Origin of the sequence: Polaribacter marinaquae (assembly GCF_038019025.1) — a bacterium.
Taxonomy (GTDB): Bacteria; Bacteroidota; Bacteroidia; order Flavobacteriales; family Flavobacteriaceae; genus Polaribacter; species Polaribacter marinaquae.
On the sequence record NZ_CP150496.1, the window covers coordinates 2,187,401 to 2,244,941 of the forward strand.

At 30.0% G+C, this 57,541-nt stretch carries 62 protein-coding genes, 2 tRNA genes and 1 pseudogene (2 of these 65 cut by a window edge); 41 read left to right on the forward strand and 24 right to left on the reverse strand.

The genetic code is table 11. From position 1 onward, the window contains the following. Positions 1 to 422, forward strand: partial view of a TonB-dependent receptor gene (locus WG950_RS09925; RefSeq protein ID WP_340932039.1) — the end only. 2,356 nt of this gene lie to the left of the window's left edge; the window shows 422 of its 2,778 coding nt (coding positions 2,357-2,778); the start codon falls outside the window, past its left edge; its stop codon occupies positions 420 to 422. Between the two features lie 76 nt (positions 423 to 498). On the opposite strand, the gene WG950_RS09930 is transcribed toward WG950_RS09925, so the two are convergent. From WG950_RS09930 to WG950_RS09945, 4 genes are all read right to left on the reverse strand, one after another. After that, positions 499 to 1,260, reverse strand: a complete 762-nt coding sequence (locus WG950_RS09930; RefSeq protein ID WP_340932041.1) for a UDP-2,3-diacylglucosamine diphosphatase — start codon at positions 1,258 to 1,260, stop codon at positions 499 to 501. Between the two features lie 15 nt (positions 1,261 to 1,275). Then, positions 1,276 to 2,871: a S41 family peptidase gene (locus WG950_RS09935; protein ID WP_340932043.1), complete on the reverse strand. Its 1,596-nt coding sequence runs from the start codon at positions 2,869 to 2,871 to the stop codon at positions 1,276 to 1,278. Continuing rightward, positions 2,864 to 3,289 (reverse strand): deoxycytidylate deaminase, encoded by a 426-nt coding sequence (locus tag WG950_RS09940; protein WP_079737654.1) that lies wholly within the window; start codon positions 3,287 to 3,289, stop codon positions 2,864 to 2,866. Before WG950_RS09940 ends, WG950_RS09935 begins: the two co-directional genes overlap by 8 nt. 61 nt (positions 3,290 to 3,350) lie before the next feature. After that, the gene (locus tag WG950_RS09945; protein WP_079737653.1) at positions 3,351 to 3,932 is read right to left on the reverse strand and encodes a HupE/UreJ family protein; all 582 of its coding nucleotides are present in this window, start codon (positions 3,930 to 3,932) and stop codon (positions 3,351 to 3,353) included. A 238-nt stretch (positions 3,933 to 4,170) separates the two neighbouring features. Between WG950_RS09945 and WG950_RS09950 the strand changes: the two are divergent. Further along, positions 4,171 to 4,737: pseudogene (locus tag WG950_RS09950) on the forward strand (SDR family NAD(P)-dependent oxidoreductase); the annotation flags it as partial. Positions 4,738 to 4,794: 57 nt separating this feature from the next. Here the strand turns inward: WG950_RS09950 and WG950_RS09955 are convergent. Beyond that, a complete protein-coding gene (locus WG950_RS09955; protein ID WP_077810513.1) occupies positions 4,795 to 5,820 on the reverse strand; it encodes a LacI family DNA-binding transcriptional regulator in 1,026 nt (341 codons plus the stop codon). A gap of 153 nt (positions 5,821 to 5,973) precedes the next feature. Here WG950_RS09955 and WG950_RS09960 point away from each other — a divergent pair, with 153 nt between their 5' ends. The 3 genes from WG950_RS09960 (at position 5,974) to WG950_RS09970 (ending at position 8,679) form a co-directional block, all read left to right on the forward strand. Continuing rightward, positions 5,974 to 7,020: a sugar kinase gene (locus WG950_RS09960; protein WP_077810512.1), complete on the forward strand. Its 1,047-nt coding sequence runs from the start codon at positions 5,974 to 5,976 to the stop codon at positions 7,018 to 7,020. A gap of 84 nt (positions 7,021 to 7,104) precedes the next feature. After that, positions 7,105 to 7,773, forward strand: coding sequence for a bifunctional 4-hydroxy-2-oxoglutarate aldolase/2-dehydro-3-deoxy-phosphogluconate aldolase (locus WG950_RS09965; protein WP_079737638.1), 669 nt, complete (start codon positions 7,105 to 7,107; stop codon positions 7,771 to 7,773). A 63-nt stretch (positions 7,774 to 7,836) separates the two neighbouring features. Next, a complete protein-coding gene (locus WG950_RS09970) occupies positions 7,837 to 8,679 on the forward strand; it encodes a DMT family transporter (RefSeq protein ID WP_340932050.1) in 843 nt (280 codons plus the stop codon). 38 nt (positions 8,680 to 8,717) lie between these two features. Here WG950_RS09970 and WG950_RS09975 read toward each other — a convergent pair. Next, positions 8,718 to 8,799 (reverse strand) — tRNA-Leu (locus WG950_RS09975). A 124-nt stretch (positions 8,800 to 8,923) separates the two neighbouring features. On the opposite strand from WG950_RS09975, the gene WG950_RS09980 reads away from it, so the two are divergent. The 3 genes from WG950_RS09980 (at position 8,924) to pth (ending at position 11,193) form a co-directional block, all read left to right on the forward strand. Then, positions 8,924 to 9,865, forward strand: coding sequence for a ribose-phosphate pyrophosphokinase (locus tag WG950_RS09980; RefSeq protein ID WP_077810448.1), 942 nt, complete (start codon positions 8,924 to 8,926; stop codon positions 9,863 to 9,865). Positions 9,866 to 9,884: 19 nt separating this feature from the next. Further along, the gene (locus WG950_RS09985; protein ID WP_079737578.1) at positions 9,885 to 10,478 is read left to right on the forward strand and encodes a 50S ribosomal protein L25/general stress protein Ctc; all 594 of its coding nucleotides are present in this window, start codon (positions 9,885 to 9,887) and stop codon (positions 10,476 to 10,478) included. 148 nt (positions 10,479 to 10,626) lie between these two features. Continuing rightward, a complete protein-coding gene (gene pth, locus WG950_RS09990; protein WP_340932052.1) occupies positions 10,627 to 11,193 on the forward strand; it encodes an aminoacyl-tRNA hydrolase in 567 nt (188 codons plus the stop codon). A gap of 1 nt (position 11,194) precedes the next feature. Here pth and WG950_RS09995 read toward each other — a convergent pair whose 3' ends face one another. The 8 genes from WG950_RS09995 to lysM form a co-directional block, all read right to left on the reverse strand. Then, entirely contained in the window at positions 11,195 to 11,644 is a 450-nt protein-coding gene (locus WG950_RS09995) for a 6-pyruvoyl trahydropterin synthase family protein (protein WP_077811398.1), read from the reverse strand. Between the two features lie 175 nt (positions 11,645 to 11,819). After that, on the reverse strand, positions 11,820 to 13,319 hold the full coding sequence (locus tag WG950_RS10000) for a GH3 auxin-responsive promoter family protein (protein WP_340932057.1): 1,500 nt from the start codon (positions 13,317 to 13,319) through the stop codon (positions 11,820 to 11,822). After that, the gene (locus tag WG950_RS10005) at positions 13,319 to 14,185 is read right to left on the reverse strand and encodes a M23 family metallopeptidase (protein WP_077810444.1); all 867 of its coding nucleotides are present in this window, start codon (positions 14,183 to 14,185) and stop codon (positions 13,319 to 13,321) included. The genes WG950_RS10000 and WG950_RS10005 overlap by 1 nt, the downstream gene beginning before the upstream one ends. Before the next feature lie 48 nt (positions 14,186 to 14,233). After that, positions 14,234 to 14,815, reverse strand: a complete 582-nt coding sequence (gene nadD, locus WG950_RS10010; protein WP_077810443.1) for a nicotinate (nicotinamide) nucleotide adenylyltransferase — start codon at positions 14,813 to 14,815, stop codon at positions 14,234 to 14,236. A gap of 13 nt (positions 14,816 to 14,828) precedes the next feature. Then, positions 14,829 to 15,413, reverse strand: a complete 585-nt coding sequence (gmk, locus tag WG950_RS10015) for a guanylate kinase (protein ID WP_340932061.1) — start codon at positions 15,411 to 15,413, stop codon at positions 14,829 to 14,831. 84 nt (positions 15,414 to 15,497) lie between these two features. Then, on the reverse strand, positions 15,498 to 16,364 hold the full coding sequence (locus WG950_RS10020) for a YicC/YloC family endoribonuclease (protein ID WP_340932063.1): 867 nt from the start codon (positions 16,362 to 16,364) through the stop codon (positions 15,498 to 15,500). Positions 16,365 to 16,399: 35 nt separating this feature from the next. After that, a complete protein-coding gene (locus tag WG950_RS10025; protein WP_340932065.1) occupies positions 16,400 to 17,293 on the reverse strand; it encodes a DMT family transporter in 894 nt (297 codons plus the stop codon). Between the two features lie 120 nt (positions 17,294 to 17,413). Further along, on the reverse strand, positions 17,414 to 17,884 hold the full coding sequence (lysM, locus tag WG950_RS10030) for a peptidoglycan-binding protein LysM (RefSeq protein ID WP_077810439.1): 471 nt from the start codon (positions 17,882 to 17,884) through the stop codon (positions 17,414 to 17,416). Between the two features lie 97 nt (positions 17,885 to 17,981). Between lysM and upp the strand changes: the two genes are divergently transcribed. Beyond that, complete coding sequence (upp, locus tag WG950_RS10035) at positions 17,982 to 18,635, forward strand: uracil phosphoribosyltransferase (protein ID WP_340932067.1); 654 nt, start codon at positions 17,982 to 17,984, stop codon at positions 18,633 to 18,635. Here the strand turns inward: upp and WG950_RS10040 are convergent. After that, the gene (locus WG950_RS10040) at positions 18,630 to 19,559 is read right to left on the reverse strand and encodes a DUF6427 family protein (protein ID WP_340932069.1); all 930 of its coding nucleotides are present in this window, start codon (positions 19,557 to 19,559) and stop codon (positions 18,630 to 18,632) included. The two genes, upp and WG950_RS10040, sit on opposite strands and share 6 nt — an antisense overlap. Positions 19,560 to 19,600: 41 nt before the next feature. Between WG950_RS10040 and WG950_RS10045 the strand changes: the two genes are divergently transcribed. Continuing rightward, entirely contained in the window at positions 19,601 to 19,822 is a 222-nt protein-coding gene (locus WG950_RS10045) for a DUF6341 family protein (RefSeq protein WP_077810436.1), read from the forward strand. Positions 19,823 to 19,831: 9 nt separating this feature from the next. After that, entirely contained in the window at positions 19,832 to 20,503 is a 672-nt protein-coding gene (trmB, locus tag WG950_RS10050; RefSeq protein ID WP_340932071.1) for a tRNA (guanosine(46)-N7)-methyltransferase TrmB, read from the forward strand. Between the two features lie 62 nt (positions 20,504 to 20,565). On the opposite strand, the gene WG950_RS10055 is transcribed toward trmB, so the two are convergent. Continuing rightward, a complete protein-coding gene (locus tag WG950_RS10055) occupies positions 20,566 to 20,967 on the reverse strand; it encodes a hypothetical protein (protein WP_340932072.1) in 402 nt (133 codons plus the stop codon). Between the two features lie 121 nt (positions 20,968 to 21,088). Between WG950_RS10055 and WG950_RS10060 the strand changes: the two genes are divergently transcribed. Then, positions 21,089 to 21,418, forward strand: a complete 330-nt coding sequence (locus WG950_RS10060) for an MGMT family protein (RefSeq protein ID WP_077810433.1) — start codon at positions 21,089 to 21,091, stop codon at positions 21,416 to 21,418. Between the two features lie 92 nt (positions 21,419 to 21,510). Here WG950_RS10060 and WG950_RS10065 read toward each other — a convergent pair whose 3' ends face one another. From WG950_RS10065 to WG950_RS10075, 3 genes are all read right to left on the reverse strand, one after another. Beyond that, entirely contained in the window at positions 21,511 to 21,927 is a 417-nt protein-coding gene (locus WG950_RS10065) for a hypothetical protein (RefSeq protein WP_340932074.1), read from the reverse strand. Between the two features lie 281 nt (positions 21,928 to 22,208). Beyond that, on the reverse strand, positions 22,209 to 22,667 hold the full coding sequence (locus tag WG950_RS10070; protein ID WP_340932075.1) for a hypothetical protein: 459 nt from the start codon (positions 22,665 to 22,667) through the stop codon (positions 22,209 to 22,211). A gap of 99 nt (positions 22,668 to 22,766) precedes the next feature. Next, complete coding sequence (locus WG950_RS10075; RefSeq protein ID WP_340932076.1) at positions 22,767 to 23,219, reverse strand: hypothetical protein; 453 nt, start codon at positions 23,217 to 23,219, stop codon at positions 22,767 to 22,769. 195 nt (positions 23,220 to 23,414) lie between these two features. Here WG950_RS10075 and WG950_RS10080 point away from each other — a divergent pair, with 195 nt between their 5' ends. The 15 genes from WG950_RS10080 (at position 23,415) to WG950_RS10150 (ending at position 40,152) form a co-directional block, all read left to right on the forward strand. Beyond that, positions 23,415 to 24,548, forward strand: coding sequence for an Mrp/NBP35 family ATP-binding protein (locus WG950_RS10080; protein ID WP_340932077.1), 1,134 nt, complete (start codon positions 23,415 to 23,417; stop codon positions 24,546 to 24,548). Positions 24,549 to 24,559: 11 nt separating this feature from the next. Continuing rightward, on the forward strand, positions 24,560 to 24,796 hold the full coding sequence (locus WG950_RS10085) for a NifU family protein (protein ID WP_077810428.1): 237 nt from the start codon (positions 24,560 to 24,562) through the stop codon (positions 24,794 to 24,796). A 198-nt stretch (positions 24,797 to 24,994) separates the two neighbouring features. Continuing rightward, positions 24,995 to 26,050 carry an NAD(P)/FAD-dependent oxidoreductase gene (locus tag WG950_RS10090; protein ID WP_340932079.1) on the forward strand — a complete coding sequence of 352 codons (1,056 nt, stop codon included), beginning with the start codon at positions 24,995 to 24,997 and terminating at the stop codon, positions 26,048 to 26,050. A gap of 246 nt (positions 26,051 to 26,296) precedes the next feature. Then, the gene (locus WG950_RS10095; RefSeq protein WP_340932081.1) at positions 26,297 to 27,454 is read left to right on the forward strand and encodes a homogentisate 1,2-dioxygenase; all 1,158 of its coding nucleotides are present in this window, start codon (positions 26,297 to 26,299) and stop codon (positions 27,452 to 27,454) included. 36 nt (positions 27,455 to 27,490) lie between these two features. Further along, positions 27,491 to 27,850 (forward strand): four helix bundle protein, encoded by a 360-nt coding sequence (locus WG950_RS10100; protein ID WP_340932082.1) that lies wholly within the window; start codon positions 27,491 to 27,493, stop codon positions 27,848 to 27,850. A gap of 47 nt (positions 27,851 to 27,897) precedes the next feature. Then, positions 27,898 to 29,061, forward strand: a complete 1,164-nt coding sequence (gene hppD, locus WG950_RS10105; protein ID WP_340932083.1) for a 4-hydroxyphenylpyruvate dioxygenase — start codon at positions 27,898 to 27,900, stop codon at positions 29,059 to 29,061. A 140-nt stretch (positions 29,062 to 29,201) separates the two neighbouring features. Continuing rightward, positions 29,202 to 30,119, forward strand: a complete 918-nt coding sequence (locus tag WG950_RS10110; protein ID WP_340932085.1) for a tryptophan 2,3-dioxygenase family protein — start codon at positions 29,202 to 29,204, stop codon at positions 30,117 to 30,119. 134 nt (positions 30,120 to 30,253) lie between these two features. Continuing rightward, entirely contained in the window at positions 30,254 to 31,024 is a 771-nt protein-coding gene (locus WG950_RS10115; RefSeq protein ID WP_340932087.1) for a DUF3108 domain-containing protein, read from the forward strand. A 122-nt stretch (positions 31,025 to 31,146) separates the two neighbouring features. Next, on the forward strand, positions 31,147 to 32,421 hold the full coding sequence (locus tag WG950_RS10120) for a M23 family metallopeptidase (protein ID WP_340932089.1): 1,275 nt from the start codon (positions 31,147 to 31,149) through the stop codon (positions 32,419 to 32,421). 4 nt (positions 32,422 to 32,425) lie between these two features. Then, positions 32,426 to 33,994 (forward strand): glucose-6-phosphate isomerase, encoded by a 1,569-nt coding sequence (gene pgi, locus WG950_RS10125; RefSeq protein WP_340932091.1) that lies wholly within the window; start codon positions 32,426 to 32,428, stop codon positions 33,992 to 33,994. 217 nt (positions 33,995 to 34,211) lie between these two features. Beyond that, complete coding sequence (locus WG950_RS10130; RefSeq protein ID WP_340932092.1) at positions 34,212 to 36,746, forward strand: TonB-dependent receptor; 2,535 nt, start codon at positions 34,212 to 34,214, stop codon at positions 36,744 to 36,746. A 10-nt stretch (positions 36,747 to 36,756) separates the two neighbouring features. Next, positions 36,757 to 37,860 (forward strand): hypothetical protein, encoded by a 1,104-nt coding sequence (locus WG950_RS10135; protein ID WP_340932093.1) that lies wholly within the window; start codon positions 36,757 to 36,759, stop codon positions 37,858 to 37,860. A 106-nt stretch (positions 37,861 to 37,966) separates the two neighbouring features. After that, positions 37,967 to 38,389 carry a hypothetical protein gene (locus WG950_RS10140; RefSeq protein WP_079738978.1) on the forward strand — a complete coding sequence of 141 codons (423 nt, stop codon included), beginning with the start codon at positions 37,967 to 37,969 and terminating at the stop codon, positions 38,387 to 38,389. Positions 38,390 to 38,436: 47 nt separating this feature from the next. After that, a complete protein-coding gene (locus WG950_RS10145) occupies positions 38,437 to 39,165 on the forward strand; it encodes a lysophospholipid acyltransferase family protein (RefSeq protein ID WP_340932095.1) in 729 nt (242 codons plus the stop codon). A 6-nt stretch (positions 39,166 to 39,171) separates the two neighbouring features. Then, the gene (locus WG950_RS10150; protein WP_077810417.1) at positions 39,172 to 40,152 is read left to right on the forward strand and encodes an acyl-ACP desaturase; all 981 of its coding nucleotides are present in this window, start codon (positions 39,172 to 39,174) and stop codon (positions 40,150 to 40,152) included. Positions 40,153 to 40,303: 151 nt separating this feature from the next. Here WG950_RS10150 and WG950_RS10155 read toward each other — a convergent pair whose 3' ends face one another. Continuing rightward, positions 40,304 to 41,083 (reverse strand): amidohydrolase, encoded by a 780-nt coding sequence (locus WG950_RS10155; protein WP_340932097.1) that lies wholly within the window; start codon positions 41,081 to 41,083, stop codon positions 40,304 to 40,306. Positions 41,084 to 41,163: 80 nt separating this feature from the next. On the opposite strand from WG950_RS10155, the gene WG950_RS10160 reads away from it, so the two are divergent. Next, entirely contained in the window at positions 41,164 to 43,917 is a 2,754-nt protein-coding gene (locus tag WG950_RS10160; RefSeq protein WP_340932099.1) for a PD-(D/E)XK nuclease family protein, read from the forward strand. A gap of 1 nt (position 43,918) precedes the next feature. On the opposite strand, the gene WG950_RS10165 is transcribed toward WG950_RS10160, so the two are convergent. Next, positions 43,919 to 44,710, reverse strand: coding sequence for a universal stress protein (locus tag WG950_RS10165; protein ID WP_340932100.1), 792 nt, complete (start codon positions 44,708 to 44,710; stop codon positions 43,919 to 43,921). 97 nt (positions 44,711 to 44,807) lie between these two features. Here WG950_RS10165 and WG950_RS10170 point away from each other — a divergent pair, with 97 nt between their 5' ends. The 3 genes from WG950_RS10170 to WG950_RS10180 all read left to right on the forward strand — a co-directional run bounded on the left by WG950_RS10170 (position 44,808) and on the right by WG950_RS10180 (position 47,552). Continuing rightward, positions 44,808 to 46,151, forward strand: coding sequence for an MATE family efflux transporter (locus WG950_RS10170; protein ID WP_340932101.1), 1,344 nt, complete (start codon positions 44,808 to 44,810; stop codon positions 46,149 to 46,151). 66 nt (positions 46,152 to 46,217) lie between these two features. Beyond that, positions 46,218 to 46,985 (forward strand): enoyl-CoA hydratase/isomerase family protein, encoded by a 768-nt coding sequence (locus WG950_RS10175; protein ID WP_340932104.1) that lies wholly within the window; start codon positions 46,218 to 46,220, stop codon positions 46,983 to 46,985. Between the two features lie 9 nt (positions 46,986 to 46,994). Then, positions 46,995 to 47,552, forward strand: coding sequence for an MOSC domain-containing protein (locus WG950_RS10180; protein ID WP_340932106.1), 558 nt, complete (start codon positions 46,995 to 46,997; stop codon positions 47,550 to 47,552). A 3-nt stretch (positions 47,553 to 47,555) separates the two neighbouring features. On the opposite strand, the gene WG950_RS10185 is transcribed toward WG950_RS10180, so the two are convergent. Beyond that, positions 47,556 to 48,698, reverse strand: coding sequence for an ATP-binding protein (locus tag WG950_RS10185; RefSeq protein WP_077810410.1), 1,143 nt, complete (start codon positions 48,696 to 48,698; stop codon positions 47,556 to 47,558). Positions 48,699 to 48,776: 78 nt separating this feature from the next. Between WG950_RS10185 and WG950_RS10190 the strand changes: the two genes are divergently transcribed. From WG950_RS10190 to WG950_RS10200, 3 genes are all read left to right on the forward strand, one after another. Beyond that, complete coding sequence (locus WG950_RS10190; protein ID WP_340932109.1) at positions 48,777 to 49,568, forward strand: tryptophan-rich sensory protein; 792 nt, start codon at positions 48,777 to 48,779, stop codon at positions 49,566 to 49,568. Positions 49,569 to 49,670: 102 nt separating this feature from the next. Beyond that, entirely contained in the window at positions 49,671 to 50,858 is a 1,188-nt protein-coding gene (locus WG950_RS10195) for a phosphoglycerate kinase (protein WP_340932110.1), read from the forward strand. A 135-nt stretch (positions 50,859 to 50,993) separates the two neighbouring features. Beyond that, on the forward strand, positions 50,994 to 52,034 hold the full coding sequence (locus tag WG950_RS10200) for an aldo/keto reductase (protein ID WP_340932112.1): 1,041 nt from the start codon (positions 50,994 to 50,996) through the stop codon (positions 52,032 to 52,034). 80 nt (positions 52,035 to 52,114) lie between these two features. Here WG950_RS10200 and WG950_RS10205 read toward each other — a convergent pair whose 3' ends face one another. Together WG950_RS10205 and WG950_RS10210 are read right to left on the reverse strand one after the other, a co-directional pair. Then, positions 52,115 to 52,426 carry a DUF6370 family protein gene (locus tag WG950_RS10205; RefSeq protein ID WP_340932113.1) on the reverse strand — a complete coding sequence of 104 codons (312 nt, stop codon included), beginning with the start codon at positions 52,424 to 52,426 and terminating at the stop codon, positions 52,115 to 52,117. A gap of 3 nt (positions 52,427 to 52,429) precedes the next feature. After that, positions 52,430 to 54,115: a glutamine--tRNA ligase/YqeY domain fusion protein gene (locus WG950_RS10210; RefSeq protein ID WP_079737546.1), complete on the reverse strand. Its 1,686-nt coding sequence runs from the start codon at positions 54,113 to 54,115 to the stop codon at positions 52,430 to 52,432. Positions 54,116 to 54,226: 111 nt separating this feature from the next. On the opposite strand from WG950_RS10210, the gene WG950_RS10215 reads away from it, so the two are divergent. From WG950_RS10215 to WG950_RS10245, 7 genes are all read left to right on the forward strand, one after another. Next, positions 54,227 to 54,442, forward strand: coding sequence for a zinc ribbon domain-containing protein (locus WG950_RS10215; RefSeq protein ID WP_079737545.1), 216 nt, complete (start codon positions 54,227 to 54,229; stop codon positions 54,440 to 54,442). 50 nt (positions 54,443 to 54,492) lie between these two features. Further along, positions 54,493 to 54,924, forward strand: coding sequence for a DUF2452 domain-containing protein (locus WG950_RS10220; protein ID WP_340932117.1), 432 nt, complete (start codon positions 54,493 to 54,495; stop codon positions 54,922 to 54,924). Position 54,925: 1 nt separating this feature from the next. Beyond that, positions 54,926 to 55,282 carry a dihydroneopterin aldolase gene (gene folB, locus WG950_RS10225; protein WP_340932118.1) on the forward strand — a complete coding sequence of 119 codons (357 nt, stop codon included), beginning with the start codon at positions 54,926 to 54,928 and terminating at the stop codon, positions 55,280 to 55,282. Positions 55,283 to 55,367: 85 nt separating this feature from the next. Then, positions 55,368 to 55,438 (forward strand) — tRNA-Cys (locus WG950_RS10230). 172 nt (positions 55,439 to 55,610) lie between these two features. Beyond that, positions 55,611 to 55,784 carry a hypothetical protein gene (locus WG950_RS10235; RefSeq protein WP_154066937.1) on the forward strand — a complete coding sequence of 58 codons (174 nt, stop codon included), beginning with the start codon at positions 55,611 to 55,613 and terminating at the stop codon, positions 55,782 to 55,784. Positions 55,785 to 55,916: 132 nt separating this feature from the next. Then, complete coding sequence (locus WG950_RS10240) at positions 55,917 to 56,762, forward strand: MBL fold metallo-hydrolase (protein ID WP_340932120.1); 846 nt, start codon at positions 55,917 to 55,919, stop codon at positions 56,760 to 56,762. A gap of 10 nt (positions 56,763 to 56,772) precedes the next feature. Beyond that, on the forward strand, positions 56,773 to 57,541 hold the beginning of the coding sequence (locus WG950_RS10245; protein ID WP_340932122.1) for a S8 family peptidase. The gene runs 929 nt beyond the window's last position; the window shows 769 of its 1,698 coding nt (coding positions 1-769); the start codon lies at positions 56,773 to 56,775; its stop codon lies off the right edge, out of view.

The window sequence follows — 57,541 nt, forward strand, 5'->3', positions numbered from 1 at the left end:
TGTTTTTTACTTCAAGGCCACAAACAAAATGGATTTTAGGTTCTACTTATGATATTAATAAGTGGGGATTCTCTTTAAACAACACGTATTTTGGTAAAACAACATTTAAACAACAAGGTTTAGATGCTAATTTAAGAACAGAGTTTACACCAAAAGTTGTTACAGATTTAGGAATCAACTTTAACGCTACAGAAAAGTTAACTTTAGCTTTAAACGTTAATAATTTATTTAATGTTTTACCAGAATGGAGCTTTAAAGCAGAAAACGCAGCAGGAACAGCAATTATTAATGATCCGGCAGCAATTAAAAATCAATCTAACTTGATAACTTTTAACCAACGTTATTCTCAAATGACGTATGATGGTTACCACTTTAGCCAGTTAGGTACAATGTTTAATTTATCTTTAAACTACCAGTTCTAAAGAATAATTATATTTGATTAATTGAAAAACGCTACTTGAAAAAGTAGCGTTTTTTTATATTTATATTGAAGAAATATTAGTCCTTTTTAAGAGAAAGTGTTTCGTTTTCGAATTCACCAAATGTAAAATACTGAATCCAATCTCCTAAGTTTATGTAAGTAGAATTTTCTTTTAGTTTTATTTCTAAAGGAAGGTGTCTGTGCCCAAAAACAAAATAATCGTAGTGTTTTTGTGTTAGCTTCTTTTTACAATATTGTACTAGCCATTCGTTATCTTCTCCTAAAAACTTAGCGTCTTCATCACCAGAAATCATTTTGTTTTTTACAGACATATATTGTCCTAATTTAACACCTAAATCTGGATGAAGCCATCTAAACATCCATTTAAATAAAGGAAAAGTAAATACTTTTTTCATGCGTTTATAGCCTTTATCACCTGGGCCTAAACCATCACCATGTCCTATTAAAAAAACTTTATTATTTATTTTAAACTCTTGCGGACTGTGAAATACCGGAATATTTAATTCCTTTTCAAAATAATCGTTCATCCATAAATCATGGTTTCCAACGAAAAAATAAATAGGAGTTCCAGCATCTTTAATTTCTGCAAGTTTGCCTAAGACTCTAACAAATCCTTTAGGTACAACTGTTTTGTATTCGAACCAAAAGTCGAATAAATCGCCTAATAAAAAAATAGCTTCAGCATCTTTTTTAATAGTATTTAACCAATTTACAAACCGTTGTTCTCTAGGAAAACTTGCTTCTGCAGTTGGTGCTCCTAGATGTTGATCAGAAGCAAAATATACTTTTTTGTTATTGGCTGTAGTAATAGAAATCATTGCTACAAAGTAAAGCTATTCGTTGTTAGTTTCCAACTCTAAAACTTTTTGAAGCATTTTGTCGTCTTTATGAATAATTCTATAAAAACCAACATCTCCAAAAAGTACGTTTGCAATAGATGCTTTTAAGTATTTCTTAATGCTTTGTTTTGTTCTAAAAGAAGGTTTTATTTTGTCTTTAATTTCTGATAAATAAGTATTGTATATTTTGTCGTCTGTATCAAAATCATTTATAAAAGATTCGATATTCCAAGTAGATAATTCTTTTCTATTATTATCTACATAATCAAAAGCAAAATCGTTAATTGTGTTAAAATAATATCTATTCATGTAAGAAGTTGTGTCTACAGCAACAAAAACATCAGGAATAATACCACCACCGCCATATACTATTTTTCCTTTAGGTGTTTTAAAACTTAAAGAATCTACTACTTTTATACTGTCTTTATTTAGTAATTCTCCTCTATTTATTCTTTCTTGATAGTCTTTATAATAGTTGCTATTTCCGTTACCAGAATATGGTTTTTGAATAGATCTACCGGTTGGTGTGTAATAACGAGCTGTAGTTAATCTTACTGCAGAACCATCGCCTAAATCCATTTCTATTTGCACCAAACCTTTACCAAAAGAACGTCTACCAATTATGGTTCCTTTGTCGTTGTCTTGCAAGGCACCGGCAACAATTTCTGATGCTGATGCTGAGTTTTCGTCAATTAAAACATATAAACCACCTTTTTCAAAATCTCCTTTAGATGTTGCAAAAGATTCGTCGATATCGCCTTTATTATCTTTTGTAAAAACAATTAATTTATCGTCTTCTAAAAACTCATCAACAATACTGTTCGCAATGTCTATAAAACCACCGCCATTGCCACGAAGATCTAAAACTAAATCTGTCATACCATCGTCTATTAAACTATTTAATGATGATTTAAATTCTGAATACGTGTTTCTAGCAAAACGATCTAATTTTATATAGCCAATAGAGTCGTTAATCATGTAAGATAAGTCTACACTTTTGATGTTTACTTTACCGCGAGTAACATCTACTGTAAAAATAGAATCTGTACTTTTTCTATAAATTTGAAGCTCTACTTTGGTACCAGGTTCTCCTTTTAAGTATTCTGGCACTTTGTTAGCAAAAACATTTACACCAAACTTGTTAAACATATTTTGCCCAAATAAAGTGTCTTGGTTTGCCATTAAGATTCTGTCGCCGGCTTTAATACCTGCTTTAATACTTGGACCTCCTTTTATAGGCTGAATTACGGTAATTGAGTCTGAAATCATTCTAAATTGAACACCAATACCAACAAAATTACCTTGCATGTTTTCTTTAACAGCTTGTAAGTTTTCTTTAGGAATATAAACAGAATGTGGGTCTAGTTTACCCAACATTTGTGTAATTGCACCATCTAATAAACTATCTGTAGAGACTTTGTCTACATAATCGTTTTCTATAAAATTTATAAGTTTTTTTATTTTTTGTTCTTGAGAAGAGCTTTTCGAAAAAGACATTAAACTGCTAGAGTTTCCGCCAAAAGATAATCCTATTAAAATTCCAAAAACAACAGCAACTGCAAGAAATAATGGAAGGTTTTTTTTATTCATAAGGTAAATTCATTAATTCTACGCCAGCCTTTTCTAAAAATTTTAAACCAGAAAGATCTTTGTATGCATTAGCATAAACAACTCTTTTAATACCTGCTTGATGAATTAATTTACTGCATTGCGTGCAAGGAGATAAAGTAATGTAAAGTGTTGCGCCTTTTGCAGATTGAGTAGAACTTGCAACTTTTAAAATTGCGTTTGCTTCTGCGTGTAAAACTTCCCACTTTGTGTCTCCGTTGTCATCTTCACAACAGTTGTCAAAACCCGTTGGGGTTCCGTTAAATCCGTCTGAAATAATCATTCTATCTTTTACAATTAAAGCACCTACTTGTTTGCGTTTACAATGAGAAAGTTTGCCCCATTCTAAAGCCATTCTTAAGTAAGCTTTGTCGTATTTTAATTGCTTCTTTTCTGTCATAGTTTACGAAAGTATAAAGATTAATAGAATTAAGACGTTAATTATTAGTCAAAATTTATAGTTACCAAAAAACTCTGTCTAACATCATTTGTATAGAAAAACCGATTACGATAGAAGAACAAACTAAAATCCAATCTCTTCTTGTTACCTTAAAAAAGTTTTGTAAAAGAGTACCAATTATTAAAATACCTAAAACAATTATTATTTGTGCAGCTTCTATACCAACAGCAAATTCTAATAATGGCATTAATTTATCATCTTCTTTACCAATCATCATTTTAAAATAATTAGAAAAACCTAAACCGTGAATTAAACCAAAGAATAAAGCAAATACTAAGTTGGTGTTTTCTTTACCATAAGATGATTTTTTAGCTGTAAAAACATTAATTACACCCGTAATAAAAATAGTAACTGGTATTAAAAACTCTATCAGTTTCATATCTATATTTAAAATGCCGTAAGCAGATAAAGCTAAGGTTATAGAATGACCAATGGTAAAAAGTGTAACCAACCATAAAACTTTTTTTAGTTGGTTAAAACTGAATACTACAGCTAAAACAATTAAAAATAAAATATGATCGTAAGCATTAAAGTCTAACACGTGGTTAAGACCCATTTTAAAATATAAAATAAAATCGTCCATTTTTGTTGAATTTAGAGGAAAATCAAAGATATTAAAAACTTAAAACAACTCTAAATTATTTTAGAAACTATTATTATTGGTAAACCAAACTGGTTTACCAATAATAATATGGTTATATTTGTGTTGTTGGCTTGTTTTGAATTGGTTTAGTTATTTGTAAATCATCTAATTAGTCTCTAAAAAGTGCTGCTTTTGAACTAGTATTTACCATTTATTTATTTTTAAAATAATCTTTGATGAAAATGCAGTAACTTCTAATATTGTTGCAATAGGAGAAAAGTATGGTAAAATTGATGTACTTGTAAATAATGCAGGTGGTTTAGGAGGTAGATCTCGTTTCGAAGAAATGACTACAGAGTTTTATAAGTTTGTAATGGCTTTAAACTTAGATTCTACTTTTTATGCTTCTAGAGCAGCTATACCTTTCTTAAAGAAAAGTGATTATGCATCTATTATTAACTATACGTCTAATGCAGGTTGGAATGCTGGTGGACCAGAAGCAGGTATTTACGGTACTTCTAAAGCAGGTGTACACGCAATAACAAGAGCTTTAGCAAAAGATTTAGCAGAATATAGTATTAGAGTAAATGCAGTTTCTCCAGGAACTATAGATACTCCTTTTCACGCACAAATTAAATCAACAAAACCAGAAGTTTTTGCTTCTTGGGCAAACAATATTATGTTAGGTAGATTAGGACAACCAGAAGATGTTGCCGGTGTTGTATCTTTCTTAGCAGGTAAAGATTCAGCTTTCTTAACAGCAGAAACTATTCAAGTTGGTGGTGGACAAGCTTTAGGAATTTAAGAAATTATTTTTTTTGAATTTGAGTTTAAACCTCTCTAAAATTTATTTTAGGGAGGTTTATACTTTATTAGAAGATTTTCTTATAATTAATTCTGCATCAAGAATTTGCTTTCTTAATTCTTGTTTAATCGTTTTTTTATGAGTGTAGTTTAGAAAAGTTTCTGCAGCTAATTTACCTATTTGTTCACTGTGTTGGTTAACACTTGTTATGCTAGGTGTAACCATGTCTGTAAAAGGTTCATTTCCAAAACCAACCAATGCAATTTCTTCTGGCATTTTAATACCTTGTTCATTTAATACTTGTAATGCACCCAAAGCGGCATAATCACCAGCAACATAAACTGCATCTGGTCTATTTTTTAATTTTAAGAGTTCTTGCATTTTCTCTCTTCCATTTTCAATAGAGAGATTCGTTTCAATCAACAACTCATCATCCAAAGGTAAATTGTGTTTTTTTAATGCATCAATATAACCTCTAATTCTGTTGTTATAAATTCTTGTTCTTTTGTAACCACCTATATGCGCAATTCTTTTGCATCCTTGTGCTAACAAGTGTTCTACTATTACATGGCTACTATTATAATCATCAATACCAATATAATCTACATTTAAATCGTTCTCACCTCTATCAAACAATATTAATGGTATTCCTTTAGATTTAATCTTTTCATAATACTGTAAGTCTACAGTTTCATTGGCCATAGAAGCAATAATACCATCTACTTGTGTAAAAAGAAGTGTATCTATACTATCACATTCTTTTTTATAAGATTCGTTAGATTGGGTTATTATTATATTATAGCCTTTACTGTTTAAAACATGTTCTATATTTTGAATAACAGAAGAGAAAAAATTACTATTTGTTCTAGGTACAATAACGCCAACCAAATTTGATTTACCGCTTCTTAATGCACTTGCCAAATGATTTGGTTGATAATTTAAATTTTCGGCAACTTGTCTTACTGCCTTTTTAGTTTTTTCGCTAATTCTAGAATCGTTATGTAGTGCTTTAGAAACTGCTGCTGCAGAGATATTAAGCACGTTAGCAATATCTTTTATAGTAGTTTTCTTTTTTTTATTCAAATTTTATCTATATTTGCTTAAACGTTTAAGCAAATATAGAACGATAATATTAATAATCAAAATAGACTATTAGCAGTCTCTATTTTGATTTTATTTTAAAAGATTGGTTAAACGTTTAAGCAATTAACAATTAAATAAAAAATTACAGTAAAAATGGGTAAAGTAGTAACTTTCGGAGAAATTATGTTAAGATTGGCTCCACAAGGGTTTTTAAGATTTTCACAAGCAAATAATTTTGATGTTGTTTATGGTGGTGGTGAGTCTAACGTAGCAGTTTCTTTAGCAAACTATGGTGTAGATGTAGATTTTGTAACTCGTTTACCAAAAAATGATATTGGTGAGTGTGCAATGATGGAGATGAGAAAACGTGGTGTAAATGTTGATAAAATAGTTTGGGGTGGAGACCGTTTAGGGATTTACTTTTTAGAAACAGGTGCAGTATCAAGAGGATCTAAAGTAGTTTATGATAGAGCACATTCTGCTATTGCAGAAATAGAATCTGGTATGATCGATTGGGATGCTGTTTTTGATGGTGTAGAGTGGTTTCATTGGACAGGTATTACACCAGCAATTTCGCAAGGTTCTGCAGATGTTTGTTTAGAAGCCGTAAAAGCTGCAAGCGCTAAAGGAATTACGATTTCTACAGATTTAAATTACAGAGCAAAACTTTGGAAATTTTGTGATGATGCACATAGAGAAAAAATTATGACAGAGTTAACTTCTTACTGTGATATAGTTTTAGGAAATGAAGAAGATGCAGAAATGCATTTTGGTATTAAGCCAGAAGGAATCTCTGTACAAACAGAAGGACATAACGTAAAAGCAGAAGCTTTTTTATCTGTATGTGAGCAAATGATGGAAAAGTTTCCAAGAGCTAAAAAAGTAATTACAACTTTAAGAGGTTCAATTTCTGCATCTCATAATACATGGGCAGGAGTTTTATATGATGGTAAAACATTATACCAAACACGTCAATACCAAATTACAGATATTGTAGATAGAGTTGGTGGTGGAGATTCATTTATGGGAGGTTTAATCTACGGATTATTAAAATATCCAGAAGATGATCAAAATGCATTAGATTTTGCCGTTGCAGCTTCTTGTTTAAAGCATACTATTAAAGGAGATGCTAACTTAGCAACAGTTGCCGAAGTAGAAAAATTAATGGGTGGTGATGCATCTGGTAGAGTAGCTAGATAAAAATTAGTATTATTATTTGAATTTAATTGAGTTCTTAAGATAGTAGTTTTAGGAACTCAATTTTAATTAAAAAAAAGAAATAAAATGGCACAATATACAAGATTAGAAGTGGCGCAAGTAATGAAAGATACAGGTATGGTTCCTTTATTTTTTCATAATGATATAGAAGTAAGTAAAAAAGTTTTAAAAGCTTGTTATAATGGTGGTGCTCGATTAATGGAGTTTACTGCTAGAGGAGATTTTGCCCATGAAGTTTTTGGTGAACTTACAAAATACGCAATAAAAGAATTACCAGGAATGATTATGGGAGTAGGTTCTGTTACCGATGGTGCAGCAGCTTCTTTATACATGTCTTTGGGTGCAAACTTTATTGTAACACCGGTTTTAAGAGAAGATATTGCAATAGCTTGTAATAGAAAGAAAGTATTATGGTCTCCTGGTTGTGGTACATTATCAGAAATTGCTAAAGCAGAAGAATTAGGTTGCGAAATAGTAAAATTATTTCCAGGTGATATCTACGGACCTCAATTTGTTAAAGGTATTAAGGGGCCACAACCTTGGACGAGCATTATGCCAACAGGTGGAGTATCTCCAACAAAAGAAAATTTAGAAGGATGGTTTAATGCAGGTGTAACTTGTGTTGGTATGGGTTCTAAATTAATGGCAAAAGATGCAGATGGGAATTTTGATTATGAAAAAATAGAAAGTAAAACAAAAGGAGCTTTAGATATTATTAAAGAACTTAGAAAATAATAGTATTTTTAATCTTTTAAATATAAACCCTTCAATATTTAAAATTGAAGGGTTCTTTTTTTTATGAAAAATAACTCAGCAATTTCTTATATGATATTTAGTGTTATTGCATTTGCAATAATGAATGCTATTATAAAATATCTTACAATATTTAATGTATATCAGGTAGTTTTTTTTAGATCAATAGGTACATTGTGTTTTACAATACCTCTAATTTTAAAACAGAAAACATCATTTTTAGGAAATAATAAAAAATTGTTATTCTTAAGAGCTTTTTTTGGTGTTATTTCTATTACTTGTTTTTTTCAATCATTAAATTATTTAGCCGTTGGTACTGCAGTTTCTTTAAGATATACATCGCCAATTTTTGCTGCAATTTTTGCTGCAATATTTTTAAAAGAAAAAGTAAAAAAAATACAATGGTTACTATTTTTTATTGCGTTTTTAGGGGTATTAATTATAAAAGGATTTGGTGTAGATGTAAATACAATTGGGTTATTATTAATTATAACATCAGCTATATTTTTAGGTTTAATTTTTGTAATAATTCGTAAAATAGGTAATTCAGAAAATCCTTTAGTAATTATAAATTATTTTATGATTTTGGCCTTTGTTTTTGGAGGTATTATGTCTATTGATAATTGGATTATGCCAAATAATTTACAGTGGCTTTTATTACTTAGTTCGGGTGTTTTTGGTTATATCGGACAACTGTATATGACCAAAGCTTTTCAGTCTAACGAAACAAACCTTGTAGCGCCATTAAAATACTTAGAGGTAATAGCAATGATAGTTATTGGTAGTATATGGTTTGATGAAGTTTACAATTTATGGTCTTTGCTAGGAGTCTTTTTAATATTAGTAGGCCTCATTTATAATATTTATCTAAAGAGAAAAATTTCATAAAAAAACCTCAACTTTTAAAGTTGAGGTTTTTTGTTTTGTACTCAAGGTGGGAATCGAACCCACACTCCCGAAAGAACTGGATTTTGAATCCAGCGCGTCTACCAATTCCGCCACTTGAGCATTACTAATTGCGATTGCAAATGTATTAAATTATTTTATTTTAAAGTATATAAATTAATTTCAAACTAAATAAATAATTTCTACTTTTGTGCCCTTACAACAACACAATCTAAATAACAACTAAATGCCTACAAATCAATTAGCACCAAAACTTTTTGCCTGCAGACAAAGTACAGTTTTGGCAGAAAAAATTGCAAAAGAATACAATACAACACTAGGAAAAGTTAAAACAACATACTTTAGCGACGGAGAATTTCAGCCAGCATTCGAAGAATCTGTTAGAGGAAGAAGAGTATTTATAATAGGTTCTACTTTTCCTAACGCAGATAATTTAATGGAAATGTTGTTAATGTTAGATGCTGCTAAAAGAGCATCTGCAAGACACATTACTGCTGTAATGCCATATTTTGGTTGGGCAAGACAAGATAGAAAAGATCAACCAAGAGTTGCAATTGGTGCAAAATTGGTAGCAAACCTATTACAATCTGCAGGTGCTACTAGAATAATGACAATGGATTTACACGCAGATCAAATTCAAGGTTTTTTCGAAAAGCCAGTAGATCATCTTTTTGCGTCAACTATTTTTATGCCATATATAAATAGTTTAAAATTAGAAAACTTAACAATAGCATCACCAGATATGGGAGGTTCTAAGAGAGCATACGCATATTCTAAACACTTACATTCTGATGTTGTAATATGTTACAAGCAACGTAAAAAAGCAAATGTAATTTCTCATATGGAGTTAATTGGTGATGTAAAAGGTAAAAATGTTATTCTTGTTGATGATATGATAGATACTGGAGGAACATTAGCACATGCAGCAGATTTAATGATGAAAAGAGGTGCTTTAAGTGTACGTGCAATATGTACACATCCTATACTTTCTGGCGGTGCGTACGAGAAAATAGAAAACTCTGGTTTAACAGAATTAATAGTTTCTGATACAATTCCTCTAAAAAAGGAGACTTCAAAAATAAAAGTTGTATCTTGCGCGCCCTTATTCGCTGATGTTATGCACAAAGTTCAAGATAACACATCGATTAGCGGACAATTTTTAATGTAAATAATTAATAAAAAAAGTAATGAAATCAATTACAATTAAAGGATCAAAAAGAGAAAGCGTAGGTAAAGTATCAACAAAAGCCTTACGTAATGCTGGTATGGTTCCTTGCGTTATATACGGAGGAGATAAGCCAGTGCATTTTTCTGCAGAAGAAAAAGCGTTTAAAAACTTGGTGTACACTCCAAATGTATACACTGCAACTATTGATGTTGATGGACAAAAAATTGCAACTGTATTGCAAGATATCCAATTTCACCCTGTAACAGATAAAATTTTACACGTAGATTTTTATCAGTTATTTGATGATAAAGAAATTACAATGAATATTCCTGTAAAATTAACAGGTACTTCACCTGGTGTATTAAATGGTGGTTCTTTACGTTTTACAAACCGTAAATTAAGAGTAAAAGCTTTACCAGCTAACTTACCAGACTTTATATCAGCAGATATTTCTTCATTAAAAATTGGTAATAAATTATTTGTTACTTCTTTATTTAATGATGATTATACTTTTATGCACCCAGATAACACGGTTGTTGTACAAGTTAGAACTTCTCGTAATGCAACTGTTTCTGCAGATGAAGACGAAGAAACTGAAACTGCTGCTGAATAAATTTTAGCAACAAAAATAAATATAAGAGCGTTACAATTTTGTAACGCTTTTTTTATACCTTTTAATTTCTTCTTACTTTTGAAGTGTGAATATCTTAAGGTTTTTTAAAAATCTATTCTGTTTAAATTTAGAAACGAAAGAACAACTAATGAAAAAATTTTTAATTGTAGGTTTAGGTAACGTTGGTACTAAGTATGATAATACACGTCATAATATTGGTTTTAAAATTTTAGACGAACTTGCAGAAGAACATAAAGCTACTTTCGAAACAGAAAAGTTAGGTGATATTGCTAATTTTAGGTTTAAAGGAAGAACTTTTATCCTTTTAAAACCAAGTACATTTATGAATTTAAGTGGGAAAGCAGTTAAATATTGGATGGATAAAGAGAAAATTGCTGTAGAAAATATTCTAATTGTTACAGATGATGTAAATATAGATTTTGGAACCATACGTTTAAAAGCGAAAGGTTCTGCTGGCGGACATAATGGTCTAAAAGATATTCAAGAAAAATTAAACACTCAAAAATACCCAAGATTTAGATTTGGTGTAGGTGCAAATTATCCTAAAGGAAGACAGGTAGATTTTGTTTTAGGAGAATGGAATAAAGAAGAAACCAGTCAATTGATAGAGCGTTTGCCAACATCAGCAAAAGTTATCACTTCTTTTGGTACAGCTGGTTTATCAAATACTATGAACGCTTATAACGGTAAATAGTTTAGTTTTCGTTAGCGTACCATTCTGCAAAACTAGAATCTGTTTCTTGTAATTTTATAGAATGTAATTTGATATTGTTAGGCAATCTATTTTTAATTTTCTCAGCAAAATCAATTACCATCATTTCACTTGTTGGTTGGTAATCTACTAATAAAACATGATGACCTCTGTCTATTAGTTCTTTTGCAAGTTCTAAATGAGGTGTGTTTTTATTAAATACAGTTGCATGATCAAAAATGTCTACAATTTCTTCATTAACAATCTTTTTTAAATCACCAAAATCGATTACCATTCCAAATTTTACATTTGTATTGTCAGAAATCGGTTGTCCAGAAACGGTAACAGATAATTTATAAGAATGACCGTGTACATTTTTACATTTACCATCATAACCATATAATGCGTGCCCTGTTTCAAAATTGAATTGCTTTGTAATTCTAATTGTACTCATTTGTATTTTATTGCTGTTTTTTAGTGTAAGAACTAAATCTAACCAAATTTAAAATTTGATATTTGGTTTTATGTTAACGTCGTCTGTTTCTGTATTTGTTGTAAAAGTAAACAATTACTAGTACTACAGCTAAAACTAAAAATAAATAATCTCCTCCCATTTTGTATATATGTTCTTATTTTTCAATTATAAAATTATCTAAAACATCTGCAATTTTTCTGTTGTCAGAAAGTTGAGGTATTTTATTTTGTCCGCCAAATTTACCAATAGATTTCATGTACTCATGAAAACCACCTTTTTTAACTTTTCTAATAATTAACGGACGTAGTATTTTGCCTTCTATTAAATCGAAATAATAGATGTTTTGATCTTGCATAGATGTATCTACTTTTGCAGCAAATTCTTCTATGTTTTCTGGTTCGTTTTCAAATTCTATAAACCACTCGTGATATGGCAAGCCAGAACTTGGGTTTACTTGTGGTGCAACCGTAAATTCGCTTATATTTATAGTTGTTCCTTTTATAGAATCATTCAATGCCTTTTCTACTTCTTTACCAATAACATGCTCGCCAAATGCAGAAATAAAATGTTTAATTCTACCTGTAACTTTAATTCTATAAGGTTTTGTTGATGTAAATTCAATCGTATCGCCAATATTATAACCCCAAAGACCTGCAGTGGTGTTTAATATAATTACATAATTTACCCCAATTTTAACGTCTTTTAAAGAGATTCTTGTTGGGTTTTCATCAAAGAATTCATTTGCCGGAATAAACTCGTAAAAAATACCAGAATCTAGCTGTAAAAGCATTCCTTTTGCTGTTTGAGAATCTTGGTAAGCAATAAAACCTTCGGATGCAGGATATAATTCTATATAATCTATTTTTTTACCAATTAAACTCTCAAATTTATTTTTGTAAGGCTCAAAATTAACACCACCGTATATAAAGAAATTAAAATTAGGAAATAATTCTGATACAGATTTTCCTGTTTTCTCAATCAGTTTTTCGAAATACATTTGCACCCAAGACGGTATTCCGCTTATTACAGACATATCTTCATTTACTGTTTCATCTACAATCGCATTCACTTTTGTATCCCAATCTTCTATACAATTGGTTTCCCAACTTGGCAATCTGTTTTTAAGTAAATAGTTTGGTACGTAATGAGCAGCAATACCACTAAGTCTGCCAAGTTTAACACCATTTTTATCTTCTAAAACTGGGCTTCCTTGTAAAAAAATCATTTTACCATCAACAAAACTTGCATCATTTTTTTCTGCAATATAAAACAGCATAGCATTTCTTGCCGCTGTAATATGTGTTGGCATCGATTCTTTAGTAATTGGTATATATTTAGCACCAGAAGTTGTACCAGAAGTTTTTGCAAAATATAGTGGTTTCCCTGGCCAAAGTACATTTTCTTCTCCGTCAACAATTCTATCTACATACTTTCTTAGTCCTTCGTAATCTTGTACTTTAACTTGTTTTTTAAAATCTTCGTAATTAGAAATGGTATCAAAATTATGATCAATACCAAAAGCAGTTTTTTTACCCTTAGAAATTAAGTTTTTAAAAACTTTATCTTGTGTTTTATGCGGTTTATTAGCCCATTTATAAACCTTTTTGGTTGCAATTTTAGCAAAAGGAATGGCAAAAAAAGATTTAATACTCATTATTTAAAATCTATAAAGTTTGTTGGGTTTATAGCGTAACCGCCTTTCCATAGTTCGAAATGCAAATGTGGCCCGGTAGAAAGTTCTCCTGTAGAACCAACGCTAGCAATTACTTCGCCAGATTTTACAAAATCACCTTGTTGTTTTAGTAAATTACCATTGTGTTTGTAAACAGAAATAAAATCTTTGTTATGTTTTAAAATAATTACATAACCAGTTTCTGCGCTCCATCCAGAAAAAATAACGGTTCCTTCTGCGGCAGCTTTAACAGGTGTACCTGTTTTAGCTATAATATCTAGTGCAAAGTGTTTAGAATTAGCATCAAAACTTTGTGAAATATTTCCTTTTAAAGGCGCGAAAAAAACAATTTTAACGCTGCTGTTAGAGTTGTTTAAAATACTAAAACGAGTTTCTCTATCTATTTTTTCTCTGTACAAAGAATCTTCTTTGGTTGCATCTAATTTGCTTTCGTCTATTGTAGTTTGTCTTGCTTCAATTTGAATAGAATCAATTTCTTCTGAACTTATCTCTCCCGTTAACACTGGTTTTAAAGCTTTTGTATAATTTTCTAAAATAGCCAACTTTTGCTTTAAAGAATCTGCTTCGAAAGTAAGCTTTAATGCATCTGATTTTAGTTTTGAAGAAGAATAACCAGGTATGTATTCTTTAATTGGCGTAAAAGCTATTAATAATGTGGTTAAAGAAATAAGTAGAATAGAGAAAATTCCGCCTAAAACAAATACATTTAAACGAGATAGTTTTAAAGAAAAACGTTCTTCAAAAGTATTTTCGTTTAAAACAACCAACCTATATTTATCGGTTAGTTTTTGTTTTAATTTTCCTTTTTTTTTATCCTTTTTAGCCAAAGTATTTATTTTGAATATTTACAAATATACAACGAATTTAAAGTGAAATTATTTTCTATAAAAATTCATTTCATCTATGTATTGCCAAACTTCATTGGTTAAAAGCGGTTTCATATTTTTATTGTCTTTAATTCCGTTTCTAATCATTGTAGAAGAAATTTGAACAATTGGTGCAGCTACTTTTGTGATTTTTGGGTGATTATCGAATTGAGAATCTATTTTGCCTTCTGCAATTCTTGGGTAAACATAAATATTATGATGTTCTAAAATGGTTTCGTAATTTTTCCATTTATGTAAGCTTTTTAAATTGTCTTCTCCCATAATCAAACAAAACTCTTTGTCTTTATACATATCAGAAATATGTGCTAAGGTGTGTACTGTGTAGTTTGGTTGTGGTAGTTTAAATTCGATATCAGAAGGTTTAATTTTGTCATATGCTTCTGTTGCTTTGTAAACCAATTCTAGACGATGGTGATTGTCTAGTAAAGAACTTTTCTTTTTGAATGGATTATGAGGTGTTACAACCATCCAGATTTCATCTAAATCTGAATTTTCTACCATATGATTGGCAATTATTAAATGCCCAATATGAATAGGATTAAAAGTGCCAAAGTATAAACCAATTTTCATTTTAATAGAAGTTTTATTTCTTTAAATCTAAAAAATCGCTAACCAAATCTTCTGCTTCTTTTAAAGCAACATCTAGTTCGTAATTTTTGATGATTTTATCAAACTGTGGTGCTGTTGCCAGTTCTACAGATGCTTTTGCTACGCGCATGTTTATTTTGTCTTCACTTTCTGTAGAGCGCTTTTTTAATCTTATTTTAAGTTCGTCTACACTTGGTGGTTTTACAAATACAGATAAAGTTTCGTTTGGAAATTTCTTTTTAATTCTAAGACCACCAACAACATCAATATCAAAAATTACATGTTTTTTAAGCGCCCAAATACGTTCTACTTCAGATTTTAAAGTTCCGTAGAAATTATCTCTATAAACTTCTTCCCATTCTAAAAATTCGTCGCCTTTAATTTTACTTTTAAAATCTTTTAAAGAGATAAAATAGTAATCTTCACCATTTTTTTCTTCTCCTCTTGGTTCTCTAGAAGTAGCAGAAATAGAAAACTCTAAATTAAATTTTTCTTGTTTTAATAAATGACGAACAATTGTTGTTTTTCCTGAACCAGAAGGTGCTGAAAAGACGAATAATTTACCTTTAAATTCTGACATAAATGTTTAATTTTTGTCATTCTGAATAGATTTCAGAATTATATGTTATTAGTTTTAAACCAGTATTTTGGTTTATTTTGATGCTTAAAGTACGTTTAAGATTTGCTCTTTAATTTGCTCTAATTCGTTTTTCATTTGAATTACCGCTTTTTGCATCGGTGCAAAATTTGCTTTAGAACCTGTAGTGTTAATTTCTCTACCCATTTCTTGAATTACAAAACCTAATTTTTTACCGTTAGAATCTGGTGTAGCCAATGTTTCTAAAAAGTAATCTAAATGGTTTGCTAAACGAACTTTTTCTTCGTTTATATCTAATTTTTCTAAGTAATAGATTAACTCCTGCTCAAAACGATTTTCGTCTGTATCTACTTTTAAATCGTCTATAGCCTTTTTTAAACGTGCTTTTACGTTTGCTATTCTATCGCCATCTAAAGCCTTTACTTCTTCTAAATACATCTTAATATTTGCAATTCTTTGCTTAAAATCTATTTCTAAAGAAGCGGCCTCGTCTGTTCTATATTGTACAATTTCTTTTATGGCAACATCTATATGTTCATCAATTAGATTCCATTCATTTTCATCTAATTCTTCTCTTTCTGTTTTTAATGCATCTGGCATTCTAACAGCCATTTTTAACAATTCTACATCGTCTGTAGAACCAGTTTGCACAACATTTCTTAATTGTTGTATGTATTCTTTTACAACACCATGATTAACAGTTGTAGAAGTTTCATCTGCAGTCATCTCTACAAATATCGAAAAATCTACTTTTCCACGAACTAAGGCAGCTGCTAATTTTTTACGCACAGGTAATTCTTTTTCTTTGTAATAAGAAGGAATTCTAACGTTTAAATCTAAATTTTTACTGTTTAAAGATTTAATTTCTATAGTAACTTTTTTGGTAGGCAATTGTAATACTGCTTTACCATAACCCGTCATAGATTGAATCATAAAATCATCATTTTAAATAAGTTGCAAATATAGTTTTATTTGGTAGATTTTTCTACTTGTTTAGTTACTAAATACACACCAATAAATATTAAGATTGTTGCACTTATTTTAACGGTATTTAAAGAATCGCTGCCAACAATTAATGCATAAATTGTAGCAATTACAGGTTGTAAATAAATAAAAACACTAACCGTTGTTGGTTTTAATTTTGATAAACCATACAGATTAAAAAGATAGGTAATACAAGATGTGAAAATTACAACAAAACCAATATTCCAATAAATGTTGGTAGGTATTTCTTGCCAAGAAACTTCTAATATCTCGCTATAACCAAACGGAATTACAAAAATAGAACCGAATAAATATAGCCATTTTACAAAAACAATTGGGTTGTATTTTAAAATTAAATCTTTAGCCAAAACCAAATACAAACCATAAGATGCCGCATTTACAAAAACTAAAAAGTTACCAAAGTTATTGTTGGTTCCTTCGGATGAATTATTACCATAAGTAATTAATAATATGGTGCCAATTAAACCTATAAAAACACCTAAAATTCGTTGTTTACCTATTCTTTTTCTTATTAAAATACTAGAGAAAATTAGTACCATAATAGGTGATGTAACCATCATTACAGATGCGCTTATAGGTGTAGTAATACTTAAGCCTTTAAAAAAAGTTAACATGTTTAAACCAATTCCGAAAAAAGAAGCTAAAAGTATTTTTTTGTAATCTTCTTTTCCTATTTTTTGTTGTTTAATAAACAAACCTATCGTCCAGAAAATAGTTGTTGCGCCAATAACTCTTACCAATATAAAAGCATAAGGTTTCAAATAAATTGGCATAACATCTTTAGCAATGGTAAATGTTAAACCATAAATTAATGTTGCAATAGAAACTGCAAAAAGAGCTAATATTCTTTTATTCATTTTTAAAAATGTAAACTATATTAGTTTGCAAAGTTGCTAATAAAATTTAGATTTTAAGCATAAAAAAAGAGCTTCAAAAATAATTTTGAAACTCTTATGGTTTGGTTGATTAACTTTTAGTTAGTCTACTAATGGTGGTATTCTTAATACCTGCCCAGGATAAATTTTATCTGGATGCGTTAACATAGGCTTGTTTGCTTCGAATATAACAGGGTATTTCATAGCATTACCATAATATTCTTTTGCTATTTTACCTAAAGTATCTCCTTTTTCTACGGTATGAAATTGTGCCATTGCTTCTTCTTCAATCTCTTCTACTTCTGCAACAGTAATATTATCTTCTACAGAAGAAATTCCGTTTGTGTTTCCTACCACTAAAACTACTTTTTCTTTTGTAGCTAAATCGGCAGTTTCTCCCCACAACTTTACTACGTCATCATTTACTTCTATAGATAAATCTGTAACCTGTAAATCTAATGCAGTAATGGCATTTCTTAACTGTTCAGACTTTTCTGCATTTTCTTCTTCTGTAGTTTTTCCAATACCAAAAACTTTGGCTCCGGCATTTTTAATGAATGAAAAAATTCCCATTTTTTTTATTTTTTTAGTGATTAAATTAACTAAATTCTTAGAGCAAGATACAAATTTTACTTAATTATGCTACATTTGTTTATCAAATTTCTATAAAATGCATATTCATAATATATCTTCTAGCAATACAATTTTAAATAAATTCATCTCAGAAATTAGAGATGTAAATGTTCAAAAAGATTCTTTACGGTTTCGAAGAAATATAGAAAGAATAGGTGAGGTTTTAAGTTATGAATTAAGTAAAGAACTTAAATACTCTGTAAATAAAGTAGAAACTCCTTTAGGAACTAAGGAAATAGATCAACTTACCAACAAAATTGTTTTATGTTCTATTTTAAGAGCTGGTTTGCCTTTGCATCAAGGGTTGTTAAATTATTTTGATGATGCAGAAAATGCTTTTATTTCTGCTTATAGAAATCATCCAGAAAATGGCGTTCCATCAGAAATTATTGTAGAGTATTTTGCGTCACCATCCATAGAAAATAAAACGTTATTACTTGCAGATCCTATGTTGGCAACTGGCCAAAGTTTAGTTGCTGTTTATGAGGCGATCAAAAAATATGGCGTGCCAAAAGAATTGCATATTATAGTTGTAATTGCCTCTAAAGAAGGAGTGGATTATATTTCTAAACATTTTCCAGAAAACACACATTTATGGATAGCTGCTTTGGATGAAACTTTAAATGAGAAAGGATATATAATTCCGGGTTTAGGTGATGCCGGAGATTTAGCTTTTGGTAAAAAATTATAAAAGAAATAGAAAAACTACTAAACTTAAAATTAATACTGATAATACAACATTTTTAATAATGTTGTTTTTAATTAATTCTATACCGTTTGCACAAATTACACTTGCAGGAAAAAGTAAAAATAGCATCTCAGAGCCATTTTTATTAGGAATTAATAGTGCAAAAAACAATGATATTGTAAAGTTTAATAAAAGTAACAACCAGCTTTTTTTAAATGAATTATTTACAGAAAGCGTTTTTGGAGATTTCATAATAATTGAAACCACAGAAAGTATAATTATCAAAATTATAATCCAATTAAAGTTGTTTTTAGAGTATAAGAGTAAGCTTTTAAAGCTATTAAAGTAAAAAAGGTTTGTAAAAACATACAATTGATCTTGCCAAAAACAATACGTAAAATAAATAATTAAAGGACACGCAAAACCTATTAAAGGTGCTATTAGACGATTAATTACAGGTTTTTGATGCACAAAAATACCAGCATAAATAAGTATGGCAAACATTGCTGTAAAAGGCTCTAAAATAAATAAGATACTTAACCAAAAACCGCTATCAAAAAGTTTTTGCAATATCTTTTTTGGAGATTTTAAACTGTAAATTTTTCTTAGAAATAAGATGTATAACAGTATTATTGTTAGTGTTTTATAGTTATTTATAAGCGGTAGAAAAAATGCAAGTAAAACTGTAAAAACAAAGAAAGCATAAGAATTATCGAATGTTAGATTATTCTTAGTTACTACAAAGTTGTAAAAGAAAAAAAGAAATAAAAAAAGTGCAATTAAACCAGCAACTTCAAACACTAATTTAAATTGAAAATCTTGCCCTAAATAGATTGGTAGTGTTGTAAATAAAAATAGACAAATAAAAACGCTTAAAAGAATTATGAAATTGATTGGTTTAGATTTCCCTAAAAAATTGGCTAGCATTGTTTCTTTTGTTATTTTTGCAGTGTAAAGATAATTAAGTTATGATAGCAAGCAATATTTTTAGATGGATTGGTAGTTTATTTACAGATATATTATTCTTACCATTCGATTGGTTAAGATTAACTGTAGCAAATGCAGATCTTGGTTGGTGGGTTTCTAATGCCTTAAACTGGGGTTTTTTAGTAATTCTTTTAGTTTTATTTGCATATTGGATGGGAGAATCTCGTCGATTTGTGAAAGAAGGAACAGAAGATAGAGCTTAATTCATTATTTTGGGAAGCAAAAACAAACTAAAACGTTTTAAAGAAAACGAAACGTTCGAAAATGTCATTCAACCAACAAGAGAAGAAGTTATAACTAACTTTTCTCACAAAGGTAAATGGCATTCTTTTTTTGGAAACAACAACCCAATAGTTGTAGAACTTGGTTGTGGTAAAGGAGAGTATACAATTGCATTAGCAAGAAAAAATCCTGATAAAAACTATATTGGTATAGATATTAAAGGGGCTCGTTTTTGGCGAGGTGCTAAAACTGCAATAGAAGAAAACTTGCCTAATGTTGCTTTTGTTAGAACCCAAATAGAGTTGGTAGATTATATATTTGCAGAAAATGAAGTGTCAGAAATCTGGATAACTTTTCCAGATCCGCAAATAAAATATCAACGAACTAAACACCGAATGACAAATTCTAAATTCCTTAAAAAATACAGTGTTATTTTAAGTGAAGACGGAATAATGAATCTAAAAACCGATAGCGAATTTATGCACGGTTATACTTTAGGTTTATTACACGGTGAAGGTCATGAGGTTTTGTATGCAAATCATACCGTTTATAAAAACGAAGGTGCGCCCGAAGAAGTTACTGAAACTCAAACTTTTTACGAGAATCAGTATTTAGAAATAGGAAAACCTATAACTTACATAAAGTTTAAATTAAAATATTAAAATATTAAAATGTATTAAAAACATCAATTTTTGTAAAATTGATGTTTTTTTTGAAATTTATATTAATTTATTAGTTCAAATTTACCAGACCAAGAAAGACCTTGTAGGTTAGACTCATAATAAAAAGTACTTCCTTTTTTTCTTACAATTTTTGTTTTCATAATGGTACCAATACCAAATGGTAAATCAGGTTTTTTAATTTCGGTAATCACTAGTTTGTATTCTTTTCTATTTATCCATTGTATTTTTGCTTTAATAAACTCGTTATTAGGATAAAATTCAGTGTAAACATCATTCTTTATTTCAACAATAACATCACACGTGTCATTGCAATATTTGTAAGTACCATCTTGCATATAATCATTTGTAATAGATGTTTGTTGATAATTTACATTTTGAGAATAAAAGCTTTGATTTGTATTAATAATAAAAATTAAGGCGAAAAATAGTGTTAAAGTTTTCATGATATTGAGGGATTTAAAAGTTATAGCTCAATATACTTAAAATCAATAGTTTAAAACATGATAAATGTCATGTTAAGTTAAATTTAGTTTTTTTGTTAATTTCATTTTGTAAATTCACGCGATGAAAGAAACGGATAATTTTTTCGAAAAAGTTTATGCAGTAACACGTTTAGTTCCTTTTGGTCGAGTAACAACGTATGGTGCAATTGCAACGTATTTAGGTGCAGCAAGATCTGCAAGAATGGTTGGTTGGGCTATGAATAAAGCGCATAATTTAGAAGATGTACCAGCACACAGAGTTGTAAATAGAAAAGGTTTACTTACTGGTAAACATCATTTTGATGGTACTAACTTAATGCAACAATTATTAGAAAATGAAGGTATAAAAGTAATAGAGAATCAAATTATAGATTTTGATAAAGTTCTTTGGAATCCTTCTGCCGAGTTATAAATCAATTTTAAAATATTGAAATAAAAAAGCCTACCAAATAAATGATAGGTTTTTAACTAATTTAAACATTTCCATTTTTCTAGCAAGTCAATTTAAATTTTTCTGAATTTTCCAGACCAAGTTAGTCCTTCTAAATTAGACTCATAATATGTTCTAGATCCTTTAATTTTTACAATCTTGGTATCCATTTTGGTACCAACTTCAAAAGGAAGATTGTCTTTATTAATATCAATAATTTCTAAAGAATACTTGTCTTCTGCAGACCATTCTATTTTTGCCTTTGTATATTGATTATTTGTATGATATTCTGTGTAGTAACTGTCTTTAATCTCTATAATAATTTCGTTTCCTTTACTTGTATAAACATATTTCCCCTCTTCTAAAAGAGTTTCTTTAATTTCTAAAGAAGTAGTGTTGCTGTTTTGTAAACTAGATTGGTAATAATTGTTTCTAAAGTTAGAAGCAACATCAGAATTTTGTGCTTTTAATGTTTGTAAGCCTAAAAGCATAAAAAAGGTGCAACTAGTTAATTTTATTAATTTAGTTATTCATAATAAATGGGGAGATTTAGTAATCTTTTCTGTAAGATTACGTATTAAATATAGCAACTCATTATTATAGTCTTTTAGATGATTTTTTGAATTTGTTATATTATTTTAAGATTTACTATTTAATTGCAACTAATATTGTGCTAACTACAGTTAAAACGAAAATAACTAGCATAAAAAAGCCTATCATAAAAATGATAGGCTTCAAATAACAAATTAGAACATCTCTGTTTTTATAGCAATTAATCTATTTTTCTAAATCTACCAGACCAAGTTAGTCCTTCTAAATTAGATTCGTAATAAAACCTATTTCCTTTTACTTTAATAATCTCAGTTTCCATAACTGTACCTTCTTTAAAAGGTAAGTTTTCTTTATTTATTTCTGTAACTACTAGTTTATAGTTGTTTTCTGTAGACCATTTTATTTTTGCTTTAATAAATTCGTTTTCACCATGATATTCTGTGTAGAAACCATCTTTTATTTCAACAATTACTTCTTTACCTTTACTTGTATAAGCGTATTTTCCTTCTTCTAAAGCTGTTTCTTTAATAACTTCTTTATCTTCTGGATCTGCTTTGTAATCGGTTTCAAATAATTCTAACTCATTCGAATTCATTGCAACGTCTTGTGCGAATACAGTACTTAATCCTAAAAATAATAAGGCAATAAAAGTTGGGGTTTTAATGGTAGTTTTTTTCATAATTGAGGGATTTTTTAAAAGTATTTCATCACTAATAAATTTTAGAAATAATAAATACTTTTGGGGTTAATTTGGGTTTGGGTTATTTTGAGTTATTTTTTAAAGAGTTTCTGCTTTCTTAAATTTTCCTGTCCAAGAAGTTTTATGAGTATCAATTAAATCAGATTTATAAAAATATTGATTGCCCTTAACTTTGGTAATTTTAGTTGTTAATTTGGTGCCTTCTTTAAAAGGAAGGTTATCTTTATTTAAATCTACAATTGTTAAAGTATATTGGTTTTTTGATAGCCAATCTATTTTAGCCCTAATAAACTCATTGTTAGCATAAGTTTCTGTGTAATATCCATTTTTAATAGATACAATTACTTTTTTAGAACCTAACTTATAAGAATAAGTACCGTTTTCTAAAATTGTATTAGATGTGTTGCTTGAGCTAAAGGTAGTTTCAGAAGAGTTGTTTTCTTCAAAAGCATAAGCTACATCCTGACAAAAAGCATTGGTAAAAGTTAAAAATAAAGTTACAATACTTAAGGTAAATAAGAGTTTTTTCATCATTAGGGGGTTTAGATATACTCAAATCTAAAGATAAACAAATTTGTTTTATTGTAAAAAATCGTAGTTGTGTGATAAAAATTTATTTTTAAAAATAAGAATGCTTTATTCGGTAATAAATATTGAGTATCTACAAGCTTTAATTTCTAATCAGTAAGACGTATCTTTGCAATCAAGATTAAATAAAAATAAGACGTGAGTTTTAAGAAACAAGATATATATAAGGCATTAGAAACTATTACCGCGCCAGGAGAAGGTAAAAGTTTAGTTGAAAACAATAACATTACCAATGTTGTTACTTTTGGTAACGAAGTAGAGGTAGATGTTACTATTAGCAACCCAACGTTGCAGGCAAAAAAGAAAATCGAGTCAGAGATTTCTAAATCAATTAAAACAAATGTTTCAGAAGAGATAACTGTAAAGGTTAATGTTAAGGTAGAAAAACCAGCAGTTAAAGAAAACCCGAATCAAATTAGAGGTAAAGAAATACCTAACATAAAAAATATAATTGCCATTGCCTCTGGTAAAGGTGGTGTTGGTAAATCTACAATTACAGCAAATACAGCTATTTCTTTAGCAAAAATGGGTTTTAATGTTGGTGTTTTAGATGCTGATGTTTATGGTCCGTCGCAACATATTATGTTCGATGTAGAAAAGCAAAAACCACTTTCTGTTAATGTAGATGGTCGTTCTAAAATGAAACCTATTGAAAATTACGGAGTAAAATTATTATCGTTAGGTTTCTTTACAAACCCAGATCAAGCAGTTATTTGGCGTGGACCAATGGCTTCGAAAGCATTAAATCAATTAATTTTTGATGCAGATTGGGGTGAATTAGATTTTCTATTGATAGACTTACCTCCAGGAACCGGAGATGTGCATTTATCAATAGTACAAGCACTTCCAATTAACGGTGCTGTAGTAGTTAGTACGCCACAAAACATTGCTTTAGCAGATGCAAAAAAAGGAGTTGCAATGTTTCAGCAAGAAAATATTAATGTGCCAGTTTTAGGAATTATAGAAAACATGGCATATTTTACACCAGAAGAGTTACCAAACAATAAATATTATATATTTGGGCAAGATGGCGCAAAAAATTTAGCAACAGACATTAATACTAAGTTTTTAGGAGAAGTTCCTTTAGTGCAAAGTATTAGAGAGTCTGGTGATGTTGGTCATCCGGTAGCATTACAAAACGGAACAATTTTAGAAGAATCTTTTAACGAGATTACCAAAGAAATGGTTTCAGAATTATTAAAAAGAAACGAAAACTTACCACCAACAGAAGTTGTTAGAATAACAACAATGAGTGGTTGTAGTTCAAAATAAATTCATTTTATATGACAGCACAAGAAACATTAGACAATGTAGAAAAAGCGTTAGAAGAAATTCGCCCTTTTTTAATGAGTGATGGCGGTAATATTAAACTTTTATCTATAGAAGATGCTATTGTAAAAGTACAATTAGAAGGCGCTTGCACGGGTTGTTCTGTAAACCAAATGACCTTAAAAAATGGTGTAGAAGCTACAATTAAAAAGTATGCACCGCAAATAGAAGAAGTTATAAATGTGGCGTAAACTGACAAAAATCAGTTTTTAAATTAAAGCAATAATATAATTTTGGGCGTTCCCTAAAAAGGTCGGGCTTTTGCACTCGCTTTTTTTACAGAAAAAGTAAAAAAGAGCTCAAACAAATGCTGCAATCCCTAACGCAAACAATAAAAATAAAAGCCTCACAAGAATAAAACTTTGTGAGGTTTTAAAACATAATAAAGAATGATTACTACAGATATCTTAATAATAGGCGCAGGACCAACAGGTTTGTTTACCGTTTTTGAAGCAGGTTTGTTAAAATTGCGTTGTCATTTAATAGATGCTTTGCCACAACCTGGTGGGCAATGTTCAGAAATTTATCCGAAGAAACCTATTTATGACATACCTGCTTATCCAGAAATTTTAGCAGGAGATTTAACCGAAAGGTTAATGGAGCAAATAAAACAATTTGAGCCAGGTTTTACGTTAGGTGAAAGAGCAGATACTGTAGAAAAACAAGAAGATGGTACTTTTATTGTTACCACAAATAAAGGGACAAAACACCATGCAAAAGTAGTTGCAATTGCGGGTGGTTTAGGTTCTTTTGAGCCAAGAAAGCCACCGATTCCTAACATTAAAGATTTTGAAGACAAAGGTGTTGAGTATATTATTAGAGATCCAGAGTTTTATAGAGATAAAAAAGTAGTAATTTCTGGTGGTGGAGATTCTGCGTTAGATTGGTCTATTTTCTTAACAGATGTTGCGTCTTCTGTAACTTTAATACATAGAAGAAACGAATTTAGAGGTGCCTTAGATTCTGTAGACAAAGTACAAGAATTAAAAGATGCTGGTAAAATTACACTTATAACACCAGCAGAAGTTAAAGGTATTATTGGTGCAGATAAAGTAGAAGGTGTTTCTGTTGTTAAAAAAGGCGAAGAACCTTTTACTATAGAAACAGATCATTTTATTCCTTTATTTGGGTTGTCTCCAAAGCTAGGTCCAATTGCAAATTGGGGCTTAGAAATCGAAAAAAATGCAATTAAAGTTAACAATGCGTTAGATTATCAAACAAATATATCAGGTATTTATGCCATTGGAGATGTAAACACATATCCTGGTAAGTTAAAGTTAATTCTTTGTGGTTTTCACGAAGCAACATTAATGTGCCAAAGCGCTTATAAAAGAATTTTTCCTGATAAAAAATATGTGATGAAGTACACAACTGTAGGAGGAATTGATGGTTTCGACGGTACAAGAAAAGAAGCGCCAAAAGCAGTCGTAAAAAAGATAGAATAAAAAAAATAAGCTAATTTTTTAATAAAATAAGGAGATTTTAAGTAATATTATAAATAGATTTTTAGACTATTGTATAATTACTTAAAATCTCCTTTGCTTTTTGTATATTTGTGTAGTTAACTAAATCGATTGAAATGTATTCAGATTTACTATCACACTTAAAATTTCTTATCAAACGCAATCCAGAATAACTATTCTTAAATCTTTATTTTAATCAATTTTATTAATTTAAATTTTAAGAAAAACATGCCTTTTTATCATAAATTAGGAGAAATCCCTCCAAAAAGACACACACAGTTTCGTAAAGAAGACGGTAGTTTGTACTACGAACAATTGTTTGGTACCATTGGTTTCGACGGAATGTCTACCAATAGTTATCATGAACATAGACCAACAATGGTCAAAGAAATACGCAAGCAATATTCTGTAAAACCTAAAATTGCAAAAGAAAACAATATTCAATCATATCGCTTTCGCGGATTTCAAGTTCCGCCAGAAAATGATTATTTAGAAAGTAGAAAAGTAGTTTTAACAAACTCTGATTGTAATATAATTTTATCTGCACCAAAACAATCTACTACAGAATATTTTTACAAAAACACAGATGCAGATGAAGTTATTTTTATCCATAAAGGAACCGGGAAATTAAGAACGCATCTAGGAAATATAGATTTTAAATACGGCGATTATCTAGTAATACCACGTGGCGTTATTTATAAATTAGATTTCGATGATGAAAACAATCGTTTGTTTATTGTAGAATCTTACTCGCCCGTTTATACACCAAAACGTTACCGAAATTGGTTTGGTCAGTTGTTAGAACATTCTCCTTTTTGCGAGCGAGATTTAAGAAGACCTTACGAATTAGAAACAAATAACGAATTAGGAGATTTTTTAATCAAAGTAAAAAAACAAGGCGAAATTATAGAAATGGTATACGCATCTCATCCTTTTGATGTTGTAGGTTACGATGGATATAATTTTCCGTACGCATTTTCTATTCACGATTTCGAACCAATAACAGGTCGTATTCATCAACCGCCACCAGTACATCAAACTTTTGAAACAAATGCATTTGTAATTTGCAGTTTTGTACCGCGTTTGTATGATTATCATCCAAATTCAATACCTGCGCCATACAATCATAGTAATATAGATTCTGACGAAGTTCTGTATTATGTAGATGGCGATTTTATGAGTAGAAACGATATCGATCAAGGTCACATTTCATTGCATCCAGCAGGTATTCCGCATGGGCCACACCCCGGAACAACAGAAAAAAGTATCGGAAAAACAAAAACCGAAGAATTGGCAGTTATGGTAGACACTTTTAAACCTTTAATGGTTACAGAAGAAGCCATGAAAATTGCCGATGAAGATTATTACAAATCGTGGTTGGAGTAAATTAGAGAAAAGAAGTTAGATGAAAGAATAAAGAAAATGGAGAAGCGAAAAAGACATAATTACAAGAATTTAAAGATTTGGAAAATCGGAATTGAAATTGTTGATGATGTTTTTGGGCTTTTGAGTGAGTTTCCTAAAGATGAAAAATTCGGGTTAAGATCTCAATTAAGTAGATGCTCTATTTCAATTCCTAGTAATATTGCAGAAGGTTCATCTAGAACTGATAAATCATTTTCGCATTTTTTAGATATTTCTCTAGGTTCTTCTTTCGAACTTGAAACCCAATTAATAATAGCTTGCAATAGAAATTATATAAAAAAAGAACAATTAACAAAGATTGAAGTAAAAATTCAAGAATTTCAAAAGATGACCATGTGTTTTCAAGATAAGCTCTAAAAATCTTTTCTCTTGTATCTCTTCTCTCTTTTCTATAAAATAAACAGATGAGTAAAAAAGAAATAAAATCAGTAAACTACGGTTTAGAAAAAATATTTGAAGGAGCACAAGATTTCCTTCCACTTTTAGGAACAGATTACGTAGAGTTTTACGTAGGTAACGCAAAACAAGCAGCTCATTTTTACAAAACAGCTTTCGGTTTCCAATCACATGCATATAAAGGTTTAGAAACCGGATCTACAGATTCTGTATCTTATGTACTTACACAAGATAAAATAAAATTGATGCTAACAACGCCGTTAAATAGCAAGTCGCCAATTAACGACCATATTGTAAAACATGGTGACGGAGTTAAAGTAGTTGCGCTTTGGGTTGAAGATGCCAGAAAAGCATACGAAGAAACAACATCTAGAGGTGCAAAATCTTATATGGAACCAACCGTAGAAAAAGATGAACACGGTGAAGTTATAAGAGCCGGAATTTATACTTACGGTGAAACTGTTCATATGTTTGTAGAACGTAAAAATTACAACGGCGCATTTTTACCAGGCTTTCAAAAATGGGAATCAGACTACAATCCGCCAACAGCTGGTTTAAAGTATATCGATCATATGGTTGGTAATGTTGGTTGGAATCAAATGGATGTTTGGGTGAAATGGTACGAAGACGTTATGGGATTCGAAAACTTTTTATCTTTTGATGATAAGCAAATACATACAGAATACTCAGCATTAATGAGTAAAGTTATGTCTAACGGAAATGGACGAATCAAATTTCCTATAAACGAGCCAGCAGAAGGTAAGAAACGTTCTCAAATAGAAGAATATCTAGATTTTTATGAAGGTGCAGGTGTACAACATATCGCGGTTGCAACAGATGATATTTTAAAAACAGTATCGCAATTAAGAACAAACGGAGTAGAGTTTTTATCTACTCCACCAGATGAATATTATAAATCTGTTCCTGGTCGTTTAGAAGAGTTTAGTCATGAGTTAAAAGAAGATATCGAAAAACTTAAAGGTTTAGGTATTATGATTGATGCGGATGAAGAAGGTTATTTATTACAAATTTTCACAAAACCAGTAGAAGATAGGCCAACCTTATTTTTTGAAATCATCCAAAGAATGGGAGCAAAAGGTTTTGGAGCAGGAAACTTTAAGGCGTTGTTTGAGTCTATAGAAAGAGAACAAGCAAAAAGAGGAACTTTATAAGTAAAGTTTTTATTATAAAGTAATATTACAACCAAGAGTAAGATGATTATCATTTTACTCTTGGTTTTTTATTTGGCAAATAAATTAGATTTTCAAAAAAAAGTCTTGTTTCTTTGTTCTTAGATCTTGATTCTTAAATTATGAACAGAGAAGAAATACTTAAAGCAATAGAAGAAAAATACGATAAATTAGGCGTTCCTGTAGATGCAATGTTAGAAGGTTTGTTGCATAGTACGCCAATTACGTATTGGGATTATATTCAGACAGATGCACTTTTAGGTTTGCAAACACCAAGAACAACGCAACCAGATGAAATGGTTTTTATTATGTATCATCAAGTAAACGAGTTGCTTTTTAAAATGATTTTGTGGGAGATTGCGCAAGTATCAAAAACTATAGAAGTTACTGCAGATAAGTTTTCGATGCATTTAAATAGAATTAGCAGGTATTTTGATATGCTTTGCAATTCTTTTTCTGTAATGGCAGAAGGTATGGAGAAAGAACAATATTTAAAATTTAGAAATACATTAACACCTGCAAGTGGTTTTCAATCGGCACAATATCGTAAAATAGAATTTGCATCTACAGAATTGATCAACCTAATAGACGCAAGATATAGAGATTCTATTGATAGAAATTCTTCTTTTAAAAATGCATACAATCATTTGTATTGGCAAGCAGCAGGTAAAAACTACACAACAGGTCAAAAATCTACATTATTAAACTTATTCGAAAAGAAATATTTAGGTGAGTTTATAGATTTCATGGAAGATTATAACGATATAAATTTATCTCGAAAATTTAAAGAATTACCAAAAGATGTGCAGCAAAATCCAACTCTAATAAAGGCAATGAGGCATTACGATTATACCGTAAATGTAAAATGGGTAATGGCACATTATAACGCTGCTGGGAAATATTTAGGCGGAAAAGAAAAGGATTTAGAGGCAACTGGCGGAAGTAGTTGGCGTAAATACATGCATCCAAAGTATCAAAGAAGAATTTTTTATCCGTATTTATGGAGCGAAGAAGAGTTAAAGAATTGGGGAACATTTTAGATAACAATGTTACGATTTTCTTAAAAATTAGTATTTAAAGAAAACGTTAAAAAGTGATTTACAAATTATTAGTAAATCACTTTTTTCTTTTTTGGAACAGTAATTGTCATTAGTTTTTTATAAGTTTGAGAACTATGAAAAAATATATCTTACTAATACTTACTGTAATAATAACAACTACTACTTTTTCTCAAGAAGAAAAAGAAGCATTTAAAAGCGGAGAATGGTTGCGCTATAAGATGAGTTATAGTGGTTTTTTAAGAGCAGGAACTGCAATTTTAGAGGTAGATGAAAAAGATTTAAATGGTAAAAAAGTATACCATACAAAAGGATCTGGTTGGACTTCTGGAATGATAAAATGGTTTTTTAAAGTAGATGATGTTTACGAAAGTTATTTTGATAAAAACGATGTAAAACCTTATGTTTTTAAGAGAAAGATTGACGAAGGTGGTTATAAAAAGCATAGAATTACTAATTTTGATTACAATACTAACAAAGCTTATATTCAAGATTTTGAAAATCAAAAAGATACAACAGTCGCATTTTCTAATGTACAAGACATGCTTTCATCTTTTTATTATTTAAGAAATCAAGATGTAAAGCATATGGAAAAAGGAGATGAAATAGCAATAGATATGTTTATGGATTCTCAAATTTATCCATTTAAGCTCCGTTTTTTAGGTAGAGAAGTTTTAAAAACTAAGTTTGGTAAAATTAATTCTTTAATATTTAGGCCGTTAGTGCAATCTGGTAGAGTTTTTAAAGCGCAAGAAAGTGTAACAATCTGGATTACTGATGATTTAAATAAAATACCAATTAAAATGAAAGCAGATTTATCTGTGGGTTCTTTAAGAGCAGAGCTAGAAGCTTACAAAGGTTTAGCTAACGATTTTAAAAAGAGTTAAATAGATTTTATTTAATTTATTAAAACTTTAACGAAACCGTTTTAGGAACTTCCGGTTTAAGATTTAAAATAAATCAATTTTATTTGTACTTTTGGGTGTTAAATTTAATAGCTCCCAATTTTTTGAAAAAAGTACTCTACATCCTCCTAACTACTATTATTTTGTTTGCTTGTAAAAGTGAAGAAAAAATTAAAGAACCTGTAAAAAAACCAGCACCAAAACCTGTATACAAATATGGTTTTAAGGTAGATGATTACAAGGTTGTTTTAGATACGATTAAATCAGGAGAAAGTTTTGGAGCTATATTAGATAGACATCATGTTAGTTACCCGAAAATAAACAGTATTGCAGGTTCTATAAAAGATGTTTTCGATGTAAGAAAAGTAAGAGCCGGTAAACCATACATGATTTTATCTAGCAAAGACTCTTTAGAGCAAGCAAAAGTATTTATTTATAAAAATGATAAAATTAAAGCAACAGTTGTAGATTTTAAAGATTCTATAACAGAAGCTTATACTTATTTGCAACCTATAAAAACCGTAGAAAAAGTAGTCGAAGGAAAAATTTATTCGAATCTTTCTAATGCTATGGATAGTTTGCATTTATCACCAAATTTAACCTATGCTGTAGCAGATATTTATGCTTGGACCTTAGATTTCTACAAACTACAAAAAGGAGATTCTTTTAAACTTGTTTTCGAAGAAAAATTTATAAACGATAGTCTGTTTGCAGGTTATGGTAAGATTAAGTCGGCAGTTTTTAAACACAAAGATCAAGATTTATATGCATTTCGATTCTTAGCAGATTCTATAAAAGGAATAGAAGAGTATTATGATGAAAAAGGAAATATGTTAAGAAGTCAGTTCTTAAAAAGTCCTATTAAATTTCAATATAGAATTTCTTCTAGATATAATTTAAAGAGAAGAATTGCATATTACGGTAATAAAGTAAAACCACATAAAGGAACAGATTTTGCGGCAAGAATTGGTACGCCTATAATTGCCACCGCAAGTGGTACTGTTGTAGAGTCTACCAGAAGAGGTGGTAATGGTAAGTTTGTGAAAATTAAGCACAACAGCACCTATTCTACACAATATTTACATATGAAAACTCGAAAAGTTAAAAAAGGAGACTATGTAAAACAAGGAGATGTAATTGGTTTAGTTGGTATGACAGGTAACAGCGGAGGACCACATGTTTGTTATCGTTTCTGGAAAAACGGAAGGCAAGTAGATCCATTAAGTCCAAAAACAAAATTACCAGAAGCAGAACCTTTAAAAGATAGTCTAAAACCTAGATTTTTTAAACATATGTATCTTTTAAAAAATCAATTAGATAACAATATACCAGTAATAGAAGAACCTACAATAACAAAAGAAATAGTAGCACAAAATTAATAAAATGGCTTTAAAAAACATCAATCCAACCAAAACTCAAGCTTGGGAAAAACTTACAAACCACTTTAATGATAACAAAGACATTAGTATTAAAGATTTGTGCAAAGACACAAATAGAAAAGATGATTTTTCTTTAGAATTAGGAGATTTATCCGTAGATTTTTCTAAAAATAGAATTACAGAAGAAACACTTTCTTTATTAGTTGAGTTGGCAAAAGAAGTAGACTTAAAAGATGCTATAGAAAAGCAGTTTTCTGGAGAAGTAATAAATGCGACAGAAGGTAGAGAAGTTTTACATACTGCTTTAAGAAGTAATTCTGATGAAGCTGTTCTTGTAAATGGTAAAAATATTAAGCCACAAATTCAAACTGCATTACGTAAAATTAGAAGTTTTAGTAATAAAGTAATTTCTGGTAAATGGAAAGGTTACACAGGTAAATCTATAACAGATGTTGTAAATATTGGTATTGGTGGGTCAGATCTAGGGCCAGACATGGTTGTAGAATCGCTACAGTATTATAAAAATCAATTAACAACACATTTTGTTTCTAATGTAGATGGTGATCATGTTTCAGAAATTATTAAGAAATTAAATCCAGAAACTACTTTATTTGTAATCGTTTCTAAAACATTTACAACACAAGAAACCATAACAAATGCAGAAACACTTAAAAATTGGTTTTTAAAGTCGGCAACAATTTTCGATATACCAAAGCACTTTGTTGCAGTTTCTACAAATTTAGAAGCAGTTGATAGTTTTGGGATAGATAAAGCAAACGTTTTTCCTATGTGGAATTGGGTTGGTGGGCGTTTTTCACTTTGGTCTGCTGTTGGTTTGTCTATCAGTTTATCTGTAGGTTTCGATAATTATAGAGCCTTATTAGATGGTGCAGAAGAAATGGATTTGCACTTTAGAAACACAGAATTTGAAAATAACATCCCAGTAATTTTAGCATTGTTAAGTATTTGGTATAATAATTTTTACAATGCAGAAACTGAAGCTGTTTTACCATATACACAGTATTTAAAAAAGCTGCCAGATTATTTACAACAAGCTATTATGGAGAGTAATGGTAAAGGTGTAGATAGAAACGGAGACAAAATAGATTACCAAACCGGTACAATTGTTTGGGGAAGTACAGGTACAAATATGCAACATGCATTTATGCAATTGGTGCATCAAGGTACAAAGTTAATTCCTGCTGATTTTATTGGTTATAAAGAATCTTTACACGGGTTAACAGATCATCATAAAAAATTAATGGCAAACTTTTATGGTCAAATAGAAGCCTTAGCATTTGGTAAAACAAAAGAAGAAGTTCATTTAGAATTAAAATTTTCTGGTGATAAAGATAAAATAGCACAATTACTACCTTTTAAAGTGTTTGAAGGTAACAGACCAAGTAATGCCATTTTATTTGATAAACTAACACCAAAATCTTTAGGTAAATTGATAGCTTTATATGAGCATAAAATTTATACACAAGGTATAATTTGGAACATTTATAGCTACGATCAATTTGGTGTAGAGCTAGGAAAAGAGTTGGCTAAAAAATTATTGAATAAGCATTAAATTAAGACTAATAATACCAATTTTTTATACTATTAATTAATTATTTATAATTAGTTAATAGTATTTTTTTTATTTAAATGTTTGATTATTATATAGTAAGGTTTTATTTACATATATTTATAAATCTTAATTCTTTGTTAAACTTAACATTAAGTTAACTTTAGAACTCTGTAAAAGCAAGAGTTTTGCAAAACATTTAATAACATAAAATTATACAATGAAAAATTTTAAAAACTTATTATTTGTAGCACTGTTTTTTATAACAGCTACAGTTTTAGGGCAAACTAAAATTACTGGTACAATTGTCGATGAAACAAATCAACCATTGCCAGGAGCAAGTGTTCTTGTAAAAGGAACAACAAACGGAACATCAACAGATTTTAATGGTAAATTTACTTTACAATCTAAATCTAACTCTGGTGTTTTAGTAGTGTCTTTTATTGGATACAAATCTAAAGAAGCTGCTTATTCTTCTTCAAACAACAAATTAACAGTAATGTTAATGGAAGATGCTGGTTCATTAGATGAAATAGTTGTAGTATCTAACTCATTTGCAATTGATAGAAAAACACCTGTTGCTGTTTCTACAATTAAAGCAAGTGAAATTGAATTAAAATTAGGAACTCAAGAATTTCCAGAGATTTTAAAATCTACTCCTGGTGTATACGCTACTAAAGCAGGTGGTGGATACGGAGACGGTAGAATTAATTTACGTGGATTTAATTCTGAAAACGTTGCTGTAATGATTAACGGGGTACCTGTTAACGATATGGAAAACGGTAGAGTATATTGGTCTAACTGGGCTGGTTTAGGAGATGTTACTTCTGCAATGCAAGTTCAAAGAGGTTTAGGAGCTTCTAAAGTTGCTGTACCTGCAATTGGTGGTACAATTAACATTATCTCTAAAACTACAGATATCGAAGAAGGTGGTAACTTTGGTTACACTTTAGGTAACGATGGTTACACTAAATACGGTCTTACTTATTCTACAGGTTTAATGGATAATGATGTTGCTGTAACAGTTTCTGCTGCACAAACTTCTGGTAGAGGTTATGTAGACGGAACTCCTTTTACAGGTTTTAACTACTTTTTAAATGTTTCTAAAGAGTTAAACGACGAGCATAAATTATCTTTTACTGCATTTGGTGCATTACAAAGACATGGTCAAAGACAAAACAGACACTTAATCAAAACTTTTAGAGATAGTGAAAGAGGTAGAAAATATAACTCAGATTGGGGTTATAAAAACGGTCAGTTAACTAACTCAGAAGATAACTTTTATCACAAGCCACAGATTTCTTTAAATCACTACTGGACACTTTCTGATAAAACTTTTATTTCTACTGCAGCTTATGTATCTTTTGGTACAGGTGGTGGTGGTGGAACTGCTGGAGCTAACAAGTTTGGTTTCGACAATTCTGAATATAGAGACGGACCATTAGGAACTATCAACTTCGATAAAATTGTTGACGAAAACATAGCAAACGGTGTAAATGGTTCTATCTCTGCTTTAAGAGCTTCTAGAAACGACCATAACTGGTACGGTGTTTTATCTACTTTAAAAACAGATTTAACAGATGAGTTTACTTTATTAGCTGGTTTAGATTACAGAAATTATACAGGTATTCACTATACAGAAGTAACAGACTTATTAGGAGGTCAGTTTTTAGCTGATGATTCTAATGTAAATAACCCAAACAACCAAGCACAAGTAGGAGACGTAATTTTCTATGACAACGACGGTAAAGTTGGTTGGTTAGGTGGTTTTGCTCAATTAGAGTATTCTAAAGATGCTATTTCTGCATTTGTTTCTGCAAACGTATCTAATACAACTTATCAAAGAGTAGATCGTTTCTTATACTTAGATTCAGATCCAAATCAAACTTCAGATAAATACGATTTCTTAGGATATGGTATTAAAGGTGGTGTTAACTATAACTTAGATGAAAACCACGGTGTTTTTGTAAACTTAGGTTATTTTGAAAAAGCACCATTCTTTAACTCAGTTTTTGCAAACCGTAATAACGTAGATGTTAACGCAGATGCAGAAAATCAAAAAATTACAAGTTACGAGTTAGGTTATACTTTTAGAAGCGCTAAGTTTTCTGCTAACTTAAACTTATACTACACTTCTTGGAAAGATAGAACAGAGGTTGCTCGTTTCCAATTACAAGATGGTACAATTGCATTTGCTAACATTTTAGGTGTAAATGCATTACATAAAGGTATCGAGTTAGATTTTAGCTATAGACCATCAGACAAACTTACTATTACAGGTATGGCTTCTTTAGGAGACTGGAAATGGGATAGTAACGTAGAAAATGTTGAAATCTTTGACGAAACTAACACAAAGGTTGATGAAGTAGATATCCTTATTAAAGGTTTACACGTTGGTGATGCTGCACAAACTACTTTTGCTTTAGGTACAAATTATAAATTAACGCCAGAAACTACTTTTACAGTAGATTATAATTACTACGGAGATTTATATGCAGATTTTGACCCAAGTTCTAGAGGAGAAGTTGGTCCTGATGCATGGAAAGTGCCTAACTATAGCTTATTTGATACTTCAATAAGACATAAATTTAAGTTTGGTAACTTCGATACAGCAATTACTGCTAGAGTTAACAACGTATTCGATACAGTATATATTTCAGACGCACAAGATGGTTCTGGTTCTAATGCTCAAACAGCAAGTGTATATTACGGAGCAGGAAGAACTTTTAGCGTAGGTGCAAAAATTAATTTCTAAAAAACACAAGATGAAAAAAATAATTTATTTATTCGCAGTTGCGCTTACAGTTTTAAGTAGCTGTACGCCATTAGAAGATGTAAACGAGGTTATTGATGCATTACCAAATGTAGATGGTTTCGATTATACATTACAAGAAGAAGATTATACAACGTTAGGTTTAAGTTTTGGTAACTTTAGCTCAGAAGATGATGCTAAAGCAGAATTACCAGGATTTTTAAGTGCAAAATTCCCATCTTTAGGAGAAGGATCTGCATTAAACATAACTTATAAGTTATACGCTCCTAAAAGAGATGAAAAAAGTTTAACTATTTATACTGTTACTGCTGCAGATTATACTGCGCAAGGTTTAAGATTTCCAAACTTTTCTAGTTCTGATCAAATTACAGATTTTTTAGATGCTAAATATCCAGATGCAGCAGATAGATTATTAGTAGATTTAACTTACGATTATTATGATGGTTCAACAACTACTCGTAACAATGGTTTTATCAATAATGAGGGAACTTGGGAAATGTCTATAGGTATCTCTGATGATGAATACACTGCAATGGGAGAAGGAAGAGCTCAATTTTCTAATGAAGAAGAAGCTTTAACTAAAATACCAGTTTATTTAAGTGAAAAATTAAAGTTTGAAGGTAAAGAAGCTGGAGATGTTGAAGGTGTAATGTACAAGTTATACGTAACAGATACTCAAGATATCGACGAAGATGGTTCTACAACAGATAGAACTGTTTATAGCTTTGTTGCATTCTTTATATACGACGGTGCTGCTTGGTCTCAATACACAAATGTTATCGAGAACACAACACAGTTTGCATACGAAGGTTCTAACTGGGTTCCAGATAACACAATTAGATATACTTTAACTTCTGCAGATTATGCTTTAGTTGGTAATGACAGATATAATAATTTTGACACTAGATCTGGTGCAGATGAAGAAACTGAAGAAGTTCGTTTAGAAAAGATTAATACAATCTTAAAAAACAATTTTCCAGATATTGAAGTAGATCAAAATGTAATTGTTACTTATGCTTTTTATGATGGTACTAATGGTAACGCTACTATAGAAGTTACTTTTGATGGTACAGATTTTGTAAAATTTGTAGAGTAATCAATTTTATCTTATAAATTAAGAAAACCACCTCAATTGAGGTGGTTTTTTTGTGCATAAAAATTAGTAACTTTGTAACAACAAAAAACTAACTACTTATATTATGATAAAGGATATACATTCTTATTGGGCTTACCTTGTATTGGCTATTTTAATTTTTGCTGTAGCAAATGCAATTATCGGTTTAACTCAGAAAAAACAATTTACAGATAAAGATTTACGTATAGGTTTATTTACGTTAATCTTAACCCATATTCAATTATTAATAGGTTTAGCGTGGTATTTTATGTCACCTTGGTTTCAAGCCTTAAAAGCAGACGCTGGTGCTGTAATGAAAGAACCTGCAACGCGTTTATTAGCCGTAGAACATCCTATTACAATGATTTTGGCAATTGTATTTATAACAATTGGTTGGTCTAAACATAAAAAGAAAACAGAAGATGCTGCAAAGTTTAAAACATTTGTAATCTTTTACGGAATTGGTTTATTATTGATATTATCTAGAATTCCTTGGAGCAATTGGTTCTAATAACATTCTTGTAAAGTTCATTTATTTTAAAACCTAAATCACATCTCGTGAAGATTCTTAGTTATATAGTATCACCAATTTTTATATTGGTATTTTTTCTTTTTTTGCTAATTTTCCATCCATTACAATGGTTAAGTTTGCATCTTTTTGGGCAAAGCGCGCATGGTAAAGTAGTAGACGCCTTAAATTACTTTTTGGTTAAATCGATGCTAATACTTGGTGTTAGTGTTAAGCTAAAAAACGAGTATAAATTACCAGAAAATACTACAATTATATTTGTTTCAAATCATCAATCTACTTTCGATATTCCGCCAATAGGTTGGTTTTTTAGAAAACATTATCCAAAGTTTGTAGCCAAAATAGAGTTAGGTAAAGGCATACCAAGTGTTTCTTATAATTTAAGAAATGGTGGTGCGGCATTAATCAATAGAAAAGATCCAAAACAAGCAATAAGCGAGTTGATAAATTTTTCTAAAAGAATAAAAGAAAATAATTGGGGTGCTATTATTTTTCCGGAAGGAACAAGAAGTAGAAACGGAAAGCCTAAGAAATTTGCTTCTAACGGATTAAAAGTAATAACAAAGGTAAATAAAGAGGGTTATGTTGTACCTTTAACTATCAATAATTCTTGGAAAGTGTTTAAATACGGTAAATTTCCGTTAGGTTTAGGAAGTCCTATAACAATTACAACCCACGAGCCAATAAAAATAGACTCTTTACCGTTTGAAGAACTATTAGAAAAAACAGAAACAGTTATTAAAGAACATATAAAATAGAAATTTATGTCTATATATAATATTAGAAAAGAAGTAATGCTAACGCTAGAAAAAAGTATGGACCGCTTTATGGAGAAATACTTAATTCCTGCAGAAAAAATTTGGCAGCCAACAGATTTTCTTCCAAATTCACAAAAAGATTCTTTTATTACAGAAGTAGAAGAAATTAGAGAATTGTCTAAAGAATTACACGACGATTTTTGGGTGGTTTTAGTTGGAGATACTATTACAGAAGAAGCTTTGCCAACATACGAATCTTGGTTGTTAGACTTAGATGGTGTTAGCCAAGACCCAGATAATAGTTGGGCAAAATGGGTAAGAACCTGGACAGCAGAAGAAAACAGACACGGAGATGTTTTAAATAAATACTTGTATTTATCTGGTAGAGTTAACATGCGCGAAGTAGAAATATCTACACAGCATTTAATTGCAGATGGTTTTGATATAGGTACATCTACAGATCCTTATAAAAACTTTGTGTACACAAGTTTTCAAGAATTAGCAACCTATGTTTCGCATAATAACGTAGCAAAAATTGCACGTAAAAAAGGGCACAAAGCATTGGCTAAAATGTCTAAAATTATTGCAGGAGATGAAATGCGTCATCACCAAGCTTATACAGAGTTTGTAAAAGAAATCTTTAAGATAGATCCATCAGAAATGATGTTGGCGTTTCAACACATGATGAAATATAAAATTGTAATGCCTGCAATGCATTTAAGAGAATCTTTTGGTGCAAAAGGAAGTTTATTTGATGATTTTTCTTCTGTAGCGCAAAGAATTGGTGTTTACACAGGGTTCGATTATGTAGATATTATTAAGAAATTAAACACTGCTTGGGAAATAGATAAGATTACAAACTTAACACCAGAAGCAGAAAAGGCAAGAGATTATTTAATGAAATTGCCAGACAGAATGTACAGAATTACAGAAAGAATTGTTGTGCCAGACACAAAGTTCAACTTTAAATGGATGTTACCAGCTTAGAATTTTAAGAAGCTATTTCCTGCTTTCCGTTATATCTTTTTGTAGAAAAAACAAAAAGGATGTCACTTCAATCAGGGCTAAACATTTTTGTAAGCAACACTGCATATAAAAAAAGCCATTAATATTTAATATTAGTGGCTTTTTTTTAGTCTTAATTTATTGTAAAAGAGTCTTTATCATGTAAAAAACCTAACTTATCTCTTATTATGTTTTGTTTATCTAGTGTAATTACAGAAGTTACAATACCAATCTCATTGTTGTTTAAACTAGATAATTCTTCCCCTAAAAAATCTACGATTAAAGAATTACCAGAATACTCGTAATTACTAGCATCTTTGCCTGTTCTATTAACGCCGACTACATAACTCATGTTTTCTATTGCACGCGCTTTTAAAAGCGTTTCCCAAGCTTTTATTCTAGTTACCGGCCAATTTGCCATAAAAAGTAATAAGTCGTAATTGTCTGTGTTTCTAGCCCAAACAGGAAAGCGTAAATCATAACAAATTAACGGACAAATTTTCCATCCTTTGTAATTGATAATTATTCTTTCTAAACCAGAAGTATAAACTTTATTTTCTCCGGCCAAAGTAAAGGAATGCCTTTTATTATAAGTTTCTAATTCTTTATTTGGATGTACAAAAACAAAGCGATTGTAAAATTTATCGTTTTCAACAATAACCAAGCTTCCGCAAATAGCAATTTGATGTTTTTCAGCTATTTCTTGCATCCAAGAAACCGAGTATCCATCCATAGATTCGGCTACGTTTTTTGGTTGCATTGTAAAACCAGTAGTAAACATTTCTGGCAAAACAACAAGATCTGTGTCTTTATCTAAGTTGTTTATTTTGTTTTCGAAGAAAGCTATGTTTTTTGTTGGATTTTCCCAATATAAATCTGCTTGAATTCCGGTTACTTTTAATTCATTTTTCATAGAAATTAATTAGAAAGTTGTACTCGCTATAAAAGTAAGTTTTTGTAATTTAGAAAACCAATTGAATCTCAAAAAAAGCTATGCAATCTTTTATTTCTGAAACTTTAGACGCAATTTTAAAAACTACAAAATCTTTTGAAGATGTGGTGTTTATACTACCATCACAAAGAGCAAAAGTTTTTTTAAAGCAAACATTAAAAGACAAAATATCAGTTGGTTTTTTACCAGAAACATTAAATATAGAGCAATTTATTCAGCAAGTTTCTGGCATAGACAAAGCAGATAGCATACAATTGCTATTCCATTTTTATACAATTTATAAGAGTTTAGAAGAAAAACCAGATTCTTTTGACACATTTTCTTCTTGGGCATTTACGGTTTTGCAAGATTTCAATGAAATAGATCAACACTTGGTAAACACAAGAGAAATTTTTGTGTACATAAGAGATATTCAGCGATTAAAAAAATGGTCTGTAACAGGTACATTTAAAGAAACAGAATTTATAAAAGATCATTATGCGTTTTTAGAAAAGTTAAATAATTTTTACAATCCTTTGTATCAATTTTTATTAGAAAAAAAGATTGGTTACCAGGGTTTAATGTATCGAGAAGCTTGCAATAATATCGATGTTTATCTAGAGAAAAATCAGCAAAAAAAATACTTTTTTATAGGATTTAATGCATTAAATAAAGCAGAAGAATTCTTATTTCAAAAAGTACTGGAAACCAACAATTCTGATATTTATTGGGATTTAGATGAGCAACTTTTTAACTCGAACCATCAAGCAGGAAACTTTATCAGAAAGTATAAAAAGGAATGGAAGTTTTATGAGAAAAATTCATTAAAAACCTTAAGTAACAAATTATCTCAACCAAAAAATATTCAAGTAATTGGTGCATCAAAAAACACAACACAAGTTAAATATGCAGGAGAAATCTTAGAAAAATTTTCTGACTTTAAGAATACGGCACTAATTTTAGCAGACGAAACATTGTTGCCAATTACGTTAAATTCTTTGCCTAAAAACATCAATGCTATAAACATAACAATGGGATATCCTTTAAAAGATATACCAACAACTAGCTTGCTGTTTTCTATTTTTCAATTGTTTATTTCTCAAGAAAAACTCCAAAAAACAGCAGAGAATCAATTTTATCATAAAGATGTTGTTCGGTTTTTAAAACATCAATCAATTTATAAGTTATTATCACAAAATAATGCTTCTTTAGTAGATGATTTTACTGAAGAAATTGGTAAAGAAAATCTTATTTTTATAGATAAAGATAAGCTGGTTCAGCTCTTAAAAAAATCCGGAGAAAATGTACAAAAAGTTCTGTTATCACTGTTTAGCAGTTTTACAACAGTTGCAAATTTTTTAGATAGAATTTTAGACGTAATAGATCTTTTAAAAGAAGATGTTACAGATCTAGAAAAAGAATATTTATTTAGATTTTATACCGCTTTTACACAGTTAAAGACATTACAAAGCACTTACAGTTATTTTACAGATTTAAAAACGTTAATGTTATTTTTTAGACAATTAATAACATCAGAAACACTTTCTTTTCAGGGTGAAGCACTAAGAGGTTTACAGCTTATGGGAATGTTAGAAACACGTGTTTTAGATTTTGAAAACATCATTTTAACATCTACAAACGAAGGTGTTTTACCAGCAAGTTCGCAGCAAAATACATTTATACCTTTTGATGTAAAAGTCAACTTCGGATTGCCAACATATCGAGAAAAAGATGCTATTTTTTCATATCATTTTTTTAGATTGATGCAAAGAGCAAAAAATGTTTTTATACTTTACAATACAGAACATGATGCTTTTGGAAGTGGAGAAAAAAGTAGGTTTGTTACGCAGTTAGAAATGATGCGACAAGATGTAGTTCATAAAAATATCTCGCCAAAAGTAATTTCTAACAAGCAACAATTAAAAGAAGTATATAAAACCGAAGCCACTTTTGCTCGATTAAAAGAATTGGCAAAAAAAGGAATATCGCCATCTGCTTTAACTAATTATTTGTACAATCCTATTTCTTTTTACAAGCAAAAAGTTTTAAAAATTAAAGAGTTTGATGATGTTGAAGAAACTGTAGCTTTTAATACTTTAGGAACCGTTGTTCATGAGACTTTAGATGAGCTGTATACGCCATTTGTAAACCAGTTTTTATCTGTGGCTAATATCAAACAAATGCAAAAAGAAGCAAAAGATTTGGTAACAAAACACTTTGAACTTCAATTTAAAAACGGAGATTTAACAAAAGGTAAAAACAGATTGATTTTTGAAGTTGCGAATCGATTTGTAACTAATTTTCTAACGAAAGAAAAAGAATTGTTAGAAGACGATAAGAATCAACTTAAAATAATTGCTACAGAAGAAAACTTGGCAGCAGAAATAGAAATTGAAGGGTTAGATTTTAAGGTTAAATTACATGGGCAAGTTGATAGAGTAGACGAGTTAAACGGAGTGTTAAGAATTATAGATTATAAAACGGGTATGGTAACCGGTGGTAATCTTAGAGTGCCAGAATTTGAATATTTAAGAGATGAAAAGCACTTAAAAGCGATACAAGTTTTATTGTATACTTATCTATTTACTAAAGGTAAAAATTATGACTTTTCTAAACCTTTAGAAGCAGGTATTTATTCTTTTAAAAATCTTAACAGTGGTTTTTTACCAATAGACTTTGCATTGCCAAGAAGAAAGGCAGAAACTAAAATCACACAAGAAAAACTAGATGAATTTATCGAAGAGATTAAAATATATATTAAAGAAATCTACAGCTCTAAAATAGATTTTTTAGAGCCTGCAGATTTAAGATATTAATTTACTTACCTATTAAAACTAATAGTGGTACGTTAGAATAAAACTCTTCTTTAAGAATAGTGTTCTTTTCCCACAGTTTTTTAAAGAAACCTCTTTTTCTTCTAAAAACACATAACATATCTGGGTTGTGTGTTTTTATGTTCTCTAAAACACCTTGAAAAGTAGTTGCATTTTCGGTAACCGTTAATGTGCTTTGTAAGCTTTCTAAATCTTTATGAAGCACTAAGTGTTCTTCTTTATAACTTGGTGTTTTAACCAATAATAAGTTTACTTGTGCTTTGTATTTATTAACAATAAACTCTAAAGGCTTTAAAACGGTTTTACTTTTTACAACACCAGATTTAAAAGCCATTAAAATATTAGAAACTGTTTTATATTCATAATTTTCTGGTACAGCCAATATTGCCAAATTAGATTTTTTAACCAAACTACCAGCGGTTCTACCTAAGAATAATCCCTCTTTTATAGAATTACTTTTTGTACCAACAATTACTAGGTCAATACCCAATTCTTGATCTATAGCTTCAACACTATCTACAACGCTACCTTTAGCAGAAATCAGTTTAATTTCAACATTTTTAACATCGCAAATATTAACCATAGTTCTTAAATACAAATTAGTTTCTTTTTCTATAATTGCATCTACATTTTTCATTGTTCCTGCTTTAGACTGCACACTGTACGCTCTAAAAACAAAGACTTTTGCATTAATTTCTGAAGCAAAATCAATAGCATATTGTAAGGTTTTTTGTGCGTTTTCTGTAGATCCAATGGGTACTAAAATGTGTTTCATAATGGTTTGTTTTTATTATTACAAAGTTAGTTAATTTTAATAGAATCGTTTTCGATTTCATTTTTTAGAAATGTACATTTGCAAAAACATCTATCTTTTGAATGTAAATATTAGCTTTAAAAATATAAATAAATTAGCAATTCCTGCTTTAATTGCTGGTATTGCAGAACCTGTTTTATCGATTACAGATACTGCAATAATTGGTAATATAGATACAAATGCCACAGAAAGTCTTGCTGCAGTTGGTATTGTTGGTGCATTTATCTCGATGCTTGTTTGGGTTTTTGGGCAAATTAGAAGTGCAATTTCATCTATAGTTTCTCAATATGTAGGCGCTAATAAGATTAATGATATTAAAGAATTACCAGCACAAGCAATTGCAATAATTGTTTTTGGTAGCTTAATTGTATTAGCAATATCATATCCGTTTTCTAGACAGATTTTTCAATTTTATAATGCTTCAGGAGAAATTTTAGAATTTTGTATCACCTATTTTAATATTAGAATATTTGGTTTTCCGTTTGCATTATTTGTATTTGCCATATTTGGTACTTTTAGAGGTTTACAAAATACTTTTTACCCAATGATTATTGCTATAATTGGCGCATCAATAAATATTATTTTAGATTTAATATTGGTGTATGGTATAGAGGGTTTTGTGCCTGCAATGCATATAGAAGGTGCTGCTTATGCAAGTGTAATTGCACAGGTTTCTATGGCTGTAATCTCTTTATATTTATTAATTAAAAAAACACCTATTTCTTTAAAAGTTAGATTGCCTTTTCATGCTGAAATTCCAAGATTATTGGGTATGATTGGTAACCTTTTTATTAGAACAATTGCATTAAATGTAGCCTTGTATTTTGCTACTTCTTACGCAACAGGTTACGGTAAAGAATATATTGCCGCCTATACAATTAGTTTAAATATTTGGTTATTGGGCGCTTTTATGATTGATGGTTATTCTAGTGCAGGTAATATTTTGTCTGGTAAATTATTAGGTGCAAAAGATTATAAAAGTTTGCTTGACTTAAGTAATAAATTATTTAAATATGGTTTAATTGTAGGTGTTTGTATTGGCTTAATAGGTTTTCTTTTTTACAATTTTATTGGGGAAATTTTCACCAAAGAAACTGCAGTTTTAAAGCAATTTTATGCTGTTTTTTGGATTGTTTTAATTACACAACCTATAAACGCAGTAACCTTTATTTTTGATGGGATGTTTAAAGGTATGGGAGAAATGAAATACTTAAGAAACCTTTTAATTTTGGCAACAGGTTTTGTTTTTATTCCCACATTATTCTTTTTTGATTATTTAGAATATAAATTAGTTGCTATTTGGATTGCTTTTACACTATGGATTATTGCTAGAGGTTTGCCTTTGGTTTTTAAGTTTAGAAATAAATTTATTCCGTTGGCAGAAAACAGTTCGAAAATTTAATTTTATCAGAAATTAGTATTCTTTTATTAATTTTTTAAAACTTATTTTTACTCAAAATTTACAATTATGGCTACAACTAGAGAAAACGGAAGTTTATACACTAATATTCAAAATAATATTGCAACAATAGAGTTTGGGCATCCTGCAAGTAATTCTTTTCCTGGAGAATTATTAGCTAGATTAACCAAAGAATTATTGTCTGTTGGATCAAATAATGATGTTTCCGTAATTGTTTTAAAGTCGGAAGGAGAAAAAGCTTTTTGTGCAGGCGCTTCTTTTGATGAGTTGGTCGCTGTGTCTAATTTAAATGAAGGAAAACAGTTTTTCTCTGGTTTTGCAAATGTAATTAACGCCATGAGAACTTGTGGTAAATTAATAGTTGGTAGAATTCAAGGTAAAACAGTTGGCGGTGGTGTTGGTATTGCTGCGGCTTGTGATTATGTTTTGGCAACAGAAAGTGCTTCGATAAAATTATCAGAATTTACAATAGGTATTGGTCCTTTTGTTATAGAACCTGCAGTGTCTAGAAAAATTGGTGTTTCTGGTACGGCAGAATTAACTTTAGACGCCACAAGCTGGAAAAACGCGTATTGGGCTAAAGAAAAAGGTTTGTATGCTAAAGTTTTAGAAAATCAGAAAGAATTAGATAAAGAAATAGATATTTTAACTTCAAAATTGGCTAGTTATAATCCGATGGCTTTAGCAGAAATGAAAAAAGCTTTATGGAAAGGTACAGAAAATTGGTCTGCTTTATTAGAAGCAAGAGCTGCTGTTTCAGGTGAATTAGTTTTGTCTGATTTTACAAAGAAAGCATTATCTAAATTCACAAAATAATTCTTTTTCATGAAAATTGTTACTACAAATATTGGTGAAAAAAAAGAGGTTAACTGGAAAGGTAAAAACGTAACTACAGGTATTTTTAAATATGCTGTAGATAAACCTATTTTTTTAGATATTGAAGAAGTAAAAGAAGATGCAATTTGTGATAGAGAACATCATGGTGGCGTTTTACAAGCAGTTTATGGCTATTCTTTAAAACATTACGCGTACTTTAAGGAGTTATATCCTGATTTGAATTTTGAAATGGGCATGTTTGGCGAAAATTTAACCGTAGATGATTTAGATGAAACAAAAATACATCAAGGAGATACTTTTAAAGTTGGCGAAACTGTTTTAGAGGCTACTGTTCAAAGAAATCCTTGTATGAAATTAGGAGTTCGTTTTAACGATATGCAAATTGTAAAACAATTTTGGAACACAACCTATTGCGGTATTTATTTTAAAGTACTTAAAACAGGGTTAGTTAAAGCGGGTGATATTTTCGAAAAAATAAAGTCGTGTCCAGAAAACCCTACAATTGCAGACTTATATATAGCAAAAAGAGCAGCAAAAGGCATTTAAAACTTACAAAGTTTCTTCCTTCTTATGAAGAAATCTTGTTAATTTCATAGAAAGATCTAATAAAATGATTTTAGCATTTCCGTTTCTTTCGATATGATACATTGCATCATTTAGTTCTTTTTCAATCTCTAAAATATTACCGGCGTGCACAAAAGGGGCAAATTTAGAAAGATCAAAACCTGTTTTAGTTTCCATAAAAACCAAATTATCACTTTTGTAATTAAGTAGCAAAGCTTGTCTAAAAAACTGTAAACAATACTCTAAAAATCGTTTTTGAGTTTCTCTACCTGTTTTAGCAATAGTTTCAGACCATTCTATTAATTGCTGTACAACCGCAGCGTTTCCTTTGGCTCTAAATGCAGTACGAATCCAAGCAACAAACCATTCTTCGAATACCATGTCAGAAGAATCATTATGTAATAGATGCACAGCTTTATTATAATTTCCTTCTGCTTGATGTGCTATTTTAGCGGCTTCATTTTCAGAGCAATTTTCTCTTTCAATCAAAGCATTTGCAATATCACTTTCACTTAAAGCAGGAAAATGCAAGGCCTGACATCTAGATTTTATGGTGTTTATTATCTGTTCTTCACTTTCTGTAATTAGTAAAAAAACAGTTTTATTTGGTGGCTCTTCTATTAACTTTAAAAGTTTATTTGATGCTGCAATATTCATTTTTTCTGCCATCCAAATAATCATCACTTTAAAACCACCTTCGTAAGATTTTAACTGTAATTTTTTTACAACAGCTTCTGCTTCATCAACACCAATATTACCTTGTTTATTTTCTACACCAATAAATTGTAACCAATTAAAGAGACTTCCGTAGGGATGATTTTTTGTAAAATCTCGCCAATCTTCCAGAAATAAATTACTAACAGCATGTTTTTTTACAGTGTTATTTGTGGTTACCGGAAAAGCAAAATGTAAATCTGGGTGTTGTAGTTTTTCGCATTTAATATTACAAGCTTCTACATTATCAGAAAAATTACATAATAAATATTGCGCATAGGCAATAGCCATTGGTAAAGTACCGCTACCTTCTTTTCCTACAAACAATTGAGCATGTGGTATTCTACCATTTTTTGCAGAAACTTGCAAATGGTTTTTTATGTGATCTTGACCTATAACTTGGTTAAAAAGCATAAGCAAATATAAGTGTTTCTTGAATTTTTAATTAGAAATTTTTGTATTTTTAATGATTACAATAATCAAAAATAAAGTATGAAAAAGTTTTTACAAATAACAAATGGTATTGCCTTTGTAGCCATGGTGTTTATAAATTATTTATCAAATACAGGTGCCATGAATAACACTACAATAGGTAGTGTGTCTAAAAATTTAAACACTTTATTTACACCTGCTGGTTATGCTTTTTCTATTTGGGGAATTATATATTTGCTATTATTTGGTTTTGTAATCTATCAAGGTAGAAGTCTTTTTGTTAATGTAAAAGACAACAATTTTGTAGACAAAATAGGCTTCTGGTTTTTAATTTCTTGTTTAGCAAACATGTCTTGGGTTTTCTGTTGGATTTATGAGTTTACTGGTTTGTCTTGTATTTGCATTTTTATTTTGCTCTTTTCTATCTTAAAAATTGTTGTAAACAATAAAATGGAAATTTGGGATGCTCCTTTATCAATTATATTTTTTCTTTGGTGGCCTTTTGTAATATACGCTGGTTGGGTAACGGTTGCAAGTATTGCAAACGTATCATCGTATTTAGTGAAAATAAATTGGTCTGGTTTTGGAATTTCTCCTGTAATCTGGACGATTATTCTAATAATTATTGCGACAACAATTAACTTAATAGTTACATGGTCTAGAAACTTAAGAGAGTTTGCTTTAGTTGGTGCTTGGGCTTTAATAGCAATTGGGGTTGCCAATAAAAACAATACTATAGAAAAAATTGCTTTTGTAGCAGCAACTATATTAATTTTAAGCAGCACATTGCACGCATATCAAAATAGAGCAACTAGCCCTGTTAATAAACTTAAAAACAAGTTTAAATCTTAAAATTGGTGTAGCGTATAATCTACGCAAACGATATCTTAATTTTTCAGTAATCAATTTCTATAAACCTAAAGATTTAGGTATTTTTGTTAAAAACAAACAATAATGAAAACACTAAAAGATTTTAATTTCGAAAATAAAAAAGCAATTATTCGTGTAGATTTTAATGTTCCTTTAAATGATAAATTTGAAGTTACAGACACTACAAGAATTCAAGCAGCTAAATCTACAATTATAGATATTTTAGAACAAGGAGGAAGTTGTGTTTTAATGTCTCATTTAGGAAGGCCAAAAGGATTTCAAGAAGAATTTTCTTTAAAACATATTGTTAAATCTGTAGTAGATATTATAGGTTGTAATGTAAAGTTTGTAGAAGATTGTATTGGTGATAAAGTAAAAGAAGCAGTTGCAAACTTAGAATCTGGTGAAATTTTATTATTAGAAAATTTACGTTTTTACGAAGAAGAGAAAAAAGGAGATGTTGCTTTTGCAGAAAAACTATCTAAGTTTGGTGATATTTATGTAAATGATGCTTTTGGTACTGCACATAGAGCGCATGCATCAACAACAATTATTGCACAATTCTTTGAAGAAAATAAATGCTTCGGAAATTTATTAGCAAGAGAAATCGAAAGTATAGATAAAGTATTAAACAATTCAGAAAAACCTGTTTTGGCAATTTTAGGAGGCGCAAAAGTTTCATCTAAAATTACAGTAATAGAAAACATTTTAGACAAAGTAGATCACTTAATAATTGGTGGTGGTATGAGTTTTACATTTATCAAAGCACAAGGTGGCACAGTTGGTGACTCTATTTGTGAAGATGATAAAATGGATTTAGCTTTAGATATTTTAAAGCAAGCAAAAGAAAAAGGTGTAGAAGTACATATACCTGTAGATGTAATTGCTGCGGATGATTTTAATAACGCTGCAAATACTAAAGTTTTAGATATTACTCAAATTCCTGATGGTTGGCAAGGTTTAGATGCAGGACCAAAATCTAGAGAAAATTTTGATGCTGTTGTAAACAAATGTAAAACCATTTTATGGAACGGGCCGTTAGGTGTTTTTGAAATGGAAACATTTTCTGAAGGAACAATTGCCTTAGGACATTCTATTGATAATGCAACTAAAAACGGAGCTTTCTCTTTAGTAGGTGGAGGAGATTCTGTAGCTGCAGTTAAGCAATTTGGTTTTGCAGAAAAAGTAAGTTACGTGTCTACAGGTGGTGGCGCAATGCTAGAAATGTTAGAAGGAAAAACATTACCGGGTATAGAAGCTATTTTAAAATAAGAAACTAATATATTTTATTGATAAGCGTATAATTTTTAAAATTATACGCTTATTGTTTTTTTATAGATTAAGCTTTAAATTCGTGCATAATTTATTGTTTTAAAACATTTAATTTAAAATTTACAATTCATACAAATGAAGTATACAAAACTAGGTAATACATCGATAAAAGTTTCTAAAATCTGTTTAGGAACCATGACTTGGGGAAAACAAAACACACAAGAAGAGGCATTTGAACAAATGGATTATGCTTTAGAAAAAGGTGTAAACTTTTTTGATACTGCAGAGTTGTATCCTGTACCAGCAACGCCAGAAACTTATGCAGAAACCGAAAGAATTATTGGTAATTGGTTTCAAAAAACAGGCAATAGAGAAAAAGTAGTTTTGGCAAGTAAAATTGCTGGTGGTGGCGATTATACAAAACATATTAGAACAGGGGGTTTTAATAGAAAAAATATTACAGAAGCTGTTGAAGCTAGTTTAAAAAGATTACAAACAGATTATTTAGATTTATATCAGTTGCATTGGCCAGATAGAGGTGTAAACTGTTTTGGTACTAGAGATTATCCATATAAAACATCATCTAAAGAGGCAGAAAATCATCTAGAAATTTTAGAAACTTTAAATGAGTTTGTAAAAGCAGGTACTATAAAAGCTATCGGGCTTTCTAATGAAACTCCTTGGGGAACAATGAAGTATTTGCAAACGGCAGATTCAAATAATTTAGTAAGACCCGTTACAATACAGAATTCATATTCTATGATTCATAGAGCCTACGAATACGGAATGAGTGAGGTTTCTTTAAGAGAAAATATTGGGTTGTTGGCATATTCGCCATTGGCGCAAGGTGTTTTGTCGGGTAAATACTTAGACGGTAATAAACCAGAAGGAGCAAGAGGAACTTTGTTTCCTAGATTTATTGCTCGTTATATGGGCGATGGTTCTTTAGAAGCAGTTAAGAGGTATGAAACGATTGCGAAAAAGAACAATTTAACCTTGTCAGAATTATCACTTGCTTTTATCAATCAGTTACCGTTTGTAACTAGTAATATTATTGGAGCAACAAAAATGAGTCAGTTAAAAGAAAATATTAATTCAATAAATATTAATTTATCTGAAGATGTTTTAAAAGAAATTGAAGGAGTACATGCGGCAATACCAAATCCTGCACCTTAATTAATAGAACTAAATATTAGCGTAAAAAAAAAAATCCGAAGTAATAATTACTTCGGATTTTTTTATGCTGTAAAATGCAATTACTTCATCTCTAAAAGCTTTATTTCTGTAGCTTTAAATCTATTGTTTTCTACTACGCCAGTAACTTCTGCTTGCCTTATAACTTCGCAAAAACCAGTATGTTTGTCGTGTGCATCGCCAAAATCATCAATATTAAAACCATCAACAAAATAGGCTTTCTTATCAATTTTTACAGCTAAGCTGCAACCTTCTTCAGAATCTAAATCAAATTTACACTGTCCGCAAGAAATAGCTGCCACTTGTTTAACTTCTTTGTTGTTAGAACAAGAAATTGTAAACATTAAGATTGCTATTAAAAGTATTTTTTTCATGCTTTATTTTTTAGCCCAAGAATCTCTTAAACCAACTATTTTATTAAAAACTAAATTTTCTGTTGTAGAGTCATCATCAACATTAAAATATCCCATTCTTTGAAACTGAAAACGCTCTCCTATTTTTGCAGTTTGTAAACTTGGTTCTAAATAAGCATCAATAATTTCTAAAGAATTTGGGTTGATAAACTCCATATAATCTTTGTCTTTATGTGAATCTGGTGCTTCATCTAAAAATAGTCTATCATACGCTCTTACTTCTGCTTTTATAGCGTGTTTTACAGAAACCCAATGCAAAGTTCCTTTTACTTTACGCAAGCTTTCTGGTGTACCACTTCCAGATTTTGTTAACGGATCGTAAGTACACTGTATTTCTGTAATATTACCATCTGCATCTTTAGTGCAACTATTTGCAGTAATAAAATAAGCGTTTTTTAAACGAACTTCTTTACCTAATTTTAAACGGAAAAACTTTTTATTTGCTTCTTCTCTAAAATCTTCTCTTTCGATATAAATTTCTCTAGAAAAAGGAACCTTTCTGCTACCAAAACCATCTTCATAATCGTTGTAATTAGCATCTAGTAATTCTTCTTCTCCTTCAGGGTAATTTGTAATTACTACTTTAACAGGATCTAAAACAGCCATTACTCTAGGTGCTGTTTTGTTTAAATCTTCACGAATTTTAAATTCTAATAAAGCAACATCTATTACGTTTTCACGTTTAGAAACTCCAACAGTTTCTACAAAACTTCTAATAGAAGCAGGTGTATAACCACGTCTTCTTAAGCCAGAAATAGTTGGCATTCTGGGATCATCCCAACCAGATACAATACCTTGTTCTACTAAAGTTAATAACTTACGCTTACTCATTATTGTATAGCTTAAGTTTAAACGAGAAAACTCTCTTTGTTTTGGTGGATTTGGATATTCTGATTTGCTAAAATCATATACATTATCACGAAACCAATTGTACAATTCTCTATGAGGTTTAAACTCTAAAGAACATAAAGAATGTGATATTTGTTCTATATAATCGCTTTCACCATGCGTCCAATCGTACATTGGGTAAATACACCAATCTGTACCAGTTCTGTGGTGTGCTTTGTACATAATTCTGTACATTAATGGATCTCTCATTAACATATTAGGAGAACTCATATCTATTTTTGCACGCAATGTATGTTCGCCTTCTTTAAACTTACCATCTTTCATGTCTTGAAACAAGGTTAAGTTTTCTTCTACGGTTCTATCTCTAAAAGGACTATTTGTACCTACAGAAGTTGGCGTACCTTTTTGTACTCTCATTTCTTCTGATGATTGAGAATCTACATAAGCTTTACCGTCTTTAATTAATAAAATTGCCCAATCATATAATTGCTGAAAGTAATCTGAAGAATAACATTCATTAGCCCAAGTGTAACCCAACCAAGAAATGTCTTTCTTAATTGCGTCTACATATTCTTGCTCTTCTTTAGCAGGATTTGTGTCATCAAAACGTAAGTTAACAGGCGCATTATAAGTTTCACCTAAACCAAAACTAATACCAATAGCTTTTGTATGACCAATGTGCAAATAACCGTTAGGTTCTGGCGGAAAACGAAAACGTAAATTTTCTTTTGGCATTCCGTTTGCTAAATCTTCTTCTATAATATGCTCTAAAAAATTGAGCGATTTTTTCTCTTCAGACATCGTTTTATATGAAAAAATTAAGAAACAAAATTACATAAAATACTTCATTGGTATTAAGAGTTTTGTAACAAAATTGTAAAATTTGCATCTAATAGATAAACACAATTTATTATGAGCGATCAAATTAAAAATTACACTTGCCCTAAATGTAACAGTAAAACTTATAAACTAGGACAAATGAGGGCAACCGGTGGTACATTGTCTAAAATTTTTGATATTCAAAATCAGAAATTTACAAGTGTTACTTGCGAGCGTTGCACATACACAGAATTTTACAAAACAAAAACAAGTGCTATTAGTAATGTTTTTGACTTTTTCACCAACTAATTTTTTTCAAAAGCTATAAAATTGCCTCTTTTTTGTCGTAATTTTGTAATATGAAGAAAGACGGAGAAAAAAAGCCCGATTTAGTTGTATTTAATGAGGAAACTCAAAAATACGATGCAGCTTTAAAACCATATGGTACATCTGCAAGTTCGCCAGTAATTAAGCCTACAAACACGGCAACTTGGACCGCCGATGGTGTAAGACGCACAAATAAAATTTTAAAGGGAAAATTTGAAGAAGTAAGAAGAGAGTACGAATTGTTAATGGAGAAATTTCATTACAATGATATGCTTTATAATGCAAAGTTTGGTTTCGAACCAATAATTGGTGAAACATATCATCTTTACTTAAATAAAAAAGATGAATTATTTTTGTCTATAATAGAACCAAGCGAATGGAGTTTAGAGTATAAAGGTTCTTTTAGATTAAATTCTGATAAAATGTGGGAAAAAGTAACAACAGAAACAAAGCCAGAAGCTTAAAATGGGAATAATACAAGTAAATAATATTAAGCTTTACGCTTATCATGGTTGTTTAGATGAAGAAGCAAAAATTGGTAGCGAATATAGAGTAGATGTAGAGGTAAAGGCAAGTTTAAGAAAATCTGCAAAAACAGATGAGTTAGCAGATACTGTAGATTATGTACATCTAAATCATATTGTAAAAGAAGAAATGGCAATTAGATCTAAATTATTAGAAGAGGTTGCACAAAGAATCTTAGATCGATTTTTTAGAGAAATTAGAATGATTAGAAGAGCTAAAGTTTCTGTAGCAAAAATTAACCCACCAATAGGCGGAAACGTAGAAGAAGTAGCTATTATTTTAACAAAAAAGAGATAAGATAAAAAAATACTTGCAATACTTGTAAATTTGCGTAAATTTGCAATCCTTAAAACGATATATATTTATATTGTTTTAATAAAAAGGTGTCTTGGCCGAGTGGCTAGGCAATGGTTTGCAAAACCATGTACAGCGGTTCGAATCCGCTAGACACCTCTAAAAAGCCTTAATCTTTTGATTAAGGCTTTTTTATTTTTTTGATGATAATCACAAGAACTAATTTATTAAATGCAGTTTAACTTAAGAAAATAGTCGTTTGTCGAAAAATTAAAAATTTGGGTGGCTTGTAAATGTACATTTGTACAACCAAACCAAAACACTGCAAACTATGTTTTTACAAATTTTACCACCAGATGCATACGCAACAACAGCTACAGAAACCGTAATAGATAATCAATTACTTTTTGTTGTTTTAGGATTAGCAATAGGAGTTTTTGCAATAATTAAAGTTGCTAAGGTTTTAAGTAAAATTAAAATTGTAAAGCCAAGTTTTACTTCTTAAGAATTAGATTTTTATTAACAGAAAATTACACTTTTTTCTTCATATTTGTAGGCTGTAAATTATATTTTTTGTAGTTTACTATTTATAAAATCATTAAATATTAATTTTTAATGATTTTTTTAATTTTATATAATGAAGATATATCCTATAGAAACAGGTAATTTTAAGCTAGATGGTGGTGCAATGTTTGGTGTTGTACCTAAAAGTATATGGCAAAGAACAAACCCTGCAGATTCAAATAATTTAATAGACATGAGCATGCGTTGTATGCTTATACAAGATGGAGATAGACTTGTTTTAATAGACACAGGATTAGGTGTTAAGCAATCGGATAAATTTTTTGGTTATTACTATTTGTTTGGAGATTTTTCTTTAGACAGTTCTTTGGCTAAATATGGTTTTCATAGAGACGATGTAACAGATGTTTTTCTAACACATTTACATTTCGATCATTGTGGAGGTGTAATAGAATGGAATTCACAAAAAACTTTATTACAACCTGCTTTTAAGAATGCAAAATTTTGGTCGAACGATAATCATTGGCAATGGGCAACAGAACCAAATGCCAGGGAAAAAGCTTCATTTTTAAAAGAAAATATAAATCCGATTAAAGAAAGTGGTCAGCTTAATTTTATCCATAGAAATGCAATTGACCAAATAGGATTTAATGTTTTGTTTATGGATGGTCATACAGAAAAACAAATGTTACCAAAAATAACATATCAAGGTAAAACAATTGTTTTTATGGCAGATTTATTACCTACAATTGGGCATATTCCTTTACCATATGTAATGGGTTATGATACAAGACCTTTATTAACAATTAAAGAAAAAGCAGCTTTTTTAAACGAAGCTGCAGACAATAATTATTACCTTTTTTTAGAACACGATGCGTATAACGAGCTTTGTACGGTTAAGCATACAGAAAAAGGAGTAAGATTAAAAAATACACATAAATTTACAGATATATTTAATTAAGAGAAGAGAGATGAGAGTATTAAAGCCAATTATTTATACAGCGGTTGCTAGTGTTGTTTTTGCAAGTTGTAAAACATCAATAAATACAATTCCGGTACCAAATGGTGCAGAAAATGTAATAAATATTCCTGCTAAAAAAGGAGCATTAACAGAAGAAGAAGTGCAGGTTTGGAGTCATATGGATTTACAAACAGACTCGATTCCGGGTATGAGTATTGCAAAAGCATATCAATTTTTAGAAGGTAAAAAAGGAGTGCGGGTAATTGTTGCTGTTGCAGATTCTGGTATAGATGTAGAGCATGAAGATCTAAAGGATGTTGCTTGGGTTAACCCTAAAGAAGTAGCAAATAATAATAAAGATGATGATAACAACGGTTATGTAGATGATGTACACGGATGGAATTTTCTTGGAAATAAAGAAGGTAAAATTGTAAATGCAGATCAACTAGAACTAACTAGAATTGTTAAAAAAGGAATGGACAAATTTGGCGATAAAAAAGCATCTGAGATTGCAGATGCCGATAAAGCTGAATTTCAAGAATTTTTAAAGTTAAAAGAAAAGTATACACAATTTGTGGCTGCTCATAAACAAGAATTATTCAATCTTGAGCAAACAGAGACAAGAATTACACAAATAGAGCAAAATTTTAAAGATGTAAAAGAATTTTTAGGAAAAGAAGATTTTACTATAGAAGATTTAAAAAGTGCAAAACCAGAAAGTGCGCAATTAGCAGCAAAAATTGCCGATGTTTCTAATATGTTATCTAGAGGTATGAGCG

Bases quoted from the DNA above. Each gene is read 5' to 3' on its own strand.
- WG950_RS10070 (WP_340932075.1), bottom strand. From the start codon at position 22,667: ATGAAAAAAACTACCATTAAAACCCCAACTTTTATTGCCTTATTATTT.
- WG950_RS10000 (WP_340932057.1), bottom strand. From the start codon at position 13,319: ATGAGTATTAAATCTTTTTTTGCCATTCCTTTTGCTAAAATTGCAACC.
- WG950_RS09995 (WP_077811398.1), bottom strand. From the start codon at position 11,644: ATGAGTACAATTAGAATTACAAAGCAATTCAATTTTGAAACAGGGCAC.
- folB (WP_340932118.1), top strand. From the start codon at position 54,926: ATGGGAATAATACAAGTAAATAATATTAAGCTTTACGCTTATCATGGT.
- WG950_RS10045 (WP_077810436.1), top strand. From the start codon at position 19,601: ATGATAGCAAGCAATATTTTTAGATGGATTGGTAGTTTATTTACAGAT.
- WG950_RS10240 (WP_340932120.1), top strand. From the start codon at position 55,917: ATGAAGATATATCCTATAGAAACAGGTAATTTTAAGCTAGATGGTGGT.
- WG950_RS09940 (WP_079737654.1), bottom strand. From the start codon at position 3,289: ATGACAGAAAAGAAGCAATTAAAATACGACAAAGCTTACTTAAGAATG.
- hppD (WP_340932083.1), top strand. From the start codon at position 27,898: ATGAGTAAAAAAGAAATAAAATCAGTAAACTACGGTTTAGAAAAAATA.
- WG950_RS10235 (WP_154066937.1), top strand. From the start codon at position 55,611: ATGTTTTTACAAATTTTACCACCAGATGCATACGCAACAACAGCTACA.
- WG950_RS10185 (WP_077810410.1), bottom strand. From the start codon at position 48,698: ATGCTTTTTAACCAAGTTATAGGTCAAGATCACATAAAAAACCATTTG.
- pgi (WP_340932091.1), top strand. From the start codon at position 32,426: ATGGCTTTAAAAAACATCAATCCAACCAAAACTCAAGCTTGGGAAAAA.
- WG950_RS10200 (WP_340932112.1), top strand. From the start codon at position 50,994: ATGAAGTATACAAAACTAGGTAATACATCGATAAAAGTTTCTAAAATC.
- WG950_RS10100 (WP_340932082.1), top strand. From the start codon at position 27,491: ATGGAGAAGCGAAAAAGACATAATTACAAGAATTTAAAGATTTGGAAA.
- WG950_RS10065 (WP_340932074.1), bottom strand. From the start codon at position 21,927: ATGCTTTTAGGCTTACAAACATTAAAAGCACAAAATTCTGATGTTGCT.
- lysM (WP_077810439.1), bottom strand. From the start codon at position 17,884: ATGGGAATTTTTTCATTCATTAAAAATGCCGGAGCCAAAGTTTTTGGT.
- gmk (WP_340932061.1), bottom strand. From the start codon at position 15,413: ATGTCAGAATTTAAAGGTAAATTATTCGTCTTTTCAGCACCTTCTGGT.
- WG950_RS09960 (WP_077810512.1), top strand. From the start codon at position 5,974: ATGGGTAAAGTAGTAACTTTCGGAGAAATTATGTTAAGATTGGCTCCA.
- WG950_RS10020 (WP_340932063.1), bottom strand. From the start codon at position 16,364: ATGATTCAATCTATGACGGGTTATGGTAAAGCAGTATTACAATTGCCT.
- WG950_RS10150 (WP_077810417.1), top strand. From the start codon at position 39,172: ATGTCTATATATAATATTAGAAAAGAAGTAATGCTAACGCTAGAAAAA.
- WG950_RS10190 (WP_340932109.1), top strand. From the start codon at position 48,777: ATGAAAAAGTTTTTACAAATAACAAATGGTATTGCCTTTGTAGCCATG.
- WG950_RS10175 (WP_340932104.1), top strand. From the start codon at position 46,218: ATGGCTACAACTAGAGAAAACGGAAGTTTATACACTAATATTCAAAAT.
- WG950_RS09965 (WP_079737638.1), top strand. From the start codon at position 7,105: ATGGCACAATATACAAGATTAGAAGTGGCGCAAGTAATGAAAGATACA.
- WG950_RS09930 (WP_340932041.1), bottom strand. From the start codon at position 1,260: ATGATTTCTATTACTACAGCCAATAACAAAAAAGTATATTTTGCTTCT.
- WG950_RS09935 (WP_340932043.1), bottom strand. From the start codon at position 2,871: ATGAATAAAAAAAACCTTCCATTATTTCTTGCAGTTGCTGTTGTTTTT.
- WG950_RS10165 (WP_340932100.1), bottom strand. From the start codon at position 44,710: ATGAAACACATTTTAGTACCCATTGGATCTACAGAAAACGCACAAAAA.
- upp (WP_340932067.1), top strand. From the start codon at position 17,982: ATGCATATTCATAATATATCTTCTAGCAATACAATTTTAAATAAATTC.
- WG950_RS10110 (WP_340932085.1), top strand. From the start codon at position 29,202: ATGAACAGAGAAGAAATACTTAAAGCAATAGAAGAAAAATACGATAAA.
- WG950_RS09945 (WP_079737653.1), bottom strand. From the start codon at position 3,932: ATGGACGATTTTATTTTATATTTTAAAATGGGTCTTAACCACGTGTTA.
- WG950_RS10085 (WP_077810428.1), top strand. From the start codon at position 24,560: ATGACAGCACAAGAAACATTAGACAATGTAGAAAAAGCGTTAGAAGAA.
- WG950_RS10210 (WP_079737546.1), bottom strand. From the start codon at position 54,115: ATGTCTGAAGAGAAAAAATCGCTCAATTTTTTAGAGCATATTATAGAA.
- WG950_RS10055 (WP_340932072.1), bottom strand. From the start codon at position 20,967: ATGAAAACTTTAACACTATTTTTCGCCTTAATTTTTATTATTAATACA.
- WG950_RS10090 (WP_340932079.1), top strand. From the start codon at position 24,995: ATGATTACTACAGATATCTTAATAATAGGCGCAGGACCAACAGGTTTG.
- WG950_RS10115 (WP_340932087.1), top strand. From the start codon at position 30,254: ATGAAAAAATATATCTTACTAATACTTACTGTAATAATAACAACTACT.
- WG950_RS10160 (WP_340932099.1), top strand. From the start codon at position 41,164: ATGCAATCTTTTATTTCTGAAACTTTAGACGCAATTTTAAAAACTACA.
- WG950_RS10205 (WP_340932113.1), bottom strand. From the start codon at position 52,426: ATGAAAAAAATACTTTTAATAGCAATCTTAATGTTTACAATTTCTTGT.
- WG950_RS10095 (WP_340932081.1), top strand. From the start codon at position 26,297: ATGCCTTTTTATCATAAATTAGGAGAAATCCCTCCAAAAAGACACACA.
- WG950_RS10040 (WP_340932069.1), bottom strand. From the start codon at position 19,559: ATGCTAGCCAATTTTTTAGGGAAATCTAAACCAATCAATTTCATAATT.
- nadD (WP_077810443.1), bottom strand. From the start codon at position 14,815: ATGAAAATTGGTTTATACTTTGGCACTTTTAATCCTATTCATATTGGG.
- WG950_RS10135 (WP_340932093.1), top strand. From the start codon at position 36,757: ATGAAAAAAATAATTTATTTATTCGCAGTTGCGCTTACAGTTTTAAGT.
- WG950_RS09970 (WP_340932050.1), top strand. From the start codon at position 7,837: ATGAAAAATAACTCAGCAATTTCTTATATGATATTTAGTGTTATTGCA.
- WG950_RS10155 (WP_340932097.1), bottom strand. From the start codon at position 41,083: ATGAAAAATGAATTAAAAGTAACCGGAATTCAAGCAGATTTATATTGG.
- WG950_RS10195 (WP_340932110.1), top strand. From the start codon at position 49,671: ATGAAAACACTAAAAGATTTTAATTTCGAAAATAAAAAAGCAATTATT.
- WG950_RS10025 (WP_340932065.1), bottom strand. From the start codon at position 17,293: ATGAATAAAAGAATATTAGCTCTTTTTGCAGTTTCTATTGCAACATTA.
- WG950_RS10180 (WP_340932106.1), top strand. From the start codon at position 46,995: ATGAAAATTGTTACTACAAATATTGGTGAAAAAAAAGAGGTTAACTGG.
- WG950_RS10130 (WP_340932092.1), top strand. From the start codon at position 34,212: ATGAAAAATTTTAAAAACTTATTATTTGTAGCACTGTTTTTTATAACA.
- WG950_RS09980 (WP_077810448.1), top strand. From the start codon at position 8,924: ATGCCTACAAATCAATTAGCACCAAAACTTTTTGCCTGCAGACAAAGT.
- pth (WP_340932052.1), top strand. From the start codon at position 10,627: ATGAAAAAATTTTTAATTGTAGGTTTAGGTAACGTTGGTACTAAGTAT.
- WG950_RS10215 (WP_079737545.1), top strand. From the start codon at position 54,227: ATGAGCGATCAAATTAAAAATTACACTTGCCCTAAATGTAACAGTAAA.
- WG950_RS09985 (WP_079737578.1), top strand. From the start codon at position 9,885: ATGAAATCAATTACAATTAAAGGATCAAAAAGAGAAAGCGTAGGTAAA.
- WG950_RS10075 (WP_340932076.1), bottom strand. From the start codon at position 23,219: ATGAAAAAACTCTTATTTACCTTAAGTATTGTAACTTTATTTTTAACT.
- WG950_RS10060 (WP_077810433.1), top strand. From the start codon at position 21,089: ATGAAAGAAACGGATAATTTTTTCGAAAAAGTTTATGCAGTAACACGT.
- WG950_RS10220 (WP_340932117.1), top strand. From the start codon at position 54,493: ATGAAGAAAGACGGAGAAAAAAAGCCCGATTTAGTTGTATTTAATGAG.